This window comes from Enterobacter cloacae complex sp. 6730903 (genome assembly GCF_048283985.1).
Classification (GTDB): domain Bacteria; phylum Pseudomonadota; class Gammaproteobacteria; order Enterobacterales; family Enterobacteriaceae; genus Enterobacter; species Enterobacter hormaechei_C.
Window position 1 is genome coordinate 1 of sequence record NZ_JBLVXX010000032.1, and the last position, 57,671, is coordinate 57,671.

Sequence of the window (57,671 nt, forward strand, 5' to 3'; positions counted from 1 at the left end):
TGCGTACTACGACCGAAAAACCCAGAGTGTGCTCCGGATAGACTGAAAAGTGTTACCTATGTTCCCGGTCTGATCTGTCACCTATGTATCCGGTCATACCGTAGCGCCACCGGGCAAGTCTTACTCGACGAAAATATGCGGGTAGAAACGCGACAGATCCTGCGTAATCAGCGCGCGATCTTCGCGAATGCCAATCCCGGCAGGCTGATCGTTAATAAGCCAGCTGCCGATCAGCGTATAGCTGTCGCCAAACTTCGGCAGTTGACAGAACTCCTGGACGATCATCCCTTCTTCACCGTACGGCCCTTCAACCGCTTCCAGCGTTTTACCGTTTTCGATAATCGAGACGTTTGCCCCTTCACGGGAGAAGATTGGCTTAACGACGTATTTCTCCATCGGTGGGAAATCATCTTCGGCAAAGTAAGCAGGCAGCAGGTTCGGGTGATTCGGGAACATCTCCCACAGCATCGGCAGCAGGGCTTTATTGGAGATAATGCTCTTCCAGGCCGGTTCCAGCCAGCGTACGCCAGCGTCTTCCAGTTTGGTAGAGAACATTTCCCGCAGCATGTATTCCCACGGATAGAGCTTGAACAGGTTGCTGATCACCTGATCCTGCATGTCCGTAAACTGACCTTTTTCGCCTAAACCGATATCTTCGATATAGAGAAATTCCGTCGCCACTTCCGCTTCGGCTGCGCAGTCCTGCAAATACTGAACCGTACCGCGGTCTTCTTCAGTATCGCGGCAGCAGGCGAGATGCAGCAGGTTGAAACCGTGCTGTTCACGCAGTTCGACGAAACGCTCAATCAGCTTTTCCTGAAGGCTGTTGAACTGATCGCTGCCTTCCGGCAAGTTTCCGGCATTCGCCTGATCTTCCAGCCAGATCCACTGGAAGAACGCGGCTTCGTACAGGGAGGTTGGCGTATCTGCGTTGTTTTCTAAAAGCTTCGGTTCACCCACGCCATCCCATGCCAGATCGAGGCGAGAGTAGAGCGAAGGCTGGTTCGTTTTCCAGGACTGACGAACAAAGCTCCAGGTGTGCTTCGGAATGCGGAATTTTGTCATCAGCTCATCGCTGTCGATGACTTTCTCGACCACCTTCAGGCACATCTGGTGCAGCTCTGCGGTCACCTCTTCAAGCTTTTCGACCTGAGCGAGCGTGAGCTTATAGTAAGCATCTTCACACCAGTACGGCTCGCCGTACATGGTGTGAAAGTTGAAACCGTATTCGGTGGCTTTTTCGCGCCAGTCCGGGCGCTCGACAATACTGACTCGTTCCATGATCAGCCGCCCATTGAGCGAGTTGAGGAGCCGGTCGCACTACGCTGCATGGTGGTTTGTTTGGCAACAGACTCACCGAAGCCGCCACGGGTAATGGTGCTGGTGGTGGCTGGTTTCGGCGCCATTGCGGTTTTCGGTACGGTCATCGTACGGCCAGGCGTTGCAGCACCGTAACCCTTGCCGGTGGCATCGGTGTATTTCCCGTAGGCCGGGCTGTTCGGGTTTTTGGAGCTAAACAGCGGCTGCTGCTGGTAGCCCGCACCGCCACTCATCAAACGGCCCATCATATAACCCGCCATCAGCGGCATCCAGAAGCTGCCGCTGGACTGTGCCTGCGCCTGGTTTTCCGGTGCCATACCTGCCTGAGCAGGTGCCTGCTGGCACTGGCCTTCACCGAATTCGGCTACACAGTCTTCGCGAGAGGCATATTTCGGCGCGGTACGTTCCGCTTCTTTCAGGGCATTGTTATAGGCCGTCTTACACTCAGCGGCTTTACCGGTTGCGCTCGCGCAGTCGTCGGCGTTTTGATACAGCGAAACCGTTTCGTCGCTTTGCTCACAGCCTGCCAGCATAAAGACGGCGGTGACCGCCAGCGCGACAGGTGTCAGGTGGCGTGCGTTCCAGCTTTTGCGGAACGACGCGTGATTCATCGTTTTTGTCCGTTTCATATTTGTCTTCCAGGACCCAGTGGTAATAACGCTCAGGATAGAGGATGAGTGGTTGAAAATGAAGCGAAGAGGGGCGAAATCCGGGGGATCTTTACGTTGGCTTACGTTCAGGTGTGATTTTGCGCCGGGTGGCGCTGCGCTTACCCGGCCTACGATTCAGTAGGCCCGATAAGCGCAGCGCCATCGGGCAAGGCTTAATGACGGAACGGATTCGTGCCGCTGCTGGCCGGTGCGGTGCTACGCGCTGCCGCTGGCTGCGCAACCGGGGCGCTGCTGTTAGCGGTGAAATTATCCACGGCGGCATCCTGCTGTGGATTTTCCGGCGCGACGCTGTCAGGCGACGTGGAAACCGGTTTGCCCAGCGTGCTGTTCAGCATTTGCAGATCCTGCTCGTTCAGCGTACCCAGCGCCTGCTTGATGTTCAGCTGGTTGATCAGGTACTGGTAACGCGCACTGGAGAGCTGCTGTTTCGCGTTATACAGCGTGGTCGTTGCGTCTAACACGTCAACGATGGTACGCGTACCGACGGAGTAGCCCGCTTCCATCGCGTCCAGAGAGCTTTGCGCAGAGACAACGGCCTGTTTGTAGGCGTTGATGCTGCTGATAGACGCGTTCACGTTGTTAAAGGAAGAACGCACGGTTTGCACCACGTTGCGGTGCGCGCTTTCCAGCTGCTCGCTGGCGCCCACAAAGTTGTACTGCGCCTGTTTCACCTGAGAGTTAACCATCCCACCCTGGTACAGCGGCAGAGAGAAGCTGAGGCCCACTTTGTTCTGACCAACGTTGCTGTCGTCATAGGCCTGAGACGTCGTTTTAGACCCGCTGTAGCTGGTATCCGATACGCCGGTCGAGGCGCTCAGGCTCAGCGTCGGCAGGTGACCATCCTGTGCAAGGCGGATCTGCTCGCGTGCCAGGTCCTGGCTCAGGCGCGCCTGCAATAAGGTCAGGTTGCGGTTTTCCGCTTCTTTCAGCAGAGCATTAACCGCCTGCGGTTTGTCCGTTTTGAAACTGTCCACGTTCAGAGAGGCCAGTTCAGGATAGTAGTTACCGGTGACCTGACGCAGTGCTTCCAGCGCGTTATCGAGGTTGTTACGTGCGGTCACTTCGTTAGCCAGTACGGTATCGTACTGTGAACGGGCGTTCTGCACGTCAGTGATCGCAACCAGACCCACGTTAAAACGCTGGGTGGTTTGATCTAACTGACGGTAAATCGCCTGTTTCTGCGCTTCGGTATAGGAGAGCGCGTCAATCGCGCTCAGTACCTGGAAATAGGCGGTCGCGGTATTCAGGATCAGCGTCTGCTGATCGGTCTGATAGGTGACATCCTGAATGCCTGCGCTCTTTTCCTGCAAACTCAGTTCACGCCATTTGGACATGTCGAACAGGGTTTGTGTAAGCTGTAAAGAGGCGCTGGTGGCATTCGAATCGATGCCATTGTTATCGCGAAAACCGTTAGTGTAGGTATAATCTGCACCTAAGCCTAACTGCGGCAGCAGTGGACTACGTGCTTCGTTAATCTTTTCAAACGCAGCATCACGATCGGCCGCTGATTTACGTAAATCAGGGTTGCCCAGACGTGCCTGCTGGTAGACCTGTAACAGGTTCTCTGCCTGGCTCATTGCACTGAAGCCCGTCAGGCTCAGGCCGATAAGGATGGGGAGCAATTTCTTCATTTGCATTCCTTGTTGTGAAGCAGTATTAGCGCTGATCTAATTAAAAATAATTGCCGATTCTAACAGAATCATCCACACCAAAAGGTTGGCGTAACGTGCCATCTGGCGGTAATTTGCTCCAATCTACCATATAGCCATACAAACGGCAGCCAAACAGCCTTGAAATTCACAATTTCATCACCATTGCTACCAGGACTCGACCGATGCAAAAACCAGAAAACGTGCCTGTCACCTTCGCCAAAAACGATGTAGAAATTATTGCACGAGAAACGCTTTATAGCGGTTTTTTTTCAATGGAACTTTACCGTTTCAGGCATCGTCTGTTTAACGGTGAGATGAGCGGTGAAATTAAACGCGAAATTTTTGAGCGCGGGCATGCGGCTGTGTTGCTACCCTATGACCCAGTGCGTGATGAAGTTGTGCTGGTCGAGCAGGTGCGTATTGCGGCTTATGATACCAGCGAAACGCCGTGGTTGCTGGAGATGGTGGCCGGGATGATCGAAGAAGGTGAGTCGGTCGAAGACGTCGCGCGTCGCGAGGCGCTGGAAGAGGCGGGCCTGGTGGTTGGCCGAACGAAGCCGGTGTTGAGCTACCTGGCAAGCCCGGGTGGGACAACGGAACGTTCATCTATTATGGTGGGCGAAGTGGACGCCAGGACAGCGGAAGGGATCCACGGTCTGGCAGATGAAAACGAAGATATTCGGGTTCATGTGGTGAGTCGGGAGCAGGCTTACCAGTGGGTAGAAGAGGGGAAAATCGACAACGCAGCGTCTGTCATCGCTCTGCAATGGCTACAGCTGCATTATCAGACATTACGACACGAGTGGAAAAAATGAAGCGTTATACACCTGACTTCCCAGAAATGATGCGCCTGTGCGAAACCAATTTCGCCCAGCTGCGCCGCCTGCTGCCGCGAAACGACGCGCCCGGCGAAACGGTGAGCTATCAGGTGAGCAACGCGCAGTATCGGTTAACGATAACAGAATCAACGCGCTACACTACGCTGGTGGAGATTGAGCAAACGGCGCCGAGCATCAGCTACTGGAGCCTGCCGTCGATGACGGTACGTCTTTATCATGACGCGATGGTCGCTGAAGTGTGTTCAAGCCAGCAGATCTTTCGCTTTAAAGCGCGGTATGATTATCCGAATAAAAAGTTGCATCAACGCGACGAAAAGCATCAAATTAACCAGTTTTTAGCCGACTGGCTAAGATATTGTTTAGCACATGGAGCAATGGCGATTCCGGTTTGTTAGCGTCATAAACCTACCTAAGGACACCATTTGGAAAGCCTGTTGAACCTGACTGTTGCTGGTGGGGCGCCAGTCAGGATATTACAAATCACCGACACCCACCTTTTTGCCGAAAAGCATGAGACGCTTCTGGGCGTGAACACCTGGGAGAGTTATCAGGCGGTTCTTGACGCGATCCATGCTGAAAAGCGGCCATGCGATCTGATCGTCGCGACGGGCGATCTGGCGCAGGATCAATCCTCCGCAGCCTATCAGCACTTTGCTGAAGGGATTGCGAGCTTTAGCGTGCCTTGCGTCTGGCTGCCGGGCAATCACGATTTTCAGCCCGCGATGTACAGTTCGCTTCAGGATGCGGGGATTTCACCGGCAAAATGTGTCTTTGCGGGGGACCAGTGGCAAATTCTGCTCCTCGACAGTCAGGTGTTTGGCGTTCCGCACGGTGAGTTGAGCGACTATCAGCTTGACTGGCTGGAGACAAAACTGGCTGCCGAACCGAATCGCAATACGCTGCTGTTACTGCATCATCACCCGCTGCCGGCGGGCTGTAGCTGGCTCGATCAGCACAGCTTACGCAACTCTGCGGCGCTGGACGGCGTGTTGGCGAAATTCCCGCGCGTGAAAAATTTGCTGTGCGGGCACATTCACCAGGAACAGGATCTCGACTGGAATGGTCGCCGCCTGCTCGCGACGCCCTCTACCTGCGTGCAATTTAAGCCACACTGCGCCAACTTTACGCTGGATACCATCGCACCGGGCTGGCGCTGGCTGGAGCTGCATGCCGATGGCACGCTGACCACCGAAGTTTGCCGTCTGGCCGGGGCCGAATTCCGCCCGGATACCGCTTCGGAAGGCTATTGATGTCGACGCTTCTCTATCTGCATGGGTTCAACAGCTCACCGCGTTCGGCGAAAGCGACGCAGCTCCGCCAGTGGCTGAGCGCGCATCATCCCCACGTGGAGATGATTATTCCACAGCTGCCCCCTTATCCGGCGGATGCGGCAGAGATGCTGGAATCGATCGTGCTGGAACACGGCGGCGAATCGTTTGGCGTTGTCGGGTCGTCGCTCGGCGGCTACTACGCCACCTGGCTGTCGCAGTGCTTTATGTTGCCCGCTGTCGTCGTCAACCCGGCGGTCCGGCCATTTGAGCTGTTAAGGGACTTTCTTGGCGAAAACGAGAACCCCTACACCGGCCAACAATATGTGCTAGAGTCACGCCATATTTACGATCTCAAAGTTATGCAGGTCGACCCGCTTGAAGCGCCCGATCTTATCTGGCTGCTGCAACAGACGGGAGATGAAGTGCTGGATTACCGCCAGGCAGTGGCGTATTACGCATCCTGCCGCCAGACTGTAGAAGAGGGCGGTAACCATGCTTTCACGGGCTTTGAAGATCATTTCACCCAGATTGTCGATTTTCTTGGACTGCACAGCCACTGACAATCAATGCGAATTGCTAGCTTAAATCATGACGCAAACCTATAACGCTGATGCCATTGAGGTACTCACCGGGCTTGAGCCGGTTCGCCGCCGCCCGGGGATGTACACCGATACGACGCGCCCAAACCACCTGGGCCAGGAAGTAATTGATAACAGTGTGGACGAAGCGCTGGCAGGCCATGCCAAACGCGTGGACGTTATCCTGCACGCCGATCAGTCGCTGGAAGTCATCGACGACGGCCGCGGCATGCCGGTAGATATCCACCCGGAAGAGGGCGTTCCCGCCGTTGAGCTGATCCTCTGTCGTCTGCACGCGGGCGGTAAGTTCTCCAACAAAAACTACCAGTTCTCCGGCGGCTTGCACGGCGTGGGGATCTCCGTGGTTAACGCCCTGTCAAAGCGCGTGGAAGTGAACGTCCGTCGCGACGGCCAGGTGTATAACATCGCGTTTGAAAACGGCGAAAAAGTGCAGGATTTGCAGGTCGTCGGGACGTGCGGTAAACGCAACACCGGCACCAGCGTCCACTTCTGGCCTGACGAGAGCTTCTTCGACAGCCCACGCTTTTCTGTTTCCCGTCTCACGCACCTGCTGAAAGCCAAAGCGGTGCTGTGCCCGGGCGTGGAAATCACCTTTAAAGACCACGTTAATAATACCGAACAAACCTGGTGCTACGCCGATGGTCTGAACGACTACCTGTGCGAAGCGGTTAACGGCCTGCCAACCCTGCCGGAAAAACCGTTCGTCGGGAATTTCGAAGGCGATACTGAAGCGGTGGACTGGGCGCTGCTGTGGCTGCCGGAAGGCGGCGAGCTGCTGACGGAAAGCTATGTCAACCTGATCCCAACGCTGCTCGGCGGGACGCACGTCAACGGCCTGCGTCAGGGGCTGCTGGACGCGATGCGCGAGTTCTGCGAATACCGCAACATTCTGCCGCGCGGCGTGAAGCTTTCCGCAGAAGATATCTGGGACCGCTGCGCCTACGTGCTTTCCGTGAAGATGCAGGATCCGCAGTTTGCCGGTCAGACTAAAGAGCGCCTGTCGTCACGCCAGTGTGCGGCGTTCGTCTCCGGCGTGGTGAAAGATGCGTTTACCCTGTGGCTGAACCAGAACGTTCAGGCCGCAGAAATGCTGGCTGAAATGGCCATCTCCAGCGCCCAGCGTCGTCTGCGCGCCGCGAAGAAAGTGGTGCGTAAAAAGCTGACCAGCGGACCTGCGCTGCCGGGCAAGCTGGCGGACTGTACCGCGCAGGATCTCAACCGCACCGAGCTGTTCCTGGTGGAAGGGGACTCGGCAGGCGGATCGGCCAAGCAGGCGCGCGATCGTGAATATCAGGCGATCATGCCGCTCAAGGGTAAGATCCTCAACACCTGGGAGGTTTCTTCTGATGAAGTGCTGGCCTCGCAGGAAGTCCACGATATCTCGGTCGCGATCGGCATCGATCCGGACAGCGACGATCTGAGCCAGCTGCGCTACGGCAAGATCTGTATCCTCGCGGATGCGGACTCCGATGGCCTGCACATCGCCACGCTGCTCTGTGCGCTGTTTGTGAAGCACTTCCGCGCGCTGGTGAAAAACGGTCACGTCCACGTGGCGCTGCCGCCACTGTACCGTATCGACCTTGGCAAAGAAGTCTACTATGCGCTGACGGAAGAAGAGAAAGCGGGCGTGCTGGAACAGCTTAAGCGCAAGAAGGGCAAACCGAACGTTCAGCGCTTTAAAGGGTTGGGTGAGATGAACCCGATGCAGCTGCGTGAAACCACGCTGGATCCGAATACCCGCCGTCTGGTGCAGCTGACCATCAGCGATGAAGATGAACAGCAAACTAACGCCGTGATGGATATGCTGCTGGCCAAGAAACGTTCTGAAGACCGACGTAACTGGCTACAGGAGAAAGGCGACATGGCGGATATAGAGGCCTGATACCGAAAAAGCCCTGCGATGCAGGGCTTTTTTTTGCCCGGCGGCGCTACGCTTGCACGGGCCTACGGGATGGGTAGGCCGGGTAAGGCGCAGCCGCCACCCGGCAAAAAAGCCGCTCATCACGATGAATGATTTTTCCGGTACTGCAACGGCGTCTCGCCAATCCCCTTTTTAAACGCGCTGATAAACCACGTCACGTCGGAAAATCCCGCCTGTGCGGCAATGTCTCGCACGCTCGAATCCGTGTGGAGTAAACACTCGCACGCCTTACGCAACCTTAGCGTGTTCAGGTAGTCGTGAATTTTTTCGCCCGTTTCCGCATGGAATTTTCGCGATACGTAACTGCGCGATTTACCCAGCTCTGCGGCCAGCGCATCCAGACGAAATTTCTCCTGATAATGCTCGTCGAGCCAGAACATGACCTGGCTGGCGATCCCCTGGCTGTTGCCCGGCTCGCCGTCGCGATCGTCGGGCAGCATCGCGAACAGGCCGATCAGCAGGCTGGCGATGCTCTCGCCGTTCATCGGCGGTTTATAGCAGCTAAAGAGATGGTCGATATGGTGGTGACAGTGGGCTAAATCGGCGACCCACGCTTCGCCGCCACGGCGTGACAGCCGCTCCAGGCGCTGCCGGGTCTGGGGAAAATCCCGCAGGATCTTCAGCACCGCGTGCTGGTCGAGATGAATAATGGTGCGGCGGTAAATTGCCTCCGCCTGTTCGTCCACCATGACCTTATGCAGCGTAAAAGGCGGGAAGAAAAACAGTCGTCCGGGGCGCATGGTGTAGTGACGATTATCAACAATCGCCACGCCAAAGCCCTCTTCCACATAGAGGATCTCCAGACACTGATGCCAGTGATGGTAGCGCACCGTATTGGCAAACAGGCGGCTGAACGAGGCTACGGTATCGTTCAGGGTGATCAGTTCAAGAAGATCGGATGTTGGCGTGTCGCGCATAGTGCAATAAAACTCAACTTTTTCCCGTCTGACTGTCTTTATAAACCACCTTTTTAAATTTTCTCAACTGGAGGTTTATTCATCGTTCATGCCTGTGACATGGCTAACATTTCTGCCCCTTGCGGATTCACTATGCTTTGCCGCAGTTGATTACGAGGGCGAACCGATGTGGGCGGCAAACATAGAAAAATCAAATCCGTTGTCTTCACGCCAGGAGGTAGTGGCGTCGTTGAATACACTTTTACAGGCGCTGGACACGCAATTTCCGGCGAACCGTTCACGATTCCCGCTGGGCGACACCTGCGCCCATTACACCGCGGATATTGCGCAGATGGAGGGACTTTCCCGTGCGCTGTGGGGACTGTTTCCGCTGATGGCGTCCGGCGAAAGCACGCCGTTCAGCGAGAAGTACCTTACTGCCATTAAGCTGGGTACCGACCCGCAAAGCAGCGGCTACTGGGGTGAAACCGGCCCGTACGATCAGCGTCTGGTAGAGATGGCGGCCTACGGTCTGGGGCTCGCTCTGCTGGGAGATAAACTCACCGCGCACTTTACCAGGCGCGAGGTGATGAACCTGCACGCGTGGCTCAACCAAATCACCGACGCGCAGATGCCGGACAGCAACTGGAACTATTTTGCCATTATGGTCCAGCTCGGCTTTAAGCGCGCTGGCCTGCCGTACGATCAGGCCGCCATTGACCACCGCTTTGCGCTGATGGACGCCTACTACCTCGGCGACGGCTGGTATTCCGACGGTCCCGGCCGCCCGAAAGATTACTACATCTCCATGGCTTTTCATTTCTACGGCCTGATTTACGCCACCCTGAGTGACGACGAGGCGAAGGCGAAGGTGCTGCGCGAGCGCTCGCGCCTCTTCGCGGAAGACTTTATCTACTGGTCCGCCGCCGATGGCGCCTCGGTGCCGTTTGGCCGCAGCCTGACCTACCGCTTTGCCATGGTCGCCTTCTGGAGCGCGGTGGCCTTTTCTCAGCTGGACGTCTTCACCCCGGGCATCGTGAAGGGCATTGTGCTGCGGCATCTGCGCTGGTGGCAGCAGCAGTCGATTGTCGATCGCGACGGTATTCTCACCCTGGGGTTTGCGTATCCGAACCTGGCGATGTGCGAGGATTACAACTCCCCCGGTTCACCGTACTGGGCGCTGAAAACCTATCTGATCCTGGCGCTGCCGGAAGCACACCCGTTCTGGCAGGCGGAAGAACAACCGCTGCCCGCGCTTGCTGAAAAACATGTGATTCCGCATGCGCAGCAGATCCTGATGCATTCGAAAGATTCGCAGCACGTCGTCATGCTCACCGCCGGTCAGCTGGAGCTGAACAACTACGTCAACACCGAAGCGAAATACACCAAGTTTGCCTACTCCAGCCGCTTCGGATTCACCCTTGAGCGCGGGCGTTTTGGCCTGAAGCATGCCGCCTGCGATTCCATGCTGCTGCTGGCGGACGGAGATGACTATTTCCGCGGTCGTCGCGAGTGCGAAGAGGTTCGGGTAGACGAAAATTACCTTTTCTCGCGCTGGTCGCCGTGGCGCGACGTGCAGATTGCGACCTGGCAGATCCCGTTCGGGGAGTGGCACCTGCGCCTGCACCGTATCAACAGCGCGCGCACTCTGCAAACCGTCGAGGGCGGCTTTGCGGTGATGAAAACCGCCCACCAGGTGCGCGATCGCGGTTGTTATCTGTTAGCTGAAAACGGCAGCAGCGTCATTGTCGATCTCTCGCCGATCATTCAGCGCCAGCCAGACAGCATCGTCACGCCGCCGAACAGCAGCATTATGTTTGCGGAGTGCGCCTCCATTCCGCTGTTAAAAGCCGACCTCCCGCAAGGGGAAAGCTGGCTCTGTTGCGCCGTTCTGGCTGGCGGAAAACAGCCCGCTGCGGCGACGCCGCAGCTGAATATAACCCATAACCAGGTCGTGATTAGCGAACCCGGAAGCGAACGTAAGCTGTCGTTCACATTATAAAAATCTGGCCCTACACCCCGGCGAGGATGATATGAAAAGCACATCGACAACCAACAGAACTGAATATTACAAAATCAGTAGCTTTATCTTTCTCTATTTCTTTACCTGGTCTGCCAGTATTGGTCTGCTGGCGATCTGGCTCGGTCAGAAAGCCAACCTGAGCGGATCGGTGATTGGAACCGTCTTTGCGGTGAACGGGATATTCTCCGTTATTCTCAAGCCGATCTACGGCTATATTCTCGATAAGATCGGCATGAGCAAATATCTGCTCTATTTTGTGGTGATCATGTCGGCCCTGATGGCGCCATTCTTTATTTACGTTTACCAGCCGCTGTTAATGTCTAATACCCTGCTGGGGATTATTATCGGCGCGCTCTATTTAAGCTTTGCCTGGTACGCGGGCGTGGCGGCGTGTGAATCCTATTCCGACCGCTTTAGCCGTTTGAATGGCATGGAGTTCGGGCAGATCCGTATGTGGGGTTCGCTCGGTTGGGCGGTGGCGTCATCTTTCTCCGGCCTGCTGTTCAACCTCTCACCGGCGTATAACTTTATTCTCGGCAGCGTGGCGTCGGTGGTGATGCTGATTGTCCTTCTGAGCCTGAAAGTGAACACTAACTCCGCTCACGCAGGCGAGGTGCTGACGAAAGAGAAAATAGCCCCGTCTGACGTTTACGCCCTGCTGCGTAACCGCAAATTCTGGGCTTTCTGCCTGTACGTGGCGGGCGTGGCGTGGATGATGTTTATCGCCGAGCAGCAATTCTCGCGCTATTTCGTCACCTTCTTCGATGATATTCATGAGGGCAACGCCGTATTCGGCTATCTCGGGACCGTACAGTCGGGCATGGAATTTGTCATGTATATGGTGGTCCCGTTGTTTGTGAACTTTATTGGCGCCAAACGCGGGCTGTTAATTGTCGGGCTGGTGGTTGGGGCGCGTCTGATTATTTCCGGCATGTGTGATTCACACCTGTTAATTTCAGTACTTAAGCCGCTGTACGGTCTGGAAATTTGTCTCCTGCTGGTGTCGGTATTTAAATATATCGCCGAGCATTTCGACAAGCGTGTCAATGCCACCATGTATTTACTCGGCTATCAGGCGATGCTCTACGTTGGCAACGTGGTGGTCTCTTCCCCTGCCGGCTATATGTATGACCGTATTGGCTTTGAGCACACCTATATCATCATGGGCGCAACGGCGCTGACCTTTACCCTTATTTCTGCTTTTACGTTATCCGCCTGTCAGAGCAAATGGCGCGGGGCTCGTGCGCTGAACGTAGCAGAAACGTCAACACGATAAATTACGCCGTCAAAGAAGGAACCGAAATATGTTAAGTCGTATCAAAGAAGAACGTCTGCCTGTTATCGCTGCGCCCGTTGACTCCCACGCATTCAGCGATGAACTGAATTCGGCGCGCAGCCACGTTCTCGACCTGATTAGCCGTCATTTAACGGAGTTCGGCGACAAATTCCCGGCGGAAACCTGCCAGAACGGTTTTTATCCGCTGACTGACAACGTGGAGTGGACCACCAGCTTCTGGACCGGGCAGCTGTGGCTGGCATGGGAGATGAGCGGCGAGGAAAAATTCCGCGCGATGGCGGAAAAACACGTGCGCTCGTTTGGCCTGCGCATCGCCGGGCGCAACGACACCAACACCCACGATTTAGGCTTCCTCTACACGCTTTCCTGCGTAGCCGCGTGGCGGCTGACCGGAAACCGCGAGGCGCGAGGCTTCTCGCTGCTGGCGGCGGAAGCCCTGCTGGAACGCTTCCACGAGAAGGCGAAGATCATCCAGGCGTGGGGCGATCTCTCCGATCCGGAGCAGGCCGGGCGGATGATCATCGACTGCAACATGAACCTGCCGCTGCTCTACTGGGCAACGGAGCAGACGGGCGATCCGCGCTTTGCCGACGCCGCAAAAGCGCACGTCATGCAGGCCGCGACGTACCTCATTCGTGACGATGCCTCCACCTTCCACACCTACTATATGGATGTGGCAACCGGCGCACCGCGCTACGGCAACACTCAGCAGGGCTACGCCGACGACTCCTGCTGGTCGCGCGGGCAGGCGTGGGGCATTTACGGTTTCCTGCTGAGCTATATCTATACCGGCGACGAAACGATGATCGCCCTGTCAAAACGGCTGGCGAACTACTTCCTCAATCGCCTGCCGGAAGACTACGTCTGCCACTGGGATCTGGCGCTGGTGGGCACCGACGCACTGCGTGATTCTTCCTCGGCGGCAATTGCGGTGTGTGGACTGCTGGAGCTGGTGAAACATCTGCCGGTCACAGATCCGGATCGCGAACGTTACCTCGAATGGGCGAAAGGGATTATGTCCTCGCTGACAAAGCACTATCTGATGGGCAAAGAAGAGAAGGGCAACGGGCTGCTTAAGCACTCGGTGTATCACCTGGCGAGCAATAAAGGCGTGGATGAGTGCGCGAGCTGGGGCGATTACTTCTACGTCGAGGCACTGGTGCGTTTTACGCAGAGCTGGAAACTGTACTGGTAAAAACAGTCGGGGGGTAACCCCCGACTTATCGATCACGCTTTTGGAATACGCAGCGTCTGGCCGGGATAGATTTTATCCGGGCTGGAGAGCATTGGGCGGTTAGCCTCAAAAATCTTGTTGTACTGATTGGCATCGCCGTACACGGTTTTAGAGATTGCGCTCAGGGTATCGCCGGATTTCACCGTATAGTAGGTGGCTTCCTCTTTGGCATCTGTCGCGGTGATATTGTTTTCCACTTCGCTGACGCCCGCGATGTTGCCGACGGCGACCTGGATTTTTTCTTTCTGCTCCTGCGTCAGCCCGTCGCCCGTCACGCTGGCCTTGCCGTCAGTGACGTTAACCTGAACCTTATCGGAACCGGGAATGTTCAGTTTCTTGAGGTGCTCGGTGATTTTGTCGCTCTGACCTTTATGATCGGTCAGGTTATCCCACAGCTTTTCGCCTGCTTCTTTTACGAAGTTAAAAAGTCCCATTCCATCCTCCTGTTAAACATGAAGTCAGAATAAGCATAGCAGTTGAGTGTTAAGGTGATAAAAAAAGCCCGGTGGCGTTAACGCTTACCGGGCCCGGGAGGGAAGTTGTAGGCCGGGTAAACGCAGTGCCACCCGGCAAATTTCACAGAACTTAAACCCCTTGCTCCAGAATACGGATGTGGGTTTCCAGAACGTCCCCTTTCACCGCGTCGCTCCACGCTTTCATATGCGCGGTCTGCAAATGGGCTTCAAGGTGCGCGACGGTTTCCCACTGCTCCACCATGATGATGGAGTCTGGCGCGGTCGCCTGGAAGCTTGCGCTGGTGGCGGCGTCCACCATCGGCGCGTAGCCGTGGCAGCCTTCTTCTTTCAGTACGGTCGGGATGATCTTCGCGAACTCATCCAGTACCGCCTGGCGGTGATGTTGGCCAGGACGCGTACGGATTTCAGCAATAACGGTAAGCATAATTAACTCCTTCTAATTCCAGGCTACCAGTTAAGCAAAAATTTCCGCGAGATGCTTGCGATATTCTGCGATATAGCGCGGGACGTCCGGCATTTTAATCACGTCGTTGACGATAAAGGTCGGCAGCGGCTCCATCCCCAGGAACTGATTCGCCTTGTGGAACGGCAGATACGCGCCGTCTACGCCCACGCCTTCGAAGAACTGATCTTGCTCAGTGAAGGCTTCAAGCGGGGCATTCCAGGTCAGGGAGAGCATGTATTTCTTGCCCTGAATCAGGCCGCCGGAACCGTATTTTTTAGACGCGTCTGAGCGGGTGCGGCCGTCGCTGGCATACAGCGAACCGTGACCTTCGGTAAACACATCGTCCATGTATTTTTTCACGGTCCACGGTGCGCCCATCCACCAGCCCGGCATCTGCCAGATAACCACGTCGGCCCACAGGAAGTTCTGCACTTCGGCCTTCACGTCGTAATCGCTGTCCGCGCGCACGACCTTAACATCATGTCCGGCGTCGCGCAGGAAACCATCCGCGACCTCGGTCAGGGTGTCATTCAGCTGGCCTTTAGAGTGCGCAAATTCTTTCGCGCCGTTGATAATCAGAATGTTGCTCATTATTTGTCCTCGATGATGAGAGTATGCCGGGTATTCTACGCGCGAGGACGGAGCGGAAAAATAAGCAAAATGTGCAAAGTCTTTTGCGCAGAGCGCAATAATGGCTACCAGCTGACGGTCACCTCAAAGCCCCCTTCCGGCGCATTGCCCAGCGAGACGCGCATCCCGTGCAACGCCGCGATACGCTTGACGATAGACAACCCCAGACCGCTGCCGGTGGCGTCCTGGCCCGGTGGACGATAAAAGCGCTCGCCGAGACGCGCCAGCGCATCGGTTGAGATGCCCGGGCCGTTGTCGCGCACGGTAAAGCTTTGGGTGTTCAGCGTCACGTCCACCACGCTGCCGCGCGGGCTGTAACGAACGGCGTTGTCCAGCAGGTTACGCGCCAGCAGGCTCAGCAGCAGCGGCTGTCCGTGACGCATCACCTCGGGCGCGTTGACGTTGAGCCGAATATCAATGCCCGCCTGCTGCGCCGGATGCCAGATATCCAGCACCGCGGATTGCAGCAAATCGGCCATCATCACGGGTTCGACGTCATCAAGATTATCCAGTGAATCCAGGCGCGACAGGGTGAGAAGCTGGTCCACCAGCCGGGAGGCGCGGTCGATGCCCGCATGCAGCTGCCCCAGCGCTTTAGACTGCGCCTCGGGATCGTCAAGGGAAAGCTGCGCCACGTCGGTTTGCACCTTCAGCGCGGCCAGCGGGCTGCGCAACTCATGGGCGGCATCCGAGGTGAAGCGGCGCTCGCGGGCCATCATCTCCTGCGTACGGGCGAAAAGATGGTTAAGCGCATCAAGCAGCGGGCGAACCTCCGTCGGCACGCCGTGGGTGGGCAGCGTATCGGTCGCATCCGGCGAGCGCGAGCGCAGGGTCCGCGCCAGATTTTTCAGCGGTTTCAGTTCCCGGCTCAGCAGAACAATCAGCAACAGCAGCATGACGGGCAGCGCCACCAGCCACGGCGTCAGCTGCGAGCTGACCACGTCCAGCGCCATATCCTGTCGGTACTCCCACTCCTGTCCAACCACCACGCGGTATTTCCCGTCCGGAGAAGTCAGCCACAGGAAACGCCATTCGTCGTTGTCATCCTGCAAACGACCGTCATCAAACCCGTCCCGGCGGTAGAGGTAAGGTATGTCGCGCCCGTTTTCGCCGTCGTTAAGCACCATGCTGCCGTCGGCGGTGAAGATTGCGAAGGCCAGCGCATCGTCGTCCAGATGGCCGTGTTTGGCTTTTTTCGGCACCTCGCGCATGCGTTCCGGGGCGCGGAGTTCGTCCACGTCCATCGTCAGCAGCCGTTTGGCAAACAGCATCTGCTGGGTATCGAACAGCTTATCGAGCTTGTCGGTCGTCTGGTGCCAGGCCACCACGCTTGCGGCAAACCAGGCCGCCAGGGACAGCAGCAAAAAGAGGAGCGTCAGGCGCAGCTTCAGGCTCAGGCGTTGGGTCAGTTTCATGCGTCACCCAGGGTATAACCGATGCCGTGCACGGTGCGGATAAAGTCGCTGCCGAGCTTGCGGCGTAAATGATGAACGTGGACTTCGACGGCGTTGCTGGAGACGTCATCATCCCAGTTGTAGAGCTTCTCTTCGATGGTCTTGCGCGGCAGAACGCGGCCCGCATTGCGCATCAGCAGCTCCAGCAGGGCGAACTCTTTGGGTTTGAGCACCAGCGTTTCGCCCTCCAGTGTGGCGACAAGGCTTGCCGGATCGAGCGTGACCTTGCCGTGACGCAGCTCGCTGCGCGCCTGACCGTGGCTGCGGCGAACCAGTGCTTCCAGGCGGGCCGCCACTTCAATCAGCGCGAACGGCTTACACAGGTAATCATCCGCCCCCAGGCGTAACCCTTCGACGCGCTGATTCAGCGCATCCCGCGCGGTCAGGATCAGCACCGGTTCGCTCTTACCGCTTTCGCGCCAGGCGCGCAGAATCTCAAGCCCGTCGATTTCCGGCAGCGTCAGGTCCAGCACCACGGCATCATACGGCGCGGTGTACAGGGCCGCCTGCCCGGTTTTCCCGTCGGTAAACCAGTCCACGTTAAAGCCCATTTTGCTTAAGCCTGCTTTGATGCCATCGCCGATGAGCTTGTCGTCTTCTACCAGTAAAATGCGCATATTTCCTCCTTGATGCCGTCAGTAAACCTTCTGTAAGCGCCTGCTGTACAGTAAAAATAAATAAATTTTCCCCTTAAGAAGTTGTTAAGGTTTACCCTGTTTAATGGATTGTGAAACGACATTAAAGGGAGAGATAAAGATGAAAAAATTCGCTGCAATTGCTGCCATCATGATGATGACCACGGCCCCTGTCTTTGCTGCACAGGGTGGCTTCTCTGGCCCATCTGCGACACAGAACCAGACGCATACCCAGCAGGGTGGCTTTGTCGATAACAACGCCAACCTCACCACCGCGGCAAAAGTGAAAGACCTGAAGGATGATGCCTGGGTGAAGCTGCGCGGGAACATTACCGAGCGCCTGTCCGATGACCGTTACACCTTCCGCGATGAGAGCGGCACGGTGGTGGTGGAGATCGACCACAAGCGCTGGAACGGCGTGACGGTGACGCCCCAGGATAAAGTCGAACTCCAGGGTAAAATCGATAAAGACTGGAACGAGTTTGAAATCGACGTGAAGCAGGTTATCAAGCTGAACAAATAACCCGGAAAGGGCCGCTTATGCGGCCCTTTTTCTTTGTGACTCAACTCGCCAGATGAGGTAGTATCTGCGGCAATATTGCCTGAAACCCATCGGTTTCTGAGTTGAGGAATCACACGTAATGAGCGATATGGCAGAGCGCCTCGCGCTACATGAATTCACGGAAAACGCCTACCTGAACTACTCCATGTACGTCATCATGGACAGGGCGTTGCCGTTTATCGGGGATGGCCTGAAGCCCGTTCAGCGCCGCATCGTCTATGCGATGTCCGAACTGGGGCTGAATGCTACCGCCAAGTTTAAGAAATCCGCCCGTACCGTCGGCGACGTGCTGGGTAAATACCATCCGCACGGCGACAGCGCCTGCTATGAAGCGATGGTGCTGATGGCCCAGCCGTTCTCTTATCGCTATCCGCTGGTGGATGGCCAGGGGAACTGGGGGGCGCCGGACGATCCGAAATCCTTTGCGGCAATGCGTTATACCGAATCCCGCCTGTCTAAATATGCCGAAGTGCTGTTGGGCGAGCTGGGGCAGGGGACGGTCGACTGGGTGCCAAACTTCGACGGTACGATGCAGGAGCCGAAAATGCTGCCTGCGCGTCTGCCGAACATCCTGCTGAACGGCACGACCGGTATCGCCGTCGGCATGGCGACGGACATTCCGCCGCACAACCTGCGTGAAGTGGCAAAAGCCGCCATCACCCTGATTGAGCAGCCGAAAACCTCGCTGGACGATCTGCTGGATATCGTGCAGGGGCCGGACTATCCGACCGAAGCCGAGATCATCACCTCGCGTGCGGAAATCCGCAAAATCTACCAGAACGGCCGCGGCTCCGTGCGCATGCGCGCGGTGTGGAATAAAGAGGATGGCGCCGTGGTGATCACCGCGCTGCCGCACCAGGTGTCCGGTGCGAAGGTGCTGGAGCAGATTGCCTCCCAGATGCGCAATAAAAAGCTGCCGATGGTGGACGACCTGCGCGACGAATCGGACCACGAAAACCCGACCCGTCTGGTGATCGTGCCGCGCTCTAACCGCGTGGACATGGAGCAGGTGATGAACCACCTGTTCGCCACTACCGATCTGGAAAAAAGCTACCGCATCAACCTGAACATGATTGGTCTGGACGGTCGTCCGGCGGTGAAAAACCTGCTGGAGATCCTCACCGAATGGCTGGCCTTCCGCCGCGATACGGTGCGCCGTCGTCTGAACCATCGTCTGGAAAAAGTGCTTAAGCGCCTGCATATCCTCGAAGGTTTGCTGGTGGCGTTCCTCAACATTGACGAAGTGATCGAGATCATTCGTACCGAGGACGAACCTAAGCCTGCCCTGATGTCGCGCTTTGGCATCAGCGAAACCCAGGCCGAAGCGATCCTCGAACTGAAATTGCGCCATCTCGCCAGACTGGAAGAGATGAAGATCCGCGGCGAGCAGAACGAGCTGGAAAAAGAGCGCGATCAGCTTCAGGCGATTCTGGCGTCCGAGCGCAAGATGAACACCCTGCTGAAGAAAGAGTTGCAGGCCGATGCCGACGCCTTTGGCGACGACCGTCGTTCTCCGTTGCACGAGCGCGAAGAAGCGAAGGCGATGAACGAGCACGACATGCTGCCGTCCGAGCCGGTGACCATCGTGCTTTCCCAGAGCGGCTGGGTGCGTAGCGCCAAAGGCCACGATATCGACGCGCCGGGTCTGAGCTACAAATCCGGTGACAGCTTCAAGGCGGCGGTGAAGGGCAAGAGTAACCAGCCGGTGGCGTTCATCGACTCTACGGGCCGCAGCTACGCCATCGACCCGATCACGCTGCCGTCCGCGCGCGGCCAGGGCGAACCGCTCACCGGCAAGCTGACGCTGCCGCCGGGCGCCACGGTTGAGCATATGCTGATGGAGGCCGACGATCAAAAACTGCTGATGGCGTCTGATGCGGGCTACGGCTTTATCTGTACCTTCAACGATCTGGTGTCGCGTAACCGTGCCGGTAAAGCGCTGATTAGCCTGCCGGATAACGCACACGTCATGCCGCCGCTGATCATCGAGAACGAAAGCGACATGCTGCTGGCGATCACCGCTGCCGGACGTATGCTGATGTTCCCGGTCAGCGATTTGCCGGAGCTGTCGAAAGGCAAGGGCAACAAGATCATCAGCATCCCGTCAGCGGAAGCGGCAAAAGGCGAAGATAGCCTCGCGCATCTCTTCCTGCTGCCGCCGCAGAGCACGCTGACCATTCATGTCGGCAAGCGTAAGATCAAACTGCGTCCGGAAGAGTTGCAGAAGGTGGTGGGTGAGCGTGGACGTCGCGGCTCACTGATGCGCGGCCTCCAGCGAATCGACCGCGTGGAGATCGACTCGCCGGCGCGCAGCAAAGCGGACGACAGCGAAGAGTAACCTGTTTCATCCCCCCTCTTTCCGGAGGGGGAATTACCATAAAATTTCCCGTAAAAACGTTGTTAATTCGTGCGTTGCGATTAACAATACGCGCTCGTAATAAAGTCCTTACCTGGCCACAGGTGAAGTATAATTGTCAGCTGTCAGGGCTTCAGAGGTCGCTATGCTATACATTGTTCGTCTCATTCTTACCGTTATTTATTGCATTCTGGTCTGTATTTTCGGATCGATTTATTGCCTGTTCAGCCCGCGTAACCCAAAGCATGTCGCGACGTTTGGCCACATGTTTGGTCGTCTTGCGCCGCTGTTTGGCCTCAAGGTTGAAAAGCGTCTGCCTGAAGGGGCGGAGAATTTCGGTAACGCCATCTATATCGCTAACCATCAGAACAACTACGATATGGTGACGGCCTCAAATATTGTTCTTCCGCCGACCGTAACCGTGGGTAAAAAAAGCCTGCTGTGGATCCCGTTTTTCGGCCAGCTGTACTGGCTCACCGGTAACTTGCTGATTGACCGCAACAACCGCGCCAAAGCGCATGGCACCATTGCAGAAGTGGTGGATCAGTTTAAAAAGCGCCGGATTTCCATCTGGATGTTCCCGGAAGGGACGCGCAGCCGTGGTCGCGGCCTGCTGCCGTTCAAGACCGGCGCGTTTCATGCTGCAATTGCGGCGGGCGTTCCAATTATTCCCGTGTGTGTTTCCAATACATCGAATAAGATTAATCTTAACCGTCTGAATAACGGACTGGTCATTGTCGAAATGCTGCCGCCGGTAGATACCTCAAAATACGGTAAAGACCAGGTGCGCGAGCTGGCCACGCACTGCCGCGAGCTGATGGCTCAGCATATTGCGCAGCTCGATAAAGAAGTTGCAGAGCGAGAAGCCGCCGGTAAGATTTAACCCGGTGTCGTGTAAGGGAAAACGAATTCCCGCGTTGTTAGTCGTTTCAGATGGAGCTTATATGTCACTCAGTCGGCGTCAGTTTATTCAGGCTTCGGGTATCGCCCTTTGTGCGGGTGCGATGCCGCGGACAGCCAGCGCCGCCGGGCAGCAACAGCCGCTGCCTATTCCGCCGTTGATTGAATCCCGTCGCGGGCAGCCGCTATTCCTCACGCTTCAGCGTAGCCACTGGTCCTTTACCCAGGGAACGCGCGCGCAGGTATGGGGGATTAACGGACGCTACCTCGGGCCGACCATTCGCGTGTGGAATGGCGATGACGTTAAGCTCATCTACAGTAACCGTACGACGGAAAATGTCGCGATGACCGTCAGTGGTTTGCAGGTGCCAGGGCCGCTGATTGGCGGCGCGGCACGCATGATGTCGCCGAATGCCGACTGGGCGCCCGTCCTCCCGATTCGTCAGAGCGCGGCGACATTGTGGTATCACGCCAACACCCCGAACCGCACCGCCCAGCAGGTCTACAACGGCCTGGCCGGAATGTGGCTGATTGAAGATGAGGTCAGCAAAACGCTGCCGATCCCGAATCACTACGGCGTCGATGATTTCCCGATCATTATTCAGGACAAGCGGCTGGATAACTTCGGCACGCCGGAGTACAGCGAGCCGGGCAGCGGTGGTTTTGTCGGCGATACGCTGTTGGTTAACGGCGCGCAAAGCCCGTATGTCGAAGTGTCTCGCGGCTGGGTGCGCTTGCGTCTGCTGAATGCCTCTAACTCGCGTCGCTATCAGTTGCAGATGAGCGACGGCCGCGCGCTGCACGTGATTTCAGGCGATCAGGGGTTATTACCTGCGCCGGTGTCGGTAAAACAGCTGGCGCTGGCGCCGGGCGAACGTCGTGAAATCCTCGTGGATATGACCAACGGGGATGAAGTGTCCGTGACCTGCGGCGAAGCGGCAAGCATTGTTGACCGTATTCGCGGCTTCTTTGAACCATCGAGCGTGCTGGTCTCCACGCTGGTGCTGACGCTGCGCCCGACCGGCCTGTTGCCGCTGGTGACCGACAGTCTGCCGATGCGCCTGCTGCCGCAGGAGATTGTGACCGGCCCGGCAGTACGCAGTCGCGATATCAGCCTTGGCGACGATCCGGGCATCAACGGCGCGCTGTGGGACGTAAACCGCATTGATATCACCGCCCAGCAGGGAACCTGGGAGCGCTGGACCGTCCGCTCGGAGATGCCGCAGTCGTTCCATATTGAAGGGGTGTCATTCCTGATCCGCAACGTCAACGGGGCGATGCCGTTCCCGGAAGACAGGGGCTGGAAAGATACCGTCTGGGTGGATGGCCAGGTCGAACTGCTCGTCTACTACGGCCAGCCTTCCTGGCCGCACTTCCCGTTCCTGTTTCACAGCCAGACGCTGGAGATGATGGACAGAGGATCGGTAGGGCAGATGCTGGTGAATCCGGCACCGTAAAACGAGTCGGGTGGCGGCTTCGCCTTACCCGACCTACAGGCCCGTAGGCTCGGTAAGCGTAGCGTCACCGGGCAATAAATACCCCTTCATTTCCCCCGGTAAACCAGCGTATAATCCCGCTCCTTTTGTCTATTTTTTCTTCGGAAGCATTATGAGCGCTATTTCCCTGATCCAGCCGGATCGCGACCTCTTCTCCTGGCCCCAGTACTGGGCAGCCTGCTTTGGACCGGCGCCGTTCCTGCCGATGTCCCGGGAAGAGATGGATCAACTGGGCTGGGACAGCTGCGATATCATTCTGGTGACGGGCGATGCGTATGTCGATCACCCGAGCTTTGGCATGGCGATCTGTGGCCGCATGCTTGAAGCCCAGGGCTTCCGCGTGGGGATCATCTCCCAGCCTGACTGGAACAGCAAAGACGACTTTATGCGTCTGGGCAAGCCTAACCTGTTCTTCGGCGTGACCGCGGGCAACATGGACTCGATGATCAACCGCTATACCGCCGACCGTAAGCTGCGCCATGACGACGCTTATACGGCTGACAACGTGGCGGGTAAACGTCCCGATCGCGCGACCCTCGTCTACACCCAGCGATGCAAAGAAGCATGGAAAGACGTGCCGGTGATCCTGGGCGGCATCGAGGCGAGCCTGCGCCGTACCGCACACTACGACTACTGGTCTGACACCGTACGCCGTTCGGTGCTGGTGGATTCAAAAGCCGACATGCTGATCTTCGGCAACGGCGAGCGTCCGCTGGTGGAAGTGGCGCATCGCCTGGCACAGGGTGAACCGGTCAGCGAGATCCGCGACGTGCGCAACACCGCGATCATGGTGAAAGAGGCGCTGCCGGGCTGGAGTGGGGTGGATTCCCGCATTATCGATATGCCGGGCAAAATCGACCCTATCCCGCATCCGTACGGTGACGATCTGCCGTGCGCGGATAACAAACCGGTTGAGCCGAAGAAAGCGGAAGCAAAGGCCGTGGTGGTGCAGCCGCCGCGTCCGAAGCCGTGGGAAAAAACCTATGTGCTGCTGCCGTCCTACGAAAAAGTAAAAAGCGATAAAGTACTCTACGCCCACGCGTCGCGTATCTTACACCATGAAACCAACCCCGGCTGCGCGCGAGCGCTGATGCAAAAGCACGGCGAGCGCTATATCTGGGTTAACCCGCCGGCGATCCCGCTCTCTACCGAAGAGATGGACAGCGTGTTTGCTCTGCCGTACAAGCGTGTACCGCACCCGTCATATGGCAACAGCCGCATTCCGGCGTACGAGATGATCCGTTTCTCAATCAACATCATGCGCGGCTGCTTCGGCGGATGCTCCTTTACTCTTGTTTTTATGTATTTAGAGTTAAACTCTACTTTTCTATTTTTAGAATTCAAGCTATTCATCGTAATTGAGAGATATCCTTTTAATGTTCAGCAAGCCTGTTAAAAGCACTTTATCTGAACCGCGTTTTGCCTAAATCCTGCTCAATATATACTCTCCCTGAGTTCTGAAATCCTCAAATTCCCCAATCTTAAAGCATTGATACATAGATGATGTCAGATAATGCGCAATCATCTCACCGCCAATATGGATCCGTTCCGGGTGTGAGTATGTCGCCTGTATAGCCCTTTGTTCATTCATCATTACAGGAATTGTCTGCAACAAATCCCCATCCAGGATTTGGCACTCAGGTTTTACTCCTGTTCCGTATTGTAATTGCTCTGATTCGAAATCATGGACTGAGCGATAGGCGAACGAAACGATATTTCCTGTTTCCTCGCAAATTGCGAACTGATAAACACTGGTTGTCACCGTTGAAGAAGAGGGAATTGCATGGTCATGCTTGTATTGTTTCCACAGCCTCCTTAGACAGGCCGATGTATGATAATTGAGATTTTGTATACCTGATACGACCATTCTGGTTGATGCTTCAAGCAACCAGGTGTTAGAAAATCCACCTGCCCCCGTACCTGCTATGATGGTTCTTAGCTGGGGGATGTAACCTGCTTTGGAAACAAAAGATAACGGCTCCCCATTATCGGTGACGGCAAGGGTATCTGTTACAATCAGTGCTTGTGCTTCGTCTGTATAAAATATCAGTGATGACATATTTTCCTCATCCAGAAAAGACATTACATGAATCACAGAACAGGTCACTACAACCACGTGAAAGGGAGTCAGACCATTTTCCAGAGGTAAATATATTCTTGTGTTTGGACGCGTTGCGGTTCTCTGTAAAAAATATATAGCACAAACAAAAGTCCCCGCAGGGATAAATATAGTTATATGCGCTTTTTCTGCTGGCTTTTACAATTGAAAGTGACAGGTAAACGAAATGTGTTACAGGTTTCTTTTGCTTTTCGTTGGGTTCTGTATATGCGAATTTACCCTGTGTGTTATTTTTGCAATGGACTCAGGCTGTATTCAATCAATTAAGGTTTACTTCTGGCATTAAGATGTATCCGTTGCCTGTTTTTTAAGGGCACGGTTTGTGCCGGGAAATGAAAATCACATCTTAAGTTCTTCACTCAAAGGATTTGTGATGTTTATCACGTATGGTCCGGGTAACGTGTTGAGGTCAATGTATTGCATCGTGATGGTGTCGTTACATCTTTTACTTTCCTCCTGATTTGCATATTCACTCCCGGCAACCTGGTTGTTTGTTTTTTCTTCTTCCGGATTTATAGTGTAGGCATGAGGTGGCGTTTCAGGGCGACAGACTGTGAGGATAATCACTAACATTCATGCGCGTTATGGGCGTGTCAGCAAACTGGATGCAACAGAGCCGAAACTGAAATTTGAACCCGGATTTCTGTATGCTGAAATACCTTATATTAGCGGCATCCAGAATCGAAAACTGAGCCGATATGTACACTTTTATCTTATGGATAAAGCTATCCTGCAGGCCAGGGATTTAAAGCCTTTAGCCCGGGCATTTTTACGCTGGATAAGGTGGCTGGAGGATAACGGACTTGACCCTTTCACCCCGGGAACGTTGAAATACCAAAGCCCTACATATGGCTTCAGGGAGTATCTTCTGGGGGCCGTAAGGCAGGGGCGCATCGCCTCATCCACCGCGGCGGTGTACATCAGCGTTATCCGACGGTTTTACGTATTTCTGGGCAAGTGTGGTGAGCTGGCTGCCAGCTCATTTTTTACGTTGGTCGAAAAAGTCGTTGACGGGCGACGCAAGGTGATAAGTTCGGATCTTGCCATCAGGATAACCAGCACAACAAAAAGGACAATCAACCCACTGAATGATGCAGAGGTTCATATCCTGGATGAGGCACTGAAATCTGAGTCCGGGTTGTTCAGTTTAATGATTGTGCTGATGAAAAATTGTGGGTTACGGCTGGATGAAATGCTGACCCTGCCGTCGTCACTCTTTACTGAAGAGTACCTTGCCAGTGTCCCTGTATCTGAGTTGACCATCAGGGGGCTTCATATTGGTCCGAGATGCGGAGTTCATACGAAGTTTGGGATGACGCGAGAACTCTTCATCACCAGACGATTGTACGAGCAGGTTCTGGATTATCTGGCGGATGAGGAGTATGAAAAGAAGATCCAAAAATGGCGTGCACGACAGGGTGGGGAAGGGCGGCACGAGCCTTTATTTTTAATGGCAAACGGGAAACGGATGTCTGAAAAAGCCTTTTACTCCCGCTGGTACAGTTTTCGCCATCGCCTGGCCCGGTCTGCTCCGGGAAATGTGTTCAGACATAAACCCCATGATTTGCGGGCAACGTTTGCGACCCATTTTTTACGCTCGGCACTGAGTTGCTATCCCGATCAGGCCGCAAATGCGCTGGGTACAGTAAAATACTGGATGGGCCATAAAAGCGAAAATACGACGATGAAATACATCGTCTTTCTTCAGCAAAACCAGATTTCTGATGCAGTCGCCGGGGTCATGGACGCATTGATTGACGGTGCTGCAGGTCGCGATGGAGCCATATATGAGCCGGAGTGAAACGCAGATAACGTGGATGGCCGAAAATGTGCTGTCATGGGAGACGGTCAGCGGACACATCACTCAGCGGGATCTGAACCGATATTATTTACTTGACGTTTATCTTCAGGCTCATTTTTCAGATTATGTGTTGCTCCCCGGATGGTTTAGTGAACATTCGCATCTTGCCCGCCCTGAAAAACGCGATTTTATTGCCTCTCTGAAACGATTTCTTCTGTCTTACCGTCCCGCCGGAAGGTTAACCATTTTCCGTTATCTCAATATGTTTTTTATATGGCAGTCAGTCAATCAGTATGACTATGGCACGGCTGAAGGCGTTGAAATGTATATTAAACATCTCATGAACGATATTCGTCGGCGAAAAATTTCAGTCAGGATGGCAAGACACTACTTGTCCGTGGTCAACCGGTTTTTGCTTACGGGCGGGCAGATTCAGAGGCGGTATGAATATGAATTCTTACCGAAAGGAACGTATCAGCAGCAGGGAAGGGATAGCTATACCAGGAATGAACTTTCCGAGATCCTGAGGCAGTTGTCATCCATGAATGAGTTCCTTGCGGGATGTATCCGGGAGCATATCGCTAAATCGGAAAAAGGGGTGCGGCATTTCTCACCGTCTTTGCTGGCACCTGTTTATGAAGCGTATTTCCGGTATCCGGGAGAGAACGGGGTCAGCAGGGCAGAGATCATCATCAGGGACGTTCTGGAAAATTACTTTCTTACTTCTTTTTTTCTGTTCTGTTACCACACATGGGGAAACACCTCTCAGGTTCTGGGTCTGACGCGGGATGATATACATCTGGATGAAAAGGGTATCAGCACTGATTATGTTTATAAGGGGAGAGCGAATAAGTATATACGTCTGACGATAGGTAAATCGGAGTATGTGACCAAACGTGCGGGCTATTACTGGTTTCTGTCTTTTATCAGGCTCAGGGACGACATCGTTAACTATCTGGTTTCCGCAGATAACTTCCCTCCGGTACAGGCGCTGTTTCTGAGTGAGCCGCAGGTGAAATTCCGTAAGCTTTATTCTCTTAATCCCAGTCATCTGACTAAATTTTCTAACTCTGAGGGGGCGTGGGCCACGATGCGGCAGCTTAATCCCTCGCTTCCATCAATTACCGTTTCTGGCTTGCGCAAAACGTCTGAGCAGTATACGGACAGAACATTAAAGAATGGTCTGATTACGGCGGAAAAAGCACAGCATAACTGGGGCACTTACAGGCGGAATTATGCTGCAGGTAACCCACAGGGGGCGAAGGAAAACTTCAGTGCTGCACTTGATACGCTTATGAATCAGGGGATTGCGACACGTGCGTTATCCGAGCGGGTAAAAGTTGCTGATGAGCTGGGGATCGATCTGCGTGGAAGCGATGAGGGTGTGGATCTTTTATTGAATGGCCTGGGATGTCGATCGCAGGAGCCGCCTACAGATATTGAATTGCGCTTTATAAAAAAGCAAAAACGATTTGGCCGGACACCAAAGGCTTGTGCGGATTTTTCTCATTGTGTCGAATGTTCAAAAAGTTGCGTTGTGGAAACGCTGGAGTCTGTATGGCTCCTGCTGTCATTCAGGCATGCTATCGAGTATGGAAAACCGTTGTACATCGGTTCGGTCAATGCTGTGGAGCGTTATGAAACGTTACTCCTGAAGATTGATTTACGGCTTGGGCTGGTAGATGAGGCGATCCTGAAAAAAGCGCGCGTTAAACTTCAGCGAGAAGGTGTGGCTCCGGTATGGCAGATTTGAAGAAAAAAGAGGTAAGCCGTAGTCGAATGGCGGAGTTTCCTGCCGGAACGCCGCTTCGTTCAGGGGATGAGTTTCCGACTGAGGATATCATCTGTGAGGCACTAGAAAACAAAAGCTTTGAACGTCTGAATAACTGCCTGGTTATCGCCAGCTCAGATGAACATGATATGCGTTTTATCAATGAGGAGACGCTGAATATTTATTTCAGGGATGATGTCTGGACCAATCGCTATGTCAGAACCCATATTGGTGAAACGTTAAGAACCGTTAATTTTTCAGGCATACGGGATCCTGAACTGCGTCTTGAAGCCAAAATCATCTCAGCCAGCCTGCTCTGGATTGTCGGCAGGACCGCGAAGACGCAGTCCCTGATCCGGAAATGTGCAAACATTGTGGCGGGAGCCCGTATTATTGAGTCTATGGGGTATCGCAGTCTGTTTCAGCTTCGTTTTCCGCTTGTCCGGAATGCTTTCATTGTAAAGATGAAGGAGGAGGATGAGCACGGCAGGAAGCGTTCTGAAAGAACATTACGTAATTACTTTATGGACCTGGCGGATATCTCGCTGACAGGTCATACCCGTCTTCGAAAATACGGTTACTTTCCTGATATTAGCTTCGACAGTTACAACAGTGTGGATGATTCAAACCAGACATATTGTATGCCTTTCAGTCTTATGATGTCTGTCTGGGAAGGGCTGATTACTGAACTGGATGCTGAAATCAGTGATTTCGATTTTGACGGGTTTTCCCGGCTGTGCGCTATCATAAACGGTTTTTATGATTCGCCTTACTATACGTCGATGCTGGAAGCCCGTAAAAGAGGGACAGCAAAAAGCATACCGGATTACCGGGCCGCGTATTACTACAATATTGTTGCCGGGGAAATTCGGGCGCTTTTCGCGACACTTGGCCCCGGGATGCAGGGCTGGTTCTCGGTACATAAAAATAAGCGCTGGAGATCTGATTTTATTGGCGTTGATCACATAAAGCTGAACACCTGGCATTTTGAGCTGACGTTAAAAGTCATGAATGTGATACAGGCCATGTCGGGGATGAGACACAGCGAAGTGCTTGGCGTGATGCACGGTTCACTGATTTATGATGGTGATATCCTGGGACTTCGTTCGGTGTTGCATAAGTTCGCCCCGGAAGGTGGAAGTCACGAAGACTGGGTTGTTTGTCGCTATGTGGAAAAGCCTTTTCAGCATTTACGCAGAATTAATCAAATCATGACAGGCCTGGACGGGAAGACGCTGGACAATGTTCCATTGTCTTTAAATATCAGGTCGTGGTTCTCGGAGCAAAAACTCTCTTTTATGGGGACGCAGCGCCAGACTGAGTGGGCAAAGAAATTTGTGAAAAGACACCATCTGTTCATCCGACGTGACCATATTGATGAGTTCAGGCTTTTAAATCCAAACATACGTGATGATGAACGCGTTGCGATGGAGATTCGGGAGGGGGCTTTCTGGCCATTGCGAACCCATCAGTTTCGCCGTTCACTTGCTGTACACCTCAGGCGTCTTGATCTGATTTCTACTAATGATCTTATCCGGCAGTTTAAGCACTTAATCAGAGGCATGACGGAGTGGTATATGTCCGGTGCACTCAACGCTTCGCATTTTAGCCGGGCGATCCCTCAGGCATTCGCTGCCGAGATTGAGAGGGTTGATACCGAACTCTCAGCTTCCAGGGCTGTTTCTTATCAGCATGAAGGCCTGCTTTATGGCGAAGGCGGGAAGTTACTGATGTCCCAGAGAGGTGGGCACTTACATCAGATGACGTTTCCTACACTGAAAAAAGCGATGAGCATGGCTAAACGAGGCGGGCAAAAACTGGTATCTCTTGGAAACGGTTTTTATTGCATGAATGGCCATGACTGCGAGTTTAAGGCGGTTGTTCAGTCAGCGTCCTGCAATCCGGGATGTGAGAACATGCTGGCCGGAGCTGATTCTGTTCCCGTGTGGAAACGCAGGATGGCTCATTATGACAACCTTCTGGAGATTGCCGTGCGAAATAATGCTCCTCAGGCTGACAGGGATTTTCTGATGCTTGAGAGAGATTTTTATGCAGATGCTGTCCGTTTTTTTGAAAAGGATGAATAGAGCATGACGAACGAACAGTCGGGGGTTAAAAAAACACAGGCAAGAGCAGAGCAGGCCCTGAGGGAACTGATGTTATCAGGGGAGCGTATCAGCCAGTATGCTGTGGAAAAACGAGCGGGGCTGGCAAACGGCACCCTGAATTATAACTGTCCTGAGTACAGGCAGGTCAGGGAGGCTATCCGCAGTCTGAAAAAAACGTGCCAGGGCACCGCGCCGGTTGATGAGCAGGGCATTGAGCAGCAGATCAAGCTGAAAGAAAAGTATCGCCGTCAGAGAAATGAGCTGAGGGAAGAAATCAAAAAGATGATGGCTGAAAATGTAGAGCTGTTACATAACCTTATACTTTTACAGCAGTATGTCAGGGAGCTTGAACGCAACACCGGGAGGGAGAAAGGGGACGTCATTCCGTTCTCGGGTGGTGTCAGGGACTGAGGCTATACTGAACGGAAGGACGCGAGGTGAATCGCCACAGGTTTAACAGACACCTCAGAGTCATTTAAGATGACTTAAAGAGAGGTGCCCATGAGCGGTAAGCGTTATCCTGAAGAGTTTAAAATTGAAGCAGTCAAACAGGTTGTTGATCGCGGTTATTCTGTTGCCAGCGTTGCAACGCGTCTCGATATCACCACCCACAGCCTTTACGCCTGGATAAAGAACTACGGTCCGGATTCTTCCACTAATAAAGAACAGTCAGATGCTCAGGCCGAGATCCGCCGTCTTCAGAAAGAGCTGAAGCGGGTTACCGACGAACGGGACATATTAAAAAAAGCCGCGGCGTACTTCGCAAAGCTGTCCGACTGAGGTACGCCTTTATTCGTGACAACACCTATTGCTGGCCTGTTCGCCTGCTCTGTCGGGTGCTGGATGAACATCCCAGTGGTTTTTACGCCTGGCTTCAGCAGCCGCATTCACAACGCCATCAGGCAGACCTGAGACTGACAGGACAGATTAAACAGTTCTGGCTGGAATCGGGATGCGTCTATGGTTATCGCAAAATCCATCTGGATCTGCGGGACAGCGGGCAACAGTGCGGAGTGAACAGAGTCTGGCGACTGATGAAACGTGTCGGGATAAAGGCTCAGGTCGGATACCGGAGCCCGAGGGCATGTAAAGGCGAGGCCAGTATCGTGTCGCCCAACAAGCTCCAGCGACAGTTCAATCCGGATGCTCCGGATGAGCGTTGGGTAATCACAGCGTGGTTTCCTCAAACCCTCGCTGTGAATTAACTGAAATACTTCATTGAAGCTGTAACCAAACAGTTAACTGAAAGAATGAGCCCGCAGAGCATTGCACAGCGATGACACCATTTGTTGAGCTTCACCGTTTTCGCATACAACCGTCCGGAATTTGGAAAAGCACTGTCTTTTTGTACTGACCGATCATGATTAAGTGACACCTCTTCGAAAAAGAGAGCGCGATGAGCGATTAATATATGGCTCGAAAGACAATTATGTTGGGCTTTTATGACCGCTGTCAGAGGTATTATCTTACCCGGACGGCAACAGGGTCGGAATGTCATCAGCGGCACTGTAACAAGCTATCCGCCATCTTAAATATCTGCAGGTCCTTGCACCGAGTATGCACACCAACCGACAGAGTGATTTGACCCAAACTGGTGGATATTTTGCAAAACTATTAGCCTCTTATGACCGGTCTGCAGCCTGATATTGAGGAATTAGTGCGCTTTCATGGAATGCCTGCCGGGATCGCAAGTACGAACCCCCGGTACTGTTACACTGAATGTGCTCAGTCCTGTATCAGATTGTATTTTTCAGCAACTCAAGAACAACCCTTATTTTATCATTGTCACGTTTGTAGTACGTCCAGGGACCGATGCGCTGAGAAGTAACAAGTTGTGCCCGTTGAAGAGCTGAGAGGTAAAGAGAAACGGTAGACTGTGAGAGCCCGACCTTTTCCTGAATGATACTGACACACACACCGAACTCGTCCGCATCAGCATAAGGCTGATGGAAGTGTATTTTCGGTTCCTTGAGCATATGCAGAATTTTTCTTCTAACAGGGTTTCCCAGCGCCTTAATCACGTCATTCAAATCAATATCAGGCATAAACTCTGTCACTTGTCGCATTGAGGAATTGCAATGTTACGATACTTCTCTACGTTAAGCATCAGCTTTTGAAAAGCTGATGCTCATAAGAATGGTTAGCCAAAGGCGGGATAATCTGTGTAGCCTTTTGCCGTTCCACCATACATGGTTGTTGGATCGACCGGATTCAGTGGCCATTCATGATAAAGGCGCTGCGGTAAATCCGGATTAGCTATGAACGGGCGGCCAAATCCGATAATGTCTCCCCAGCCAGCACCGATAATCCGTTCGGCTTTTTCTTGCGTATATCGCCCGGCATACATAATTACACCGCTGAATAACTTACGGACTTCAGCTCTGAATGCTTCAGGCAATTCGGGAGCATCATCCCAGTCGGCTTCAGCAAGAGAAATATAGGCTATTCCGATTTCTTCAAGAATTTTAACGGCTTCGGTATAGGTTTCATGGGGATCATCTTCCACCAGGCCAAGATAGACCCTTACTTCATCCGTGGTCTGAAAGAGCGGAGCAAAACGGACTCCCACACGGTCTTTACCGACCACATCAGCGACAGCCTGCGTCACTTCGCGCAGAAACCGCAGCCGGTTATGTAATGAGCCACCATATTCATCCTCTCTTTTGTTGCTATGGGATGACATGAACTGGTTAACCAGGTATCCATTTGCACAGTGAATTTCCACACCGTCAAAACCGGCATCAAGGGCGTTCTGAGCTGCCCCGGCGTACATCCTGACAATCTCACTAATTTCCTCTTTTTCCAGTGCGCGGGGGCAGGAAGCGGTAGCCAGCGCACCCTCTCCCGGCCCGGTTTCGATGAATACCTTAACGTTTTCCCCTGCCGGTATCGCCGACGGAGCGACAGGCGAGGCGTTACATGGCTGCAGGGAGTTATGGGATACTCTTCCGACATGCCAGAGCTGGGCAAAAATGATGCCTTCTTTTTCATGCACTGCCCGCGTCACTTTCTTCCAGCCTTCCACTTGCCGTGAGCTGTAGATCCCCGGGGTCCACGCATAACCCTGCCCACGAGGTTCGATTTGTGTTCCTTCGGTCACCATAAACCCGGCACTGCTGCGCTGTGCGTAATATTCAGCCATCAGTTCGTTCGGAATATCACCCGGTTGTGAGCTCCGTGAGCGGGTTAAAGGCGGAAGTACAACACGATTCTTCAGGGTGTAGGGACCTAGTCTGGTGGGAGAGAACAGGTTTTTCGTCTTCATTACATATCCTGATATAGCGAATTTTCAATATCACTGAAACGCCATGTCTCAGCATTTACGACCTGGCATGTCGTCGTTCGGCCGATGTAGCCGCAGAACCACGACACTTTATTCCACATATTGAGATTTACCAATATCTAGATTTATAAAAATTATGATCGGATGAGCGGAACGGGGGGGTTGCCTGATGGCTCACAGAATCGGCATCATGAACCTAAATGGTTCTGATAATGTTATCGGAGATCCTGAACGGGAACGGTATGCGTCACGATTTTAATGACTATGTTGCATTCATGGCAGTAGCACAGGAGTGCAGTTTTTCACGGGCTGCTGTCCGCCTCGGGATCTCGGCATCCACGCTTTCACACACGATACGTCGTCTCGAGGAGCGCGTTGGCATGCCGTTACTTATGCGTACAACCAGGCGGGTGGCTGTCACCGAAGCCGGTAAACAATTATTACTGACGCTTGAACCCGGTCTTGCGCGCATTGAAGCGGGCGTGACAGCTCTTCAGAGACTGCGCCATACACCGGCTGGGCTGGTCAGACTTACGGTATCAGATCACATGATTCATGAATGTCTCTGGCCACGATTGTCACCGTTACTAAAAAAATATTCGGATATCAAGGTGGAAATGTCGCAGCAGAACGGTTTTGTCGACATTGTTGAGGGCAATTTTGATGCCGGAGTCCGAATTGGTGATGACATATTAAAGGATATGGTGGCCGTCCGAATCGCACCGGACATACGGTTTGTCGTCATTGGATCGTCCACCTATCTTGCAGAAAGAGGTCTGCCGCTACATCCCTCTCAGCTGGAAAAACATGACTGCATCAATATACGTCTGTCACCCACAGGCCCGCTGTATGGCTGGGAATTTGTCAGGCAGGGGGAGATTGTGAAAAAAGTGGACGGGCAGCTTACTTTTTCAAGCATTTATCCAATGCTTCAGGCAGTAAAAGATGGCTACGGCCTGGCCTACCTGCCGGAGTCTTCTGCCCTGGCGGGGATTGAGGCGGGACACTATTGTCGGGTGCTTGAGGACTGGTCAGAGGCTTTTCCCGCCGACATGATAATTCCAATAATGTCCATTACAGGCTCCGGTAAAGATAATACCGACACCTTACATGAGAAAGGCAAAAGCAATATAACCTGCTGTGCTCCGGATTTTAAGAATGAGCGGTTTACGTAGCAGGATGAGCAGTTCGAACCAGAAATTTCGTTACTATTGCTAAAGTAAAACCTGATGACCTCTAATCGTAACGGAGACCAATATGACTTCACAACTGAACTGGCAGGCCCCGGCTATCAATCGCAAAAAAGTAGGTGACATGACTGTGACCATGCTGAGTGATGGCTATCTGGACGTATCTTTTGAGCTGCTGTCTGGTATTGACGGCTCACGTGCCGAGGATTTACTGCAGAAGCGCGGTGTGCCAGCAGTACCCCGTATTAATATCAACGTCTACGTTATCCAGACGCCTGAGCGAACCATCCTGATTGACAGTGGTGCCGGAGGTATCAATGGCTGGGGCGGTCGGCTTCAGGTAGCCCTGGCCGCGGCAGGCATTGACCCGCTTCAGATTGATACCCTTCTCCTGACTCACGCGCATCCTGACCATATCGGCGGGCTTGCAGGCCCCCTGCAGACTCCCGTTTTCCGCAATGTTCAGCAGTTGTTTGTGCATGAGAAAGAACTCGCTTTCTGGCGTGATGAAACCATTTCCGCTGGCGCGCCTGACGCATTCAAGCCGTTCTTTGAAGTAGCAAGGAACGCCTTCAGCGCTTATGACGACAAACTGGTGCCATTCCGCGAGGAAGCGATTTTACCAGGTATTCAGACTGTACCGCTGTTCGGCCATACACCAGGACATACCGGTTATCTGCTGGGTGATGAAAAAGAGTCGCTGCTCATCTGGGGTGATATTGTTCACTTCCCGCACATTCAGGTTGCTCAGCCTGACGTTACTATCGCGTTCGACAGCGATCCTGCGGCGGCGGCGGCCATCCGTAGCAAAGTGCTTGACCGCGCAGCGAGCGATAACCTGGCTGTCAGTGGTATGCACTTCAACCTGCCTACTACCGGTAAGGTTATCCGTGAAGGTAACAGCTTCGCACTGAATTACGACCTGTGGTCACCCGCAGTCTGATCACCTTCCTTCCCGGTGCACACAATAGTGACCGGGAAGATCCCCTTTCATATCGCCCGACAAGAACCCACCTGCAATACTATGAATATCACTGCCTCACAAAAAAATGGCTCATTACTCTTGCGCCCTGGCTTTTTGTATTCCTCTGGAGTCAGGGTTTGTCGCAGCCAAATTTACCGTGCAGTACAGCGCGCCGTTTCATCTTTTATTCCTGCGTGGCGCATTTTCCTGTCTGGTCCTTCTGCTGCTTACACTGGGGTTCAGGGCCCGTTTTCCGTCCGGCAGAGGAATGGTTCGCAACCTGATTGTCGGACTTTTCCTGCAGAGCTTCTTTCTGGGCGGATGCTTTTATGCCATCCATCGTGGCATGCCGTCAGGCATTGTGGCGCTCATCACCGGCCTGCAGCCGGTACTGACTGCAATACTGGTTTCACTCATGCACCGTCAGTCCCTGCATCCCCGGAAATGGCTGGGTATTGCGATTGGCTTTGCGGGCGTTTTCCTGGTGCTCTCGCCAGGCCAGCATAGTTTTGCACTGGATCCTGTGGCTTTTGGGTCGGTCATGCTGGGGTTATTTGGCGTAACGATCGGAGCGCTTTATCAGCGCCGTGCTCAGGGAGATGGACATATCTTTGCGAACACGTTTTTACAGTACGTCACTTTGACAATATCGATGGGTGCAATTAGCCTGATGTTCGAATCTGCTCCGACGCAGTGGAGCTTATCATTTGCGCTGGGTCTGGGCTGGCTGGTTATTGGCGTATCGGTTCTGGCGATTATGTTGCTGATTTTTATGATACGAAGCGGTGAAGCAACCAAAGTCGCTACTTACTTTTACCTGGTTCCCATTCTCACGGCAGCTGAAGCGTGGTTGCTGTTTGGAGAGGCCATTACATTGCCCATGCTTGTGGGTATGGCAATAACTATAATCGGCCTGATTTTTGTCATCCGGGAATAGACAACCGCACGCGTCGCTGTATGCTTTTGTATATGGCGACGTATAATAGCGGTCAAAGTCAAATTCCGGATGAATATGCAAACAGTCAGCTTTTCCGATTCTCCCGTTGATGATCTCCTCGCTGAGCTTCTTACCCTGGCACGCTCCCGTTTTCCACTTCCCTGCGATTGCCTTCGCGCAGAACAGACGCATCAGGTAAAGAAGTTCGAGGTGGAAGGTGCGACCCTTTCCTTCCCGCTGGAAGGAGAATTCCGGTATCGTGAAAATGAGAAATGGCACCGGGTGATCCCGGGCGAGATTATGGTCGTCCCGAATGCCCGTAGCATCGATATAGAATATGCCCCTTCAGAACAAAGTGGTGAGTTTGTTGCCCTGAGCGTGGTGCTCGCGGAGGAACAGCTTGAAGCAGCCAGGCTGTTACTTGCCGCACCACCACCACAGGACACCGGCAGCATCGCAGCCATTTCCGTATCAGCTCTTCTTTCACCCCTTAACCGCTGGACAGCCGCAATGCGGGAAGGGAAGCGTCCGCTTTCCCTGCACGCCATGGTTGAAGTGGTGCTCTGGCTTTATGGCATGGGATACCATGCTTTGCTGCGAGCCCGGCAGCCAAGTCTGGCCATGAAAATCCGTCAGATGGTAGCGGACAAACCGGCTCATCCCTGGAGTGCTGCTGAAATTGAAGATCTGACGGGACTCAGTGGCCCCACGCTTCGGCGCCACCTGGCCAGTGAGTCAACCAGCTTACGCTCAGTTATCGCCGATGCACGTATCGCGGAGGCTCTCCGCCTGCTGATGACATCGACGCTGCCGGTAAAAACGGTCGCGGGGCGGGTGGGTTACAATTCACTATCGAGCTTCAGCAAGCAGTTTTCTGAACGCTATGGAATCGAACCTTCAGGGTTCCGCTGACTTCAGTTCGTTCAAGGTACACATTGCGTCCCTCGCACTTCAGTAACTTGCGTGGATCTTTCGAATATAACGGAAGATATTGGCCGGCATTGCGTGTAACCGGTTCAGGAGTTCTCATCGTGACGGGAGAGCTAAATCGGTACGGCTGTTGTTCTCAGCTATAAGAACAACTGAGTATCTGACCAGCTGTCTGGTGCTGGCAGCAGCATGCAGTGCAATCGGTCAGGCTCAAAGGAACTGACCTGATGTCAGGTTATAATTTCGGACACATCATAACCCCAGAAGGAGACAACTGTGGTTCATGTTTTCATTATCGGTGGTGCAGGCAAAATCGGCCAGCGTCTGTGCAGGATCCTTTCAGGTAGGGGGCATGCTGTTCGTGCCCTCTACCGTAAGCCAGAGCAGCAGGCATTGCTAGGCGAGCTGGGTGCTGAGCCCGTCAGTGGGAGCCTGACAGAGCTGGATGCAGCTGCGCTGGCGATGCACTTTGCAGGTAGTGATACAGTGGTGTTTACTGCCGGTGCCGGCGGTAAGGGGGGACAGGAGATGACCAATGCGGTCGACGGCGAAGGGCTGAAAAAGTCGGTAGCTGCCGCCCTCAGTGCCGGTGTGTCTCGCTTTCTGCTCGTTTCTGCATTCCCGGAGTCCGCACGGGGAGAAACCACTTCTGAATCATTCGAAAATTATATGCGTGTTAAAAAAATGGCCGATGTGGAACTAGCACAAAGCGAGCTTGACTGGGTGATCCTGCGCCCCGGCGCGCTGCAGGATAAGACTGGTACGGGTTATGTACGTGCCGGCCTGGCCATCCCGTATGGTAACGTGCCCCGTGATGACGTGGCGGCTACGCTGGCTGAACTCATTGAGCAACCTGCCGTCAGCCGCGTCATCATTGAGCTGACGTCTGGCGATGCTCCTGTCCGTGAAGCCATACAGAAGCTGGCGGGCCGATAAAAGGCAGCGCACGTACCAGCAGGCTGCAGGCCCCCAGGCGTTTACAATAAACTTTCCAGCCAGTCGGTAAACGCCCGTACTTTTCGGGAGAGATGGCGGTGCGGATACAGAAGTTACAGTTTGCGATTCGGGGACGTATTATCTGGCAGAACCTCTACCAACAGCCCGCGATCGAGATAAGGCTGCAAAAAAATATTCATGCCCTGTAGTATTCCCAGCCCCGCCAGGCCTGCTGCAATGTAGGCTTCTGAGTTATCCACGACAAGCCTGCCTGGAAGTTCAATTTCGGTGGAGCCCTCTGACGTCCCGAATGTCCAGGGCATAACTTGTCTGTTGCTGCTGTTAATCCAGTTGACGGCCTGATGCTGCTGCAACTCGTCCATTGTTTCCGGGGTGCCGTGTTGATCAAGATACGCAGGACTGGCGCAGGTCGTCATTTTAACGGTTCCCACCTCCTTTGCGATATAGTCGCCATCGTCCAGCTCCCCCACCCTCAGTATGCAGTCCAGGCCATCATGCAGCATATTCCGTCGGCGGTCTGAGCTGCTCAGGATAATTTCAATTCCGGGATGCTGGCGATAAAAATCAGGCAGGTTGGGTATAACAAGTAAAGCCGCAAACGCGACAGGCATATCTATGAGCGAATAGCGGGCGTCAAAATGATAGCGACAGGAAAGTTCTGCCATATTAAACATAACAACCCTTGGGCGCACCGCCGCAGGCGCCCTCAGCACGTTTCTGCGGCCTCCCGCCTGTTTCCGGCACCTTTCAAACGCCCCTGATGATTTCTGCGCGTCTGCATGGCTATGCAGTGAGATCTGCTCTCCACCGATTAGTGCATGCAGATTTTGGAAACGTCCAATTCTGGCACGAAGCGGTCACCCCGGCGGGGTGCAGTCCGCTGTCAGCGAAAACGGACATTGAGCCAATCAAATAATCTGTGCCAGAATTTGTCATTGAGGCTAGTACTTTCGAGTAGATCTATTTCCCGCCCGTACTCTTAAACTCATCTATCTCATCCTTCTACGACTTATTACCGGGAATATAAAACCCCGCCGAAGCGGGTTTGGTAATTTGAGTTTTTCTCAGGCGGCCATCTTTCTGCATTGTTCGGCGCAGTGATGACAAGCGCTTGAGCAATCCTGACAATGGTCATGTTCATGCTTTCCACACTCGTCACCGCACTTCTGACAAACATCAGCGCAAAGACGGCAAAGATCCTGGGCAGACCCGCTATTTAGTGTCATGAATTGAGCTGCAAGACGGCAGATATTTGCACACTGCATATCCAGTTTTATGCACTCGCGCATCATCTCCAGATTCTCTTCGTCGAGACACGAAGCCGCACAGTTATCACATGCCGTTGCACATAGATAACAGGCTTCGATGCATTTTTTGTATTCGTCTAACATAATTTCTCCTTAGCTAAGGTTACGTATTAAGCATGGAAGAGATAACTGATTATTCAAATTTTGAATTAGTTAATTACCTTTTCAGCATTTCATATCATTGATTCAAAGTGCATCTCTAGGGTTACCTAATTCACCTATGTCTACTTCTGGCACAATGCAGAAATGAGATAGATTTACTTTATCCGCTTCTCGCTCAAAGCTGTCCGTAATCCCTTGCCTGCTTAAAAAAACCGGATTAACGTGTGATGTTTTTACGTTTTCCAGGCAGCCTTCATCGGTAAGTACCTGTCTTACAGACTTCAATGCACTTAGTTAAGAAACATCCTAATCGTCCTTTCGCCGATCGCGAGATCTGTTATGGCAGCTAAACTCGATTGATACCCCAATCCGCGGGGCAGCATTTCCTTTCCGCACGCAAGAAGGAGAAGATCATGAAAGCAGTAATTTACAACGGTCCTTATGATGTAAAAGTAAAAGACGTACCGGATGCGAAAATTGTCCGCCCCACGGATGTACTCGTCCGCATCACCACCACCAACATTTGTGGGTCGGACTTGCACATGTATGAGGGCCGGACCAGCTTTGAACAGGGACGGATTCTGGGTCACGAAAACCTGGGTGAAGTGGTCGAAATTGGCTCAGGCGTTGAACGTATTAAGGTGGGCGACTATGTTTGTCTGCCGTTTAACGTGGGATGTGGTTTTTGCGAAAACTGTGAAAAAGGTCTGACCGGCTTTTGTCTCACTACCAATCCGGGTACGGCAGGCGCAGCTTATGGTTTTGCTGAAATGGGTCCCTGGGAGGGAGGTCAGGCGGAACTTCTTCGGGTGCCATTTGCCGACTTTAACTGCCTTGTTCTTCCCCCTGATGCGGCAGAAAAAGAAGATGATTATGTGATGCTCTCTGACATTTTTCCTACCGGCTGGCATGCAACAGAACTTGCCGGATTGAAGCCTGGTGAAAGCGTGGCCATTTATGGCGCGGGGCCGGTCGGTTTGATGGCAGCTCATTCGGCGATCATTAAAGGTGCTTCACAGGTGTTTGTGGTTGATACGCACACAGACCGGTTGGCTCTGGCTGAAAAAATGGGGGCGACGGGCATCAATGCTACTGGCGATGAAGCTGTACAAAAAATTCTCGACCTGACGGATGGACGCGGTACGGATTGTGGCTGCGAATGTGTTGGCTATCAGTGCTGTAACAAACATGGCCATGAAGATAACTCTGTTACCATGAACAGTCTTGTTGCGTCGACGAAAGCAACCGGGGGAATTGGTGTGGTTGGCGTCTTTATTCCTCAGGATCCGGGGGCTGAATCGGAGCTTGCCAGAGAGGGTAAGATGCCATTTGATTTTGGGAGTTTCTGGTTTAAAGGACAGGCAATCCGTACCGGCCAGGCGAACGTTAAGGCCTATAACCGTCAGCTGTCTCGCCTCATCCATCACGATAAAGCCAGTCCGGGCAAAATAATTTCTCATCGTCTTTCGCTTGAAGAGGCTCCTGCCGGATATAAGCACTTCGATGAGCGGGATGAAGGATGGACGAAGGTTATCCTTAAGCCTTAAATAGAGTTATCCGGTATGAGAAAGCAAAAACCGGGAAAGAATGTATGACTTTTGACAGGGTGCAATAAAATATCCTGTCAGGGCGTTATTATTCATACTTTCAGCTGCCAGGCGCTTCCATATCCAGACTTGTTCCCTGATTTTGCCGACGAGATAGCAAAATTAATACATTCAGGAGGAGGCATCTGCGGTTGATCTGTTCCGTATTTATTAACGCCCTGTGCTGTAAGTATTGTCTGCCTCTACCACATAGCAGACATGTGCGCAGGAACGGTCCGCTATGAGCGAAAAGCGGACTTCCGGTCCTTGCGCAAACTCCCGTTCCGAGAAGTTGCAGTTCACAAATCACCTGTTAAAGAAGGTATGGTAGCCCACAGCATTAATTTTGCTTCCATCTTCAGTCAGACTGGCCGGTACCGGCTTCCGATAAGTTTCGTCGGCTGAGGCCCGCTAAAGTAGAGAGGTCAAAAAATAACCTTGACGTACAATAATTTTCGATATCCAAACTGACCCCTAATTAGGTGGACACCTGATGACTGACTTAAAATTTCTATCACGCCAGCGTTACACATCCGCAGTCGCATCTTGCGGGGTTCAGCGGGGTGTTGCAGGCGGACGTGCACGTGCGGACGCCCTCTGACACCACGACCGAAGCGCTGTGCCGTATCGGCGAGCTGTATGGCATCGAGGCGGGCATCCGGGGCAAAAGCGCGGCGGAACGGCTGGCCATTCGGCAGGAAAAAGCGGTACCGCTGCTGACCGCGCTGGAGGGCTGGCTGCGTGAAAAGCAGAAAACGCTGTCACGGCACTCGGAGCTGTCGAAGGCGTTCGCGTACGCGCTGAACCAGTGGGATGCGCTGAAATTATACCTGCGGGAGATTACTGATACAGAACACGCCGGGAATGTGCCGCCATTGACGCAATGACGACACAGCCCTTTTTAACCGTTCCGTGAGAGTTCCCTGGCAATATACTGTGCGGTACGGCTTTCTTTGACCTGCGATACCTGTTCGGGAGTTCCTGCGGCAACCAGGCGTCCTCCCTCATGTCCCGCTCCAGGACCGATGTCGATAACCTGGTCTGCCTGAGTAACCGCCCGCATATCGTGTTCAATCATTATCACCGTATTTTCTGCATCAACAAGCCGCTGCAGCTGCACAAGGAGGCGGTCGGCGTCTGAAGCATGCAGGCCGGTTGTCGGTTCATCTAGGATATACAACGTGTGGCCACGTTGGCTACGTTGTAGTTCGGTTGCCAGCTTGATCCTTTGCGCCTCCCCTCCGGATAACTCGGTTGCTGGTTGTCCCAGACGCAGGTAGCCCAGACCAATTTCACTCAGCAGACGGAGGGGACGAGCCACTGGTTCTTCAGTCGCAAAGAACTGACTGGCTTCATCCACCGTCATATGCAGGACCTCCGCGATATTTTTGTCCTGCCAGCAGATCCTGAGAGTATCCCGGTTATACCGCGCGCCATGGCAGGTCGGGCACGGTGCATACACGCTCGGCATAAACAACAGCTCCACGCTGACGAATCCTTCACCTTCACAGGTTGCACAGCGGCCTTTTGCCACATTGAAAGAGAATTGACCCGCATCGTAATGATGGAGTTTGGCGTCAGTCGTTCCGGCAAAGAGCTTACGAACAGGATCAAACAACCCGGTATATGTCGCCAGGTTTGAACGGGGGGTCCTGCCTATCGGTTTCTGGTCAACCTGAACCAGACGCTTTACCAGTCCGGTATCACCGGTCAGGGTACCGTACGTTTTCTCCGTTACGGATGGCCCCTCAGCGTCGCTGGCTTCGGAAAGCACGTCTTCTGGCTCACCGCCAAGTGAAGAAAGCACCAGTTCCGGTAAGGCCTGGGCAATCAGACTGGATTTACCGGAGCCAGAGACTCCCGTCACGGCTGTCAGCACACCCAGAGGAATATCAACATCGATCCACTTAAGATTGTGGCGATGGATCCCCTGCAGTTTCAGCCACCCGGATGGGATACGGGCAAAAGATTGTGGTGGCCGGACTTCATCAAATAAATAACGCGCGGTACGAGATTGGGTGACGGCTTTCAGATCTTCAGGAATACCACTGTAGAGAACATGTCCTCCCTGTTCACCAGCCGACGGTCCCACATCAACAAGCCATTGCGCCCGTCGCATCAGGTTAAGATCATGTTCAACGACAAACACCGAGTTGCCGGCATCACGAAGGTTCTCAAGCGCATCGTAAAGCGCTTTACTGTCTGAGGGGTGCAGACCCGCAGACGGTTCATCAAGAACATAGACCACACCAAACAGCATCGAACTGAGTTGCGTGGCAAGACGCAGTCGCTGAAGCTCTCCTGCAGATAGAGTTGGGGTTGCTCTGTCCAGCGTAAGATAACCCAGCCCCAGCTTCTGCAACTGATACAACCGGGCCATGACACCACCGGTCAGCCGTTGTGCCGCCAGTCGTTTCTCTTCCGATAACGCCGATGTCCGGCAGACATCGGCGTTATCGGAATGGACCGCTTTTCCGGATGCAGCACGCTCTGTCAGATCCCGACGGGTGATATCCCTGTCGGCATCTGCGCCGGCGTGGTGGGCACTGAAATCCCCCCGGGAGATTGGAAGGAGCAATTCCGCCAGCTGGTCTAAGGGCATCTGCATAAATTCACCAATGTCCACACCGGCAAAGGTGACGGACAATGATTCTGACTTCAGTCTTTTCCCGTGACAGACCGGACACAGCTTGCCTTCCATAAAACGGGAGACTCGTTTTCTCATCAACGCGCTTTGCGTGCTGGCGAAGGTATGTAGCACATAACGACGTGCCCCGGTGAAGGTCCCCATATAACCCGGCGTCATTTTTTTCCTGACGGCTTCGCGCGTATCTTCCGGACTCAGTCCCGGGAAAACCGGTACAGTGGGGGTGTCTTCGGTAAAAAGGATCCACTGACGGTCTTCCGCTGGCAGATTTTTCCAGGGAGTGTCGATGTCATACCCCAGCGTCACCAGAATATCCCGCAGATTCTGTCCGTGCCAGGCCGGGGGCCAGGAAGCAATAGCCTTTTCACGGATACTAAGTGAGGGATCGGGCACCATCAGTGTTTCAGTTACCTCATAGATATGGCCCAGACCATGGCAAGAAGGGCATGCCCCCTGCGGCGTGTTGGGAGAAAAATCCTCGGCATACAGCATCGGTTGTCCGGCAGGATAAGCGCCCGCCCGTGAGTACATCATTCGCACCAGACTGGATAAGGTGGTCACGCTGCCGACAGAGGAGCGCGCGTTACTGGCACCGCGTTGTTGCTGAAGCGCAACGGCTGGCGGCAGTCCGTCAATGGCATCCACATCCGGAACCCCGACCTGATCAATGAGGCGACGAGCGTAGGGGGCAACCGATTCAAAGTAGCGCCGTTGCGCCTCAGCATAAATGGTGCCAAAGGCCAGTGAAGACTTACCCGAGCCTGACACACCCGAAAAAACAACCAATGCGTTGCGCGGAATGGAAACATCCACCTCTTTAAGGTTGTTCTCGCGAGCACCGCGAATCACAACTGAATTGTTGTCGTCAGTCAGGATGGGATGATAACCGAAAAGTTTCTTTGCCATAGAATTTCCTGTGCTAGGTGTGTCCGCTCTTAATAAGGCCACCTCTTGTGACGGTATCTGGTGTGCCGGACCGCTCGATCAGAAAGCCCGTCGAAAAAAGCGTTTGTGTGACTGGAAACAGATTGCTGAAGCTGGGCCCGGTGGTACCATGTGGGACACCGCTGAAGTTTCAGCGGTACCCTGCGGATCCGCCTTCTGTATGAGAACTGGCTGGCGGCGTACCCGGGACCGGAGATTTGGCTCCCGTGATAATGCGGGCTCCCCGGTACGCGACGCTGTGGTTCCAGACCCAGCTGATGGCGACACTCAGGCGGTTTCGGGTACCAATTAAAAAATACAGATGAATAATGCACGTGATTTCATATGTCATTTCCTTTCATTACAGTTTTAGACCCCATCAGACATCTGCCTGGCAGAGTTAACGGAGATAGGAGCGGACTATCGAAATGGTGTCGTCGATTGACCTCTTCTGCGACTCATTTCGTTTGCCCGTATCGGGGAATTCCTCCCGAAGATAGCTTTCCAGAACAACCGCCATCAGGTCGTTAACGGCTCCCTGGACTGACCCCGCCCCGGTAGACGATCCTGCCCTATAGTTTGAGTATAGGAGGAGCGTATGGGCACACCACGATTTACACCTGAATTTAAGGAAGAAGCCGTCCGTCAGATAACGGAACGCGGTTATTCCGTCGCCTAAGTATCTGAGCGTCTGGGCGTCTCTGCACACCGCCTCTACAAGTGGCTACGGGCTATCAAACCTGATAACAGCGAGCAGCATGCCCGGGATTTACTGGAAGCTAAAAGCGAGATCCTGAAACTCCGGGCGCAGCTAAAACGCACCGAAGAAGAACGGGATATCCTGAAAAAGGCCGCGCGGTACTTTGCAAAGGAGCCCGACTGAAGTACCGCTTTATCAATGAGCACCGAACTGTATGGGGTGTGATGACGATGTGTCGGGTACTGAATGTCGCCCGGGCCGGGTTCTATGCGTGGCTGCATAACCCTGTCTCGGCGCGTGATAAAGATAACCAGCGCCTGCTGATGCTTATCCGCGACTCATATTCCCTGAGCGGAGGCGTATACGGTTACCGGCGGGTTCATGGCGATCTGAACGAAATCGGGGAAACCTGTGGTAGAAACCGGGTGGGTCGGATCATGCAACTGGACCGGATTAAAGCTGTGCGCGGCTATAAAGCGCCACGTCGTATCGCTGGCAGGCCTTCAGTCGTTGCTCCTAATCTCGTGCAGCGGCAGTTCACCGTTGTCCGGGCCACCCAGGTCTGGGTCACCGATATTACTTATAGTGTGCCCGGAGTTCAGGGCGGGCATGGATGCTTAAATGAACCGCGAGTCTGTCTGGAATATTGAACCGGTAACTCACGATGAGAAACCCAACAATCCCACCGGGTGTGACGGTGGAGAACCTGAGCGGCAGTGACCTGCGGCATGCCCGCAGGGTGATGTAACCCGCTGACAACGGGGATTGAGGCGAGATCACTAAGCCGAGATGATCCTCAAGGTTAAGTACTGAAAGGCTGAAGAACATGAACCCGTTAATCCGCCTCTGTGGGTTGAAAACGTCACCACGGCCTACGTGATCTGACAGGCCGTGCAGGAGGAACTGGCAGTGATACGTAAGCACTGCCGGTCGAAGGTGTTTTGACATGTATGCGAAACACCGGGGCAGCAGCGTCTATCACGCTTGCGATGCTGACTTCTGCCAACTTGCGGCAAGCAAGGATAAAGAGTGCGACGGGCAGCCTCCTCAGTATGCCTGAGTCCAGGCAGGTAAACCGGGGAAGGTCAGCGACGGATGTTAAGGGGGCATGGCTCCGATGACGCGCTGGCTGGCGGAGCTTCCGTAGTAGTCCGCGATGGGGAAAGCCCATTACATGGCGAAGGGAAGCAGTTTGAATGTGTTTGCGACGTGAATTAACTGACCTAACGAGGTGAAGACCTTTGATAATCAGCGAAATGCAACGCAAGCTTGCCACATGGGCAGCCACCGATCCGTCCCTACGGATTCAACGGCTGCTGCGTCTGATAACACAACCAGAATGGCTGGCTGAAGCGGCGCGGATCACGCTTTCATCAAAGGGGGCCCATACCCCCGGCGTTGATGGCGTGAACAAAACAATGCTACAGGCCAGACTGGCTGTTGAGCTGCAAATCCTCAGGGATGAATTACTCTCAGGCCACTACCAGCCCTTGCCCGCCAGACGGGTTTACATCCCTAAAAGCAACGGCAAACTGCGACCACTGGGTATCCCCGCGTTGCGGGATCGTATTGTTCAGCGGGCCATGCTGATGGCGATGGAGCCGATATGGGAGAGTGATTTTCATACGCTCTCATATGGCTTCCGGCCTGAGCGCAGTGTCCACCACGCGATCCGCACGGTGAAATTACAGCTCACAGACTGTGGTGAAACCCGGGGACGCTGGGTGATTGAAGGCGACCTGTCCAGTTACTTCGACACCGTACATCATCGACTGCTGATGAAGGCTGTACGCCGCAGGATCAGTGACGCACGTTTCATGACTCTGCTGTGGAAAACCATCAAGGCGGGACATATCGATGTCGGTCTCTTTCGGGCGGCCAGTGAAGGTGTACCACAGGGCGGTGTTATATCGCCGCTATTATCGAACATCATGCTGAATGAGTTCGATCAATACCTGCATGAGCGCTACCTGAGCGGGAAAGCCAGAAAAGATCGGTGGTACTGGAATAACAGTATCCAACGGGGCCGAAGTACGGCGGTCAGAGAAAACTGGCAGTGGAAACCCGCGGTGGCGTACTGCCGCTATGCCGATGATTTTGTCCTCATCGTCAAAGGCACCAAAGCACAGGCGGAAGCCATCAGGGAGGAGTGTCGGGGTGTGCTCGAAGGCAGTCTGAAACTCAGGCTGAACATGGATAAGACTAAAATCACCCATGTTAATGACGGCTTTATCTTTCTGGGGCACAGGATCATTCGCAAACGCAGTCGTTATGGCGAGATGCGAGTGGTCTCAACGATCCCGCAGGAGAAAGCCAGAAACTTCGCCGCATCGCTGACAGCACTGTTATCAGGCAACTACAGTGAAAGCAAAGTCGATATGGCTGAACAACTCAACCGAAAACTGAAAGGCTGGGCCATGTTCTATCAGTTCGTTGATTTTAAGGCCAAAGTCTTCAGTTATATCGACCGTGTCGTGTTCTGGAAGCTGGCTCACTGGCTGGCCCGCAAATACCGTACAGGTATCGCTTCCCTGATGAGGTGGTGGTGTAAATCACCGAAACCGGGTCAGAGCAAAACGTGGGTTTTATTTGGTAAAACCAATCACGGCAAGCTCAGCGGCGAAATACTGTACCGGTTGGTGGGGCAAGGCAAGAAGCTGTTCCGCTGGCGGCTACCCGAAGGTAATCCCTATCTGAGGACGGAGACCAGAAACACGTATACATCGCGCTTTACAGAAGTGGCAATGGCGTTCGCCAGCATTTAAATGGAGAGCCGGATGCGCTGAAAGGTGCACGTCCGGTTCGGGGAGGAGAGGCAGGGAAATAGTCCGACTACGCCCTGCCTCTTACTCTACTCCGCACCTGGCAGGGCTGGCTGTATCTGGCGGTGGTTATCGATCTCTTCGCCCGTAATGTGGTCGGCTGGTCGATGAAACCCACTCTCTCACGCGAACTGGCGCTCGACGCGCTGATGATGGCGGTCTGGCGCCGAAAACCAGACAGCGAGGTTATCGTACATAGCGATAGTAATAATGCCGATGTCAGTCTTTACCACCACTTAGTTTGCCGTTTAACCAGATTGGTGTGATTACTGATGCAGTGAAGACCTTCCCGCATCCTGACTCACACAGCGATCAACCTTTTGTGTCCTGCCCTGGACCCGTCGGTTGCCGGAAGCGCCTTCATGCGAGGCATCTCCTCACCGATGCGCGTGACTCAAGAAGGGCCTGACGGCTTGTCTCGTTACTGTCCTGTCCGGGTTATCTGTCTGGAGATTCAACTCTGTTTCCTCACAGGAGCTCTGTCATGGTTGATAAAGTTACCGAAGCTGCCGTTGTGGGTGGCGTGGATACACATAAAGATTTGCACGTTGCCGCTGTCGTAGATCAGAACAATAAAGTCCTTGGGACTCAGTATTTCTCCACAACACGACAAGGTTACCGGCAGATGCTGGCATGGATGACCTCGTTTGGGACATTAAAGCGAATTGGTGTTGAGTGCACAGGTACCTATGGTTCCGGTTTGCTTCGTTATTTTCAGAACGCCGGGTTAGAAGTTCTTGAGGTGACTGCTCCAGACCGGATGGAGCGACGCAAACGGGGTAAAAGTGACACAATTGATGCTGAATGTGCCGCTCATGCAGCATTCTCAGGCATCAGGACAGTTACTCCCAAAACGCGTGATGGCATGATTGAGTCCCTGCGGGTATTAAAAACTTGCCGAAAAACAGCAATATCAGCCCGCAGAGTCGCTCTCCAGATTATCCATTCAAATATTATCTCTGCCCCGGATGAATTACGTGAACAGCTCAGAAATATGACGCGCATGCAGCTCATCAGGACCCTGGGTTCCTGGAGACCTGATGCCAGTGAATACCGCAATGTAACCAACGTTTATCGCATTTCATTAAAGTCCCTTGCCCGACGCTATCTCGAGTTACATGACGAAATCGCTGATCTGGATGTCATGATTGCGGCAATTGTCGACGAGTTGGCACCTGAGCTGATTAAACGTAATGCTATCGGATACGAAAGCGCTTCACAGTTGCTGATCACTGCCGGAGACAATCCTCAACGGTTAAGATCAGAATCAGGATTTGCGGCACTGTGTGGTGTCAGCCCGGTCCCCGTTTCTTCTGGAAAAACGAACCGTTACCGACTTAATCGTGGTGGAGATCGTGCTGCAAATAGTGCACTTCACATCATCGCCATCGGACGCTTACGAACTGACGCAAAAACAAAGGAATATGTCGCCAGGCGTGTAGCCGAAGGACATACAAAAATGGAAGCGATACGCTGTCTAAAGCGATATATCTCCCGCGAAGTTTACACGTTACTGCGCAATCAAAACAGGCGGATCAACAGTATCCCGATAACAGCTTGACTCTTAGAAGGGCGTCCAGGGCAGCCAGTACGGCAGTGACGACTGGCAGCGCTTCTACCGGGCCAATAACCTGGCGCCGAGCATGAGCCGGCGTGGCAACTGCTGGGATAATGCGGTGGCCGAATCGTTCTTCAGTTCGCTGAAAAAAGAACGGATCAGAAAACGCATATATAAAACCAGGGATCTGGCCCGGGCGGATCTTCGATTACATTGAAGTCTTCTATAACCGGTCCCGGCGCCACAGCCACCTCGGCGACGTCAGTCCGGAGGCCTTCGAACAGGCCTCGTCGTGAGGACAGGATTTGTCTACAGGCGTGGGGTCAGTCCAAACTATAGGGCAGGATCGTCTACCGGGGCGGGGTCAGTCCATCAACGGCTCGGAAGTGTCTAGATTATCCGTGGCGATTCAGTTACAGTACATCTCAGGTCTGCAGGGTTCAGGCCCTGTTCAGGCCTGAAAATTAAGCACATTTTCTGAGGCTGGAAATCAACTCATGCTGACAGCCTGAGCCTGTTGGCATGGTAAGCAATGTGCTCACCAATAAAGCTGGAAATGAAATAATAGCTGTGGTCGTATCCAGTATGATATCGGAACGACGCATTGAGGTTCATCTCATTGCATACTCTCTCAAGGATTTTGGTGCGCAGTTGCTCTTCATAAAAGGCGTCACTCAGCCCCTGATCAATGAAGATTTCTGGTAATTTTTCACCCTGTAAAATGAGGCTGACTGGATCGTAGGCTTCCCACGTTTTTCTGTTTTCACCCAGGTAAGCGCTAAATGCCTGTTGCCCCCATGGCACCTGAGAAGGCGATACTATCGGGGAAAATGCTGATACGCTCACATATTCACCAGGATTTCGCAGAGCCAGCACCAGAGCACCCAGCCCTCCCATAGAATGACCGGATATAGATTTTCTTGCCGTTGCAGGAAAATGATTCATGACGACATCCGGAAGCTCTCTGAGAATATAGTCATACATCCTGTAATGAACATTCCACGGCTGTTCCGTCGCGTTCAGATAAAAACCGGCCCCCTGGCCAAGATCGTAACTGTCGGCATCCGGGACATTATTACCCCGGGGACTGGTATCCGGGACAACAACGATGACGTTATGCCGGGCTGCATAATGCTGCATACCTGATTTGGTGATGAAATTCTGCTCAGTACAGGTCAGGCCCGACAACCAGTATAGTACCGGCAGTTTTTCTGTTACTGCTTTGGGAGGAAGATACACACCGAAATTCATTTCACAATTAAGGGATTGTGAATAATGCCGGTACACGTTTTGCCAGCCGCCAGAGCTGGCATGCTGCTCAATGAGTTCCATCAGCCGTTATCTCATGGTTATTTCCCCTGACCGAAGCCAGGGGAAGTATCTTTAAATCCGGACGTCAGATAAACGTATACGCCGTGATTTTGTTACCCGCCGGATCCCGCAGGTAGGCAGCATAGGCCCCGGGAAGGTGACCACGCGGGCCAGGTTGACCTTCATCAGCTCCACCGGCGGCAAGGCCGGCAGCATGGAAAGCATCAACCTCTTCCGGGGTGGCAGCAGCGAAGCCGACAGTCACCCCGTTAGCGGAAGGTGCTTCACCGTTGCCCGGACGGGCAATGATAAATGCCGGCTTTTCGCGGCCATAGAGTACCCAGCCGTTGCCAAACGGGCCGAGGTTATTGATACCAAGCGTGCCCAGGACGACATCGTAAAATGCGGAGGATTTCTCGACATCGGCTGCGCCAATGAACACATGAGAAAAGATGCCGTCACCAGAAATTACCGGAGTTGTCATTTTCCACTTCCTTCAGTTTGAGTTGATTAAAATTCTGATGGGATCAGTAATGAATCACTGTCCGGATAGATTTGCCTTCATGCATAAGCTCGAAGGCGTCATTGATTTCATCCAGTGTCATCGTATGGGTTACAAATGGCTCAAGGTCAATATCCCCCTTCATGGCATCCTCGACCATACCGGGGAGCTGAGTGCGGCCTTTTACTCCGCCAAACGCGGAACCTTTCCATACGCGCCCGGTGACCAGCTGGAAAGGACGGGTGGAAATCTCCTGTCCGGCCCCTGCGACACCAATGACAACGGACTGCCCCCACCCACGGTGAGCACTTTCCAGCGCTGCACGCATGACGTTAACGTTACCGATACATTCAAAGGTATGGTCAATACCCCACTTGTTGATATCCAGCAGAACATCTTTAATCGGTTTGTCATAATCATTCGGGTTAATGCAGTCAGTGGCCCCGAACTGACGGGCCAGGTCAAATTTTGTCGGATTAGTATCGATAGCGATAATACGTCCCGCTTTTGCCTGACGGGCCCCCTGTACCGCAGCCAGACCAATTGCCCCCAGACCAAAAATGGCAACTGAATCGCCCGGCTGCACTTTAGCCGTGTTATGGACGGCGCCAATACCGGTAGTCACGCCACAACCCAACAGGCAGACGTGTTCATGGTTCGCCTCCGGGTTAATTTTTGCCAGAGAAACCTCGGCCACAACGGTGTATTCACTGAATGTGGAACATCCCATGTAGTGGTAAAGAGGCTGACCGTTGTATGAAAAGCGAGTGGTCCCGTCAGGCATCAGTCCTTTGCCCTGAGTCTCGCGAACCGATACACAGAGGTTCGTTTTACCGGACTGGCAGAATTCACACTCCCCGCATTCAGCGGTGTAGAGCGGAATAACATGGTCACCCGGCTTCACACTGGTGACGCCTTCACCAACTTCAACGACGATACCGGCTCCCTCGTGGCCGAGAACCACCGGGAAAACGCCCTCAGGGTCATTCCCTGAGAGGGTAAAGGCATCGGTATGGCAGACACCTGTGTGGGTGTTTTTAATCAGCACCTCGCCTTTTTTAGGCGGAGCAACATCAATTTCAACAATCTCCAGGGGCTTCCCTGGTGCAAATGCAACAGCGGCACGTGATTTCATACGTAATATATCCTCAATGTAATAATGGCCTCACCTATTTAAGATAGGCACGAACCAGCTCAATCGTATCGTCAACTGATTTACTGACTTCATGACTGTAGCTGTCATTCTGGTCAAAGGTTTCCCGTATGTGGCTCTCCAGCACCTCTGCCATCAGTCCGTTAGCGGCGCCCCGGACGGCGGCGATTTGCTGGAGAACGGAACGGCATTCAGCGCCACTTTCAAGTGCTCTTTCCAGAGCATCAATCTGACCCCGGATACGGCGAACCCGGGTTAGGACCTTTTTTTTCTCTTCAGGAGTACTGGGCATTGCTTACCTCACTGCTCTGTATTTCTTATACTATAGGGGAGTATTACATTAAGATCAACACATACCCCACTATAGTATAATAAATATATCAGAGCACCGGTAATGACTCCAACTTACTGATAGTGTTTTATGTTCAGATAATGCCCGATGACTTTGTCATGCAGCTCCACCGATTTTGAGAACGACAGTGACTTCCTGCCCAGCCTTGCCAGATGCTGCCTCAGATTCAGGTTATGCCGCTCAATGCGCTGCGTATATCGCTTGCTGATAACGTGCAGTTCTCCCTTCAGGCGTGATTCATAAAGCGGCCAGCCATCCGTCATCCATACCACGACCTCAAAGGCCGACAGCAGGCCCAGAAGACGCTCCAGCGTGACCAACGTGCGTTCACCGAATACGTGCGCCACAACCGTCCTCCGTATCCTGTCATACGCGTAAAACAACCAGCGCTGGCGTGATTTAGCGCCGACGTAACCCCACTGTTCGTCCATTTCCGCGCAAACAATGACGTCACTGCCCGGTTGTATGCGTGAGTTTACCGACTGCGGCCTGAGTTTTTTAAGTGTCGTAAAATCGTGTTGAGGCCAACGCCCATAATGCGTGCACTGGCGCGACATCCGACGCCATTCATGGCCATATCAATAATTTTCTGGTGTGTACCGGGCTGAGAGACGGTGTAAGTGAACTGTAGCTGCCATGTTTTACGGCAGTGAGAGCAGAGATAGCGCTGATGTCCGGCAGTACTTTTACCGTTACGCACCACGCCTTCAGTAGCTGAACAGGAGGGACAGCTGATAGAAACAGAAGCCACTGGAGCACCTCAAAAACACCATCATACACTAAATCAGTAAGTTGGCACCATTACCCGAATTACCAGCGTCTGCTCTTGGCACGGAGCGGACCTATTTACTGAGCCGAAGGTCCGCTCAGACTAACTCATTAAAGCCTGGTTGTTTTATCGCATCATCAGCCGTGTTCTGAAGCATTAGCTATGTATCTTCAGGGATGCTGATTTTCCCTCTGCACCAGATAAACCAGAATACAGTTTGATGTCGGTCAAAAAAGACAGCTTTAAGTGCATGAAATGAATAATGTTTCTTGAATGCTGGCAAAGCACTGGGATAGTAGTGTTGATTATTAGACGATCGGTCAATATTATTTATTGACGACTTAATGACTGAACGGTAAACGCCCGGACAAACGAGGTGAACGTGTTTAAATCTTTATTAATCAACAAAACAGATGGACGCTATAGTGCGCAACTTGCTGAAATCGCTGAAAGTGAACTACCGCAGGGGGATGTGGAGGTCAATGTTGACTATTCATCCATCAACTACAAAGACGCACTGGCCATTACGGGCCGGGGCCCAATCGTCCGACGCTTTCCCATGGTGCCCGGCATTGATTTTACCGGTACAGTGTCCGCCAGTTCACATCCCGAATATCAGGCCGGAGATAAGGTTCTCCTGACCGGCTGGGGTGTTGGGGAAAAACACTGGGGCGGACTATCCGAAAAAGCACGGGTAAATGGAGACTGGCTGACGCCGCTCCCGGCTGGCGCTAACGGCAAACACGTAATGGCAATCGGAACAGCTGGGTTTACCGCGATGCTGTGCGTAGACGCACTTCTGAATCATGGTATTAAGCCTGAAGATGGTCCGGTACTTGTTACCGGTGCCAGCGGCGGCGTCGGGAGCATTGCGGCCATGATCCTTGCATCAATGGGGTACCGCGTTACGGCGTCTACTGGACGCCCGGAAGAGGCTGCCTGGCTCTATAAAACGGTCGGTGTGGACGAGATTATTAACCGTTCCGAGCTCTCCTGTCCCGGAAAACCGTTACAGAAAGAACGCTGGGCTGCCGCCATTGATACAGTCGGTAGCCATACGCTCTGCAATGTATGCGCCGGGGTGCGTTATGGCAGTATTGTTGCAGCCTGCGGCATGGCACAGGGGATGGAACTAATGGGGAATGTGGCTCCGTTTATCCTGCGTGGCGTCACGCTGAAAGGGATTGACAGTGTCATGTTCGCGAAGGAAAAAAGAGCGGCGATCTGGCAGCAGGCGGTACAGTATTTACCGGAGTCCAGACTGGATAGCCTGACCACCGTTTATCCGCTGAGTGATGCCATCAATGTGGCCGAAAAACTTCTGAGTGGCGGAATTCGTGGCCGGGCAGTAATTCAGTGTAGCTAATGAAGTGGAAGCCAGGCTCAGCCTGGGTTTGATAATTATTATCAGGGGCTGCGGCCCCTTTTTTACTTTTCAACAGCCGTGTCCTTAGAGGGCTGATAGCGTACTGACTTTTTGAAATAGCTCCAGAAGTCGTACACAGGCTGGGTTGAGCAATAAAGTTTGGCACGCATTACGGCACCCTCCCAACTGCTCCAGAAAATGGCCGCCAGTTGCGTATTATTCATATCGGAACGGATTTCGCCCGAAGATAACGCGTCGGACAGACAGCACGCCACAAGCGCCTGCCAGCGCTCAAGTATTTCGTGGAGCTGTTTGATAAAGGACAGTGGAAGACCCGGACTCTCCTGCATCATATTGCCAACCAGACAGCCCCGGGTGAAATTGTACTTTTTAATGCCGTCGCAGGCATCGTCGATGAAATTTTCCAGACGCATCATTGGTGTGAAGGATGATTCATACAGATGTTTTTGGAGTTTATGCACAAAGAAACTGTCATAGGCGCTCAGAACAGTCTGGGCATACTCTTCTTTGCTCTTGAAATAGTAATAAAATGAGCCTTTAGGAACACTGGCATTTTTGACAATGGCATCGACTCCCGTTGAAAGAAAACCATTCTGCGTGAGCAGTTCAAGCCCGCTTCGGATCAGGTCATTACGGGTATCTGTATAGGTACTCTCTGTTTTTCGTGGCCTGCCTCGCCCACGAATTTCGCCAGTCATGACTTTGCTCCTGCATTTTATTAACGGAAAAGAATAAGTGATTTTGCGCGGAGGCTTCAATCAGTTTATCCCCGGCGGTGACGAGGTGGCCACCTATGCCGACTGGACAGGGGACTGACTATTGCCATAACGCCATCGCAGGTTGCTTCAGTAAACCTGCTAATCCCGTACAATGGCGAATTCGCTATATCCGCTTCTCGCACTTAGCTGCCATAAATCGGCCAGGCAATCACAGGTCATTTCTGTCTCGCAAAGAAGGTGCCGTTTCTGCTTTGCGTTGACACCCCTAAATATTAGAATTAAAAGGAGAGAGTTACTGGAAAAAGGCAGCGGAGGCAGTGACAATCGTGGCTTGAAGCCACTACTCGATGGATGCGGACATGTAGTTGGCGTCATTCGACAAAACTAGCAAACTTCTAATAGTCACCATTTCTCCCGTCTGGCGGGAGTGCTGTCAAATGCCCCCCTCATCTCTGTGTGGGAAATGAAGGGTGAAGGGGAAATAGATGACAGCGTTATTTCTACGCCCAGAATACTGAATACCTTGTACAGACGATCAATACTGGCGCTAGCAGGGTTTGCTTCCAGGCGGGCATAGGTTTGCTGCGTTACGCCAAGCCTCTCAGACACATCTTTTTGCGTGAAGCCCTTGATTTTGCGAAACCCGATTAGCACAGGTCTGAGCTGGTTCAGCGTTTTTATCGGGAACTGATTATTCATAAGTGACCTGCCTCGCAGACTGAGTAGGGAGTACCGCCCTGTAATACAGCAGGTAAGGTGTATTTTGTGTTATACAGACTATAGGCTGTAAAACCTTTATTGAAAAGATGCTGATGTTCCAGGGGCATGCCGAGCATGGACGATTTTCTGCGGGGCGGTATTTCGCTACGGGGGAGATTGCGTTCGGGCAATGTACCGGTGTAAAAAACGTCAATTTTTCAAAACCGCTGTTATCGGGATAAGCTGAAAACTCCGAAGGCAGACACAGCCACGAATAATGTCAGACTTAAACTCTGTAGCTGTCTTCTTTTGCCTGTAAATAACGTCTAGTTTGACTCTGATGAAGGCTGTACCAGGCAGAGAACATGTCACTCTCGGGGCCGGATGATAAAATGT

Annotated in this window: 46 protein-coding genes and 7 pseudogenes; 31 read left to right on the top strand and 22 right to left on the bottom strand. The window is 53.3% G+C overall.

Translation table 11 applies throughout. From position 1 onward, the window contains the following. Nucleotides 1-120 precede the first annotated feature (120 nt). The 3 genes from ACNQ0W_RS16440 to tolC all read right to left on the bottom strand — a co-directional run bounded on the left by ACNQ0W_RS16440 (nt 121) and on the right by tolC (nt 3,622). A complete protein-coding gene (locus tag ACNQ0W_RS16440) occupies nt 121-1,281 on the bottom strand; it encodes a glutathionylspermidine synthase family protein (RefSeq protein WP_062933780.1) in 1,161 nt (386 codons plus the stop codon). Nucleotides 1,282-1,283: 2 nt separating this feature from the next. Then, nucleotides 1,284-1,949 carry a DUF1190 family protein gene (locus ACNQ0W_RS16445; protein WP_062933781.1) on the bottom strand — a complete coding sequence of 222 codons (666 nt, stop codon included), beginning with the start codon at nt 1,947-1,949 and terminating at the stop codon, nt 1,284-1,286. 194 nt (nt 1,950-2,143) lie between these two features. Beyond that, nucleotides 2,144-3,622 carry an outer membrane channel protein TolC gene (gene tolC / locus ACNQ0W_RS16450; protein WP_047051998.1) on the bottom strand — a complete coding sequence of 493 codons (1,479 nt, stop codon included), beginning with the start codon at nt 3,620-3,622 and terminating at the stop codon, nt 2,144-2,146. Nucleotides 3,623-3,825: 203 nt separating this feature from the next. Between tolC and nudF the strand changes: the two genes are divergently transcribed. The 5 genes from nudF to parE are packed head-to-tail and all read left to right on the top strand — an operon-like array spanning nt 3,826 to nt 8,234. Further along, a complete protein-coding gene (nudF, locus tag ACNQ0W_RS16455) occupies nt 3,826-4,458 on the top strand; it encodes an ADP-ribose diphosphatase (protein ID WP_015571889.1) in 633 nt (210 codons plus the stop codon). Beyond that, a complete protein-coding gene (locus ACNQ0W_RS16460; protein WP_003862516.1) occupies nt 4,455-4,877 on the top strand; it encodes a DUF1249 family protein in 423 nt (140 codons plus the stop codon). Before nudF ends, ACNQ0W_RS16460 begins: the two co-directional genes overlap by 4 nt. 27 nt (nt 4,878-4,904) lie before the next feature. After that, nucleotides 4,905-5,732 carry a 3',5'-cyclic-AMP phosphodiesterase gene (gene cpdA, locus ACNQ0W_RS16465; RefSeq protein ID WP_047052002.1) on the top strand — a complete coding sequence of 276 codons (828 nt, stop codon included), beginning with the start codon at nt 4,905-4,907 and terminating at the stop codon, nt 5,730-5,732. Next, entirely contained in the window at nt 5,732-6,313 is a 582-nt protein-coding gene (yqiA, locus tag ACNQ0W_RS16470) for an esterase YqiA (RefSeq protein WP_003862514.1), read from the top strand. The genes cpdA and yqiA overlap by 1 nt, the downstream gene beginning before the upstream one ends. A gap of 28 nt (nt 6,314-6,341) precedes the next feature. Then, nucleotides 6,342-8,234, top strand: a complete 1,893-nt coding sequence (gene parE, locus ACNQ0W_RS16475; RefSeq protein WP_047052004.1) for a DNA topoisomerase IV subunit B — start codon at nt 6,342-6,344, stop codon at nt 8,232-8,234. A gap of 119 nt (nt 8,235-8,353) precedes the next feature. Here parE and ACNQ0W_RS16480 read toward each other — a convergent pair whose 3' ends face one another. Then, nucleotides 8,354-9,190, bottom strand: coding sequence for an AraC family transcriptional regulator (locus ACNQ0W_RS16480; protein ID WP_048982795.1), 837 nt, complete (start codon nt 9,188-9,190; stop codon nt 8,354-8,356). A 166-nt stretch (nt 9,191-9,356) separates the two neighbouring features. On the opposite strand from ACNQ0W_RS16480, the gene ACNQ0W_RS16485 reads away from it, so the two are divergent. The 3 genes from ACNQ0W_RS16485 to ACNQ0W_RS16495 are packed head-to-tail and all read left to right on the top strand — an operon-like array spanning nt 9,357 to nt 13,684. Next, complete coding sequence (locus ACNQ0W_RS16485; RefSeq protein WP_062933782.1) at nt 9,357-11,171, top strand: DUF2264 domain-containing protein; 1,815 nt, start codon at nt 9,357-9,359, stop codon at nt 11,169-11,171. A gap of 31 nt (nt 11,172-11,202) precedes the next feature. Continuing rightward, nucleotides 11,203-12,468, top strand: a complete 1,266-nt coding sequence (locus ACNQ0W_RS16490; protein ID WP_015571880.1) for an oligosaccharide MFS transporter — start codon at nt 11,203-11,205, stop codon at nt 12,466-12,468. 28 nt (nt 12,469-12,496) lie between these two features. Further along, nucleotides 12,497-13,684, top strand: a complete 1,188-nt coding sequence (locus ACNQ0W_RS16495) for a glycoside hydrolase family 88 protein (RefSeq protein ID WP_062933783.1) — start codon at nt 12,497-12,499, stop codon at nt 13,682-13,684. A 32-nt stretch (nt 13,685-13,716) separates the two neighbouring features. On the opposite strand, the gene lysM is transcribed toward ACNQ0W_RS16495, so the two are convergent. From lysM to qseB, 5 genes are all read right to left on the bottom strand, one after another. Beyond that, nucleotides 13,717-14,157, bottom strand: coding sequence for a peptidoglycan-binding protein LysM (gene lysM, locus ACNQ0W_RS16500; protein ID WP_062933784.1), 441 nt, complete (start codon nt 14,155-14,157; stop codon nt 13,717-13,719). A gap of 151 nt (nt 14,158-14,308) precedes the next feature. Next, on the bottom strand, nt 14,309-14,623 hold the full coding sequence (locus ACNQ0W_RS16505) for a putative quinol monooxygenase (RefSeq protein WP_003862506.1): 315 nt from the start codon (nt 14,621-14,623) through the stop codon (nt 14,309-14,311). Between the two features lie 30 nt (nt 14,624-14,653). Continuing rightward, nucleotides 14,654-15,235: an NAD(P)H-dependent oxidoreductase gene (locus tag ACNQ0W_RS16510; RefSeq protein WP_015571876.1), complete on the bottom strand. Its 582-nt coding sequence runs from the start codon at nt 15,233-15,235 to the stop codon at nt 14,654-14,656. Between the two features lie 104 nt (nt 15,236-15,339). Beyond that, nucleotides 15,340-16,689 carry a quorum sensing histidine kinase QseC gene (gene qseC, locus ACNQ0W_RS16515; protein ID WP_062933785.1) on the bottom strand — a complete coding sequence of 450 codons (1,350 nt, stop codon included), beginning with the start codon at nt 16,687-16,689 and terminating at the stop codon, nt 15,340-15,342. Next, nucleotides 16,686-17,345, bottom strand: coding sequence for a quorum sensing response regulator transcription factor QseB (gene qseB / locus ACNQ0W_RS16520; RefSeq protein WP_047052020.1), 660 nt, complete (start codon nt 17,343-17,345; stop codon nt 16,686-16,688). Before qseB ends, qseC begins: the two co-directional genes overlap by 4 nt. Nucleotides 17,346-17,484: 139 nt before the next feature. Between qseB and ACNQ0W_RS16525 the strand changes: the two genes are divergently transcribed. The 5 genes and pseudogenes from ACNQ0W_RS16525 to ACNQ0W_RS16545 form a co-directional block, all read left to right on the top strand. Continuing rightward, on the top strand, nt 17,485-17,886 hold the full coding sequence (locus ACNQ0W_RS16525) for a YgiW/YdeI family stress tolerance OB fold protein (protein WP_023295444.1): 402 nt from the start codon (nt 17,485-17,487) through the stop codon (nt 17,884-17,886). Between the two features lie 118 nt (nt 17,887-18,004). Beyond that, entirely contained in the window at nt 18,005-20,263 is a 2,259-nt protein-coding gene (gene parC / locus ACNQ0W_RS16530) for a DNA topoisomerase IV subunit A (protein ID WP_003862499.1), read from the top strand. A gap of 163 nt (nt 20,264-20,426) precedes the next feature. Continuing rightward, nucleotides 20,427-21,164 carry a 1-acylglycerol-3-phosphate O-acyltransferase gene (plsC, locus tag ACNQ0W_RS16535; protein WP_003862497.1) on the top strand — a complete coding sequence of 246 codons (738 nt, stop codon included), beginning with the start codon at nt 20,427-20,429 and terminating at the stop codon, nt 21,162-21,164. A 61-nt stretch (nt 21,165-21,225) separates the two neighbouring features. After that, nucleotides 21,226-22,638: a cell division protein FtsP gene (gene ftsP, locus ACNQ0W_RS16540; RefSeq protein ID WP_017384056.1), complete on the top strand. Its 1,413-nt coding sequence runs from the start codon at nt 21,226-21,228 to the stop codon at nt 22,636-22,638. A gap of 151 nt (nt 22,639-22,789) precedes the next feature. Beyond that, nucleotides 22,790-23,965, top strand: a pseudogene (locus ACNQ0W_RS16545) (YgiQ family radical SAM protein); the annotation flags it as partial. Nucleotides 23,966-24,100: 135 nt separating this feature from the next. Here the strand turns inward: ACNQ0W_RS16545 and ACNQ0W_RS16550 are convergent. Then, nucleotides 24,101-24,760, bottom strand: a complete 660-nt coding sequence (locus tag ACNQ0W_RS16550; protein ID WP_223861955.1) for a hypothetical protein — start codon at nt 24,758-24,760, stop codon at nt 24,101-24,103. Between the two features lie 589 nt (nt 24,761-25,349). On the opposite strand from ACNQ0W_RS16550, the gene ACNQ0W_RS16555 reads away from it, so the two are divergent. The 5 genes and pseudogenes from ACNQ0W_RS16555 to ACNQ0W_RS16575 all read left to right on the top strand — a co-directional run. Continuing rightward, on the top strand, nt 25,350-26,597 hold the full coding sequence (locus ACNQ0W_RS16555; RefSeq protein WP_007897923.1) for a tyrosine-type recombinase/integrase: 1,248 nt from the start codon (nt 25,350-25,352) through the stop codon (nt 26,595-26,597). Then, nucleotides 26,584-28,350, top strand: coding sequence for a hypothetical protein (locus ACNQ0W_RS16560; RefSeq protein WP_032607906.1), 1,767 nt, complete (start codon nt 26,584-26,586; stop codon nt 28,348-28,350). Before ACNQ0W_RS16555 ends, ACNQ0W_RS16560 begins: the two co-directional genes overlap by 14 nt. Then, on the top strand, nt 28,338-30,455 hold the full coding sequence (locus ACNQ0W_RS16565) for a hypothetical protein (protein WP_017384059.1): 2,118 nt from the start codon (nt 28,338-28,340) through the stop codon (nt 30,453-30,455). Before ACNQ0W_RS16560 ends, ACNQ0W_RS16565 begins: the two co-directional genes overlap by 13 nt. Nucleotides 30,456-30,458: 3 nt before the next feature. Next, entirely contained in the window at nt 30,459-30,887 is a 429-nt protein-coding gene (locus ACNQ0W_RS16570) for a hypothetical protein (protein ID WP_017384060.1), read from the top strand. Nucleotides 30,888-30,977: 90 nt separating this feature from the next. Then, nucleotides 30,978-31,666: pseudogene (locus tag ACNQ0W_RS16575) on the top strand (IS3 family transposase); the annotation flags it as partial. 546 nt (nt 31,667-32,212) lie between these two features. Here the strand turns inward: ACNQ0W_RS16575 and ACNQ0W_RS16580 are convergent. Together ACNQ0W_RS16580 and ACNQ0W_RS16585 are read right to left on the bottom strand one after the other, a co-directional pair. Continuing rightward, nucleotides 32,213-32,521 carry an ArsR/SmtB family transcription factor gene (locus ACNQ0W_RS16580; RefSeq protein WP_032415288.1) on the bottom strand — a complete coding sequence of 103 codons (309 nt, stop codon included), beginning with the start codon at nt 32,519-32,521 and terminating at the stop codon, nt 32,213-32,215. Between the two features lie 95 nt (nt 32,522-32,616). Next, nucleotides 32,617-33,741 carry an alkene reductase gene (locus ACNQ0W_RS16585; RefSeq protein ID WP_023279877.1) on the bottom strand — a complete coding sequence of 375 codons (1,125 nt, stop codon included), beginning with the start codon at nt 33,739-33,741 and terminating at the stop codon, nt 32,617-32,619. Between the two features lie 260 nt (nt 33,742-34,001). Here ACNQ0W_RS16585 and ACNQ0W_RS16590 point away from each other — a divergent pair, with 260 nt between their 5' ends. The 5 genes from ACNQ0W_RS16590 (at nt 34,002) to ACNQ0W_RS16610 (ending at nt 38,716) form a co-directional block, all read left to right on the top strand. Beyond that, a complete protein-coding gene (locus tag ACNQ0W_RS16590; RefSeq protein WP_158002126.1) occupies nt 34,002-34,934 on the top strand; it encodes a LysR family transcriptional regulator in 933 nt (310 codons plus the stop codon). 82 nt (nt 34,935-35,016) lie between these two features. Continuing rightward, nucleotides 35,017-35,892 (top strand): MBL fold metallo-hydrolase, encoded by an 876-nt coding sequence (locus tag ACNQ0W_RS16595; protein WP_017384065.1) that lies wholly within the window; start codon nt 35,017-35,019, stop codon nt 35,890-35,892. A gap of 106 nt (nt 35,893-35,998) precedes the next feature. Then, nucleotides 35,999-36,850 (top strand): DMT family transporter, encoded by an 852-nt coding sequence (locus tag ACNQ0W_RS16600; protein WP_023279882.1) that lies wholly within the window; start codon nt 35,999-36,001, stop codon nt 36,848-36,850. A gap of 75 nt (nt 36,851-36,925) precedes the next feature. After that, nucleotides 36,926-37,762 (top strand): helix-turn-helix transcriptional regulator, encoded by an 837-nt coding sequence (locus ACNQ0W_RS16605; protein ID WP_023279881.1) that lies wholly within the window; start codon nt 36,926-36,928, stop codon nt 37,760-37,762. A 294-nt stretch (nt 37,763-38,056) separates the two neighbouring features. Then, entirely contained in the window at nt 38,057-38,716 is a 660-nt protein-coding gene (locus tag ACNQ0W_RS16610; protein WP_007897903.1) for an SDR family oxidoreductase, read from the top strand. A 41-nt stretch (nt 38,717-38,757) separates the two neighbouring features. Here the strand turns inward: ACNQ0W_RS16610 and ACNQ0W_RS16615 are convergent. Both ACNQ0W_RS16615 and ACNQ0W_RS16620 read right to left on the bottom strand, forming a co-directional pair. Beyond that, nucleotides 38,758-39,354: pseudogene (locus ACNQ0W_RS16615) on the bottom strand (LysR substrate-binding domain-containing protein); the annotation flags it as partial. Nucleotides 39,355-39,801: 447 nt separating this feature from the next. Further along, nucleotides 39,802-40,128 carry a four-helix bundle copper-binding protein gene (locus ACNQ0W_RS16620; protein WP_022649401.1) on the bottom strand — a complete coding sequence of 109 codons (327 nt, stop codon included), beginning with the start codon at nt 40,126-40,128 and terminating at the stop codon, nt 39,802-39,804. Nucleotides 40,129-40,559: 431 nt separating this feature from the next. On the opposite strand from ACNQ0W_RS16620, the gene ACNQ0W_RS16625 reads away from it, so the two are divergent. Continuing rightward, complete coding sequence (locus tag ACNQ0W_RS16625; protein ID WP_022651297.1) at nt 40,560-41,693, top strand: glutathione-independent formaldehyde dehydrogenase; 1,134 nt, start codon at nt 40,560-40,562, stop codon at nt 41,691-41,693. A 569-nt stretch (nt 41,694-42,262) separates the two neighbouring features. Further along, nucleotides 42,263-42,562 (top strand): annotated as a pseudogene (locus tag ACNQ0W_RS16630) (IS66 family transposase); the annotation flags it as partial. Nucleotides 42,563-42,633: 71 nt separating this feature from the next. Here the strand turns inward: ACNQ0W_RS16630 and ACNQ0W_RS16635 are convergent. Further along, nucleotides 42,634-45,285, bottom strand: a complete 2,652-nt coding sequence (locus ACNQ0W_RS16635) for an excinuclease ABC subunit UvrA (protein ID WP_012561117.1) — start codon at nt 45,283-45,285, stop codon at nt 42,634-42,636. A 616-nt stretch (nt 45,286-45,901) separates the two neighbouring features. Between ACNQ0W_RS16635 and ACNQ0W_RS16640 the strand changes: the two are divergent. From ACNQ0W_RS16640 to ACNQ0W_RS16660, 5 genes and pseudogenes are all read left to right on the top strand, one after another. Further along, nucleotides 45,902-46,587 (top strand): annotated as a pseudogene (locus ACNQ0W_RS16640) (IS3 family transposase); the annotation flags it as partial. Between the two features lie 672 nt (nt 46,588-47,259). Then, nucleotides 47,260-48,768, top strand: a complete 1,509-nt coding sequence (gene ltrA / locus ACNQ0W_RS16645; RefSeq protein WP_001189111.1) for a group II intron reverse transcriptase/maturase — start codon at nt 47,260-47,262, stop codon at nt 48,766-48,768. Between the two features lie 80 nt (nt 48,769-48,848). Continuing rightward, a pseudogene (locus ACNQ0W_RS16650) lies at nt 48,849-49,085 on the top strand (DDE-type integrase/transposase/recombinase); the annotation flags it as partial. A gap of 224 nt (nt 49,086-49,309) precedes the next feature. Beyond that, nucleotides 49,310-50,386: an IS110 family transposase gene (locus ACNQ0W_RS16655; RefSeq protein ID WP_000227969.1), complete on the top strand. Its 1,077-nt coding sequence runs from the start codon at nt 49,310-49,312 to the stop codon at nt 50,384-50,386. 16 nt (nt 50,387-50,402) lie between these two features. Then, nucleotides 50,403-50,679 (top strand): annotated as a pseudogene (locus tag ACNQ0W_RS16660) (IS3 family transposase); the annotation flags it as partial. A 199-nt stretch (nt 50,680-50,878) separates the two neighbouring features. On the opposite strand, the gene fghA reads toward ACNQ0W_RS16660, so the two are convergent. The 5 genes from fghA to ACNQ0W_RS16685 form a co-directional block, all read right to left on the bottom strand. Then, nucleotides 50,879-51,715, bottom strand: a complete 837-nt coding sequence (gene fghA, locus ACNQ0W_RS16665) for an S-formylglutathione hydrolase (protein ID WP_012561110.1) — start codon at nt 51,713-51,715, stop codon at nt 50,879-50,881. 64 nt (nt 51,716-51,779) lie between these two features. Then, nucleotides 51,780-52,178 carry a VOC family protein gene (locus tag ACNQ0W_RS16670; RefSeq protein WP_012561111.1) on the bottom strand — a complete coding sequence of 133 codons (399 nt, stop codon included), beginning with the start codon at nt 52,176-52,178 and terminating at the stop codon, nt 51,780-51,782. Between the two features lie 43 nt (nt 52,179-52,221). Beyond that, nucleotides 52,222-53,331, bottom strand: coding sequence for an S-(hydroxymethyl)glutathione dehydrogenase (gene frmA, locus ACNQ0W_RS16675; protein WP_017384070.1), 1,110 nt, complete (start codon nt 53,329-53,331; stop codon nt 52,222-52,224). A gap of 34 nt (nt 53,332-53,365) precedes the next feature. Then, nucleotides 53,366-53,641, bottom strand: a complete 276-nt coding sequence (frmR, locus tag ACNQ0W_RS16680; protein WP_017384071.1) for a formaldehyde-responsive transcriptional repressor FrmR — start codon at nt 53,639-53,641, stop codon at nt 53,366-53,368. A gap of 113 nt (nt 53,642-53,754) precedes the next feature. Next, nucleotides 53,755-54,452 (bottom strand): IS1 family transposase gene (locus ACNQ0W_RS16685; RefSeq protein WP_223195083.1). Its coding sequence is split into 2 segments (ribosomal slippage): nt 53,755-54,203 and nt 54,203-54,452, totalling 699 coding nucleotides; the frame shifts between segments, so codons are not numbered across the junction. 400 nt (nt 54,453-54,852) lie between these two features. Between ACNQ0W_RS16685 and ACNQ0W_RS16690 the strand changes: the two genes are divergently transcribed. After that, nucleotides 54,853-55,836: an MDR family oxidoreductase gene (locus tag ACNQ0W_RS16690; protein ID WP_023280857.1), complete on the top strand. Its 984-nt coding sequence runs from the start codon at nt 54,853-54,855 to the stop codon at nt 55,834-55,836. A 62-nt stretch (nt 55,837-55,898) separates the two neighbouring features. On the opposite strand, the gene ACNQ0W_RS16695 is transcribed toward ACNQ0W_RS16690, so the two are convergent. Both ACNQ0W_RS16695 and ACNQ0W_RS16700 read right to left on the bottom strand, forming a co-directional pair. Beyond that, a complete protein-coding gene (locus ACNQ0W_RS16695) occupies nt 55,899-56,555 on the bottom strand; it encodes a TetR/AcrR family transcriptional regulator (protein WP_023280966.1) in 657 nt (218 codons plus the stop codon). A 423-nt stretch (nt 56,556-56,978) separates the two neighbouring features. After that, complete coding sequence (locus ACNQ0W_RS16700) at nt 56,979-57,275, bottom strand: helix-turn-helix transcriptional regulator (protein WP_017384073.1); 297 nt, start codon at nt 57,273-57,275, stop codon at nt 56,979-56,981. Nucleotides 57,276-57,671 lie beyond the last annotated feature (396 nt).

What these genes read in the sequence shown, in the direction of transcription:
- ACNQ0W_RS16440 (WP_062933780.1), bottom strand. Translation starts at nt 1,281, where the DNA reads ATGGAACGAGTCAGTATTGTCGAGCGCCCGGACTGGCGCGAAAAAGCC.
- ACNQ0W_RS16445 (WP_062933781.1), bottom strand. Translation starts at nt 1,949, where the DNA reads ATGAAACGGACAAAAACGATGAATCACGCGTCGTTCCGCAAAAGCTGG.
- tolC (WP_047051998.1), bottom strand. Translation starts at nt 3,622, where the DNA reads ATGAAGAAATTGCTCCCCATCCTTATCGGCCTGAGCCTGACGGGCTTC.
- nudF (WP_015571889.1), top strand. Translation starts at nt 3,826, where the DNA reads ATGCAAAAACCAGAAAACGTGCCTGTCACCTTCGCCAAAAACGATGTA.
- ACNQ0W_RS16460 (WP_003862516.1), top strand. Translation starts at nt 4,455, where the DNA reads ATGAAGCGTTATACACCTGACTTCCCAGAAATGATGCGCCTGTGCGAA.
- yqiA (WP_003862514.1), top strand. Translation starts at nt 5,732, where the DNA reads ATGTCGACGCTTCTCTATCTGCATGGGTTCAACAGCTCACCGCGTTCG.
- parE (WP_047052004.1), top strand. Translation starts at nt 6,342, where the DNA reads ATGACGCAAACCTATAACGCTGATGCCATTGAGGTACTCACCGGGCTT.
- ACNQ0W_RS16480 (WP_048982795.1), bottom strand. Translation starts at nt 9,190, where the DNA reads ATGCGCGACACGCCAACATCCGATCTTCTTGAACTGATCACCCTGAAC.
- ACNQ0W_RS16485 (WP_062933782.1), top strand. Translation starts at nt 9,357, where the DNA reads ATGTGGGCGGCAAACATAGAAAAATCAAATCCGTTGTCTTCACGCCAG.
- ACNQ0W_RS16490 (WP_015571880.1), top strand. Translation starts at nt 11,203, where the DNA reads ATGAAAAGCACATCGACAACCAACAGAACTGAATATTACAAAATCAGT.
- ACNQ0W_RS16495 (WP_062933783.1), top strand. Translation starts at nt 12,497, where the DNA reads ATGTTAAGTCGTATCAAAGAAGAACGTCTGCCTGTTATCGCTGCGCCC.
- lysM (WP_062933784.1), bottom strand. Translation starts at nt 14,157, where the DNA reads ATGGGACTTTTTAACTTCGTAAAAGAAGCAGGCGAAAAGCTGTGGGAT.
- ACNQ0W_RS16505 (WP_003862506.1), bottom strand. Translation starts at nt 14,623, where the DNA reads ATGCTTACCGTTATTGCTGAAATCCGTACGCGTCCTGGCCAACATCAC.
- ACNQ0W_RS16510 (WP_015571876.1), bottom strand. Translation starts at nt 15,235, where the DNA reads ATGAGCAACATTCTGATTATCAACGGCGCGAAAGAATTTGCGCACTCT.
- qseC (WP_062933785.1), bottom strand. Translation starts at nt 16,689, where the DNA reads ATGAAACTGACCCAACGCCTGAGCCTGAAGCTGCGCCTGACGCTCCTC.
- qseB (WP_047052020.1), bottom strand. Translation starts at nt 17,345, where the DNA reads ATGCGCATTTTACTGGTAGAAGACGACAAGCTCATCGGCGATGGCATC.
- ACNQ0W_RS16525 (WP_023295444.1), top strand. Translation starts at nt 17,485, where the DNA reads ATGAAAAAATTCGCTGCAATTGCTGCCATCATGATGATGACCACGGCC.
- parC (WP_003862499.1), top strand. Translation starts at nt 18,005, where the DNA reads ATGAGCGATATGGCAGAGCGCCTCGCGCTACATGAATTCACGGAAAAC.
- plsC (WP_003862497.1), top strand. Translation starts at nt 20,427, where the DNA reads ATGCTATACATTGTTCGTCTCATTCTTACCGTTATTTATTGCATTCTG.
- ftsP (WP_017384056.1), top strand. Translation starts at nt 21,226, where the DNA reads ATGTCACTCAGTCGGCGTCAGTTTATTCAGGCTTCGGGTATCGCCCTT.
- ACNQ0W_RS16550 (WP_223861955.1), bottom strand. Translation starts at nt 24,760, where the DNA reads ATGTCTTTTCTGGATGAGGAAAATATGTCATCACTGATATTTTATACA.
- ACNQ0W_RS16560 (WP_032607906.1), top strand. Translation starts at nt 26,584, where the DNA reads ATGAGCCGGAGTGAAACGCAGATAACGTGGATGGCCGAAAATGTGCTG.
- ACNQ0W_RS16565 (WP_017384059.1), top strand. Translation starts at nt 28,338, where the DNA reads ATGGCAGATTTGAAGAAAAAAGAGGTAAGCCGTAGTCGAATGGCGGAG.
- ACNQ0W_RS16570 (WP_017384060.1), top strand. Translation starts at nt 30,459, where the DNA reads ATGACGAACGAACAGTCGGGGGTTAAAAAAACACAGGCAAGAGCAGAG.
- ACNQ0W_RS16580 (WP_032415288.1), bottom strand. Translation starts at nt 32,521, where the DNA reads ATGCCTGATATTGATTTGAATGACGTGATTAAGGCGCTGGGAAACCCT.
- ACNQ0W_RS16585 (WP_023279877.1), bottom strand. Translation starts at nt 33,741, where the DNA reads ATGAAGACGAAAAACCTGTTCTCTCCCACCAGACTAGGTCCCTACACC.
- ACNQ0W_RS16590 (WP_158002126.1), top strand. Translation starts at nt 34,002, where the DNA reads ATGCGTCACGATTTTAATGACTATGTTGCATTCATGGCAGTAGCACAG.
- ACNQ0W_RS16595 (WP_017384065.1), top strand. Translation starts at nt 35,017, where the DNA reads ATGACTTCACAACTGAACTGGCAGGCCCCGGCTATCAATCGCAAAAAA.
- ACNQ0W_RS16600 (WP_023279882.1), top strand. Translation starts at nt 35,999, where the DNA reads ATGGCTCATTACTCTTGCGCCCTGGCTTTTTGTATTCCTCTGGAGTCA.
- ACNQ0W_RS16605 (WP_023279881.1), top strand. Translation starts at nt 36,926, where the DNA reads ATGCAAACAGTCAGCTTTTCCGATTCTCCCGTTGATGATCTCCTCGCT.
- ACNQ0W_RS16620 (WP_022649401.1), bottom strand. Translation starts at nt 40,128, where the DNA reads ATGTTAGACGAATACAAAAAATGCATCGAAGCCTGTTATCTATGTGCA.
- ACNQ0W_RS16625 (WP_022651297.1), top strand. Translation starts at nt 40,560, where the DNA reads ATGAAAGCAGTAATTTACAACGGTCCTTATGATGTAAAAGTAAAAGAC.
- ACNQ0W_RS16635 (WP_012561117.1), bottom strand. Translation starts at nt 45,285, where the DNA reads ATGGCAAAGAAACTTTTCGGTTATCATCCCATCCTGACTGACGACAAC.
- ltrA (WP_001189111.1), top strand. Translation starts at nt 47,260, where the DNA reads ATGCAACGCAAGCTTGCCACATGGGCAGCCACCGATCCGTCCCTACGG.
- ACNQ0W_RS16655 (WP_000227969.1), top strand. Translation starts at nt 49,310, where the DNA reads ATGGTTGATAAAGTTACCGAAGCTGCCGTTGTGGGTGGCGTGGATACA.
- fghA (WP_012561110.1), bottom strand. Translation starts at nt 51,715, where the DNA reads ATGGAACTCATTGAGCAGCATGCCAGCTCTGGCGGCTGGCAAAACGTG.
- ACNQ0W_RS16670 (WP_012561111.1), bottom strand. Translation starts at nt 52,178, where the DNA reads ATGACAACTCCGGTAATTTCTGGTGACGGCATCTTTTCTCATGTGTTC.
- frmA (WP_017384070.1), bottom strand. Translation starts at nt 53,331, where the DNA reads ATGAAATCACGTGCCGCTGTTGCATTTGCACCAGGGAAGCCCCTGGAG.
- frmR (WP_017384071.1), bottom strand. Translation starts at nt 53,641, where the DNA reads ATGCCCAGTACTCCTGAAGAGAAAAAAAAGGTCCTAACCCGGGTTCGC.
- ACNQ0W_RS16695 (WP_023280966.1), bottom strand. Translation starts at nt 56,555, where the DNA reads ATGACTGGCGAAATTCGTGGGCGAGGCAGGCCACGAAAAACAGAGAGT.
- ACNQ0W_RS16700 (WP_017384073.1), bottom strand. Translation starts at nt 57,275, where the DNA reads ATGAATAATCAGTTCCCGATAAAAACGCTGAACCAGCTCAGACCTGTG.